The sequence below is a fragment of the Nocardioides ginsengisegetis genome, from assembly GCF_014138045.1.
GTDB classification, from domain to species: Bacteria; Actinomycetota; Actinomycetes; order Propionibacteriales; family Nocardioidaceae; genus Nocardioides; species Nocardioides ginsengisegetis.
In genome coordinates this window covers 2,434,077-2,491,747 of the sequence record NZ_JACGXA010000001.1, presented here as the reverse complement: position 1 = coordinate 2,491,747, position 57,671 = coordinate 2,434,077, and the positions used below count along the sequence as shown (strand labels likewise).

The 57,671-nt window shown below is 71.7% G+C and carries 47 protein-coding genes (2 of these 47 cut by a window edge); 31 read left to right on the top strand and 16 right to left on the bottom strand.

Features of this window, described 5'->3' with window-relative positions:
- Nucleotides 1-391: the beginning of a rhodanese-like domain-containing protein gene (locus tag FB382_RS11920; protein ID WP_182539396.1), read on the bottom strand. Its footprint begins 965 nt before the window's first position; 391 of the gene's 1,356 nt are visible here — the first part of the coding sequence; the start codon lies at nt 389-391; the stop codon falls past the left edge of the window.
- A gap of 92 nt (nt 392-483) precedes the next feature.
- Between FB382_RS11920 and FB382_RS22865 the strand changes: the two genes are divergently transcribed.
- Entirely contained in the window at nt 484-1,926 is a 1,443-nt protein-coding gene (locus FB382_RS22865; RefSeq protein ID WP_182539394.1) for a M1 family aminopeptidase, read from the top strand.
- Between the two features lie 18 nt (nt 1,927-1,944).
- On the opposite strand, the gene FB382_RS11910 is transcribed toward FB382_RS22865, so the two are convergent.
- The gene (locus FB382_RS11910; protein WP_343055584.1) at nt 1,945-3,357 is read right to left on the bottom strand and encodes an NAD(P)/FAD-dependent oxidoreductase; all 1,413 of its coding nucleotides are present in this window, start codon (nt 3,355-3,357) and stop codon (nt 1,945-1,947) included.
- Nucleotides 3,342-3,806, bottom strand: coding sequence for an Lrp/AsnC family transcriptional regulator (locus FB382_RS11905; protein ID WP_125038786.1), 465 nt, complete (start codon nt 3,804-3,806; stop codon nt 3,342-3,344). The genes FB382_RS11910 and FB382_RS11905 overlap by 16 nt, the downstream gene beginning before the upstream one ends.
- Nucleotides 3,807-3,971: 165 nt before the next feature.
- Here FB382_RS11905 and FB382_RS11900 point away from each other — a divergent pair, with 165 nt between their 5' ends.
- Genes FB382_RS11900 through FB382_RS11885 form a run of 4 tightly spaced genes read left to right on the top strand, consistent with a single transcriptional unit; the run spans nt 3,972 to nt 7,972 of the window.
- Nucleotides 3,972-5,165, top strand: a complete 1,194-nt coding sequence (locus tag FB382_RS11900; protein ID WP_182539392.1) for an ABC transporter substrate-binding protein — start codon at nt 3,972-3,974, stop codon at nt 5,163-5,165.
- Complete coding sequence (locus FB382_RS11895) at nt 5,158-6,315, top strand: ABC transporter ATP-binding protein (protein ID WP_343055583.1); 1,158 nt, start codon at nt 5,158-5,160, stop codon at nt 6,313-6,315. Before FB382_RS11900 ends, FB382_RS11895 begins: the two co-directional genes overlap by 8 nt.
- The gene (locus FB382_RS11890) at nt 6,315-7,175 is read left to right on the top strand and encodes an ABC transporter permease (protein WP_125038783.1); all 861 of its coding nucleotides are present in this window, start codon (nt 6,315-6,317) and stop codon (nt 7,173-7,175) included. Before FB382_RS11895 ends, FB382_RS11890 begins: the two co-directional genes overlap by 1 nt.
- Nucleotides 7,175-7,972 carry an ABC transporter permease gene (locus FB382_RS11885; RefSeq protein ID WP_125038782.1) on the top strand — a complete coding sequence of 266 codons (798 nt, stop codon included), beginning with the start codon at nt 7,175-7,177 and terminating at the stop codon, nt 7,970-7,972. Before FB382_RS11890 ends, FB382_RS11885 begins: the two co-directional genes overlap by 1 nt.
- Nucleotides 7,973-8,350: 378 nt before the next feature.
- Here FB382_RS11885 and FB382_RS11880 read toward each other — a convergent pair whose 3' ends face one another.
- Entirely contained in the window at nt 8,351-9,739 is a 1,389-nt protein-coding gene (locus FB382_RS11880) for an aspartate aminotransferase family protein (RefSeq protein WP_182539388.1), read from the bottom strand.
- A gap of 124 nt (nt 9,740-9,863) precedes the next feature.
- Here FB382_RS11880 and FB382_RS11875 point away from each other — a divergent pair, with 124 nt between their 5' ends.
- The 6 genes from FB382_RS11875 to FB382_RS11850 all read left to right on the top strand — a co-directional run bounded on the left by FB382_RS11875 (nt 9,864) and on the right by FB382_RS11850 (nt 16,586).
- Complete coding sequence (locus tag FB382_RS11875; RefSeq protein WP_182539386.1) at nt 9,864-11,297, top strand: gamma-aminobutyraldehyde dehydrogenase; 1,434 nt, start codon at nt 9,864-9,866, stop codon at nt 11,295-11,297.
- Complete coding sequence (locus FB382_RS11870; protein ID WP_343055582.1) at nt 11,290-12,546, top strand: saccharopine dehydrogenase family protein; 1,257 nt, start codon at nt 11,290-11,292, stop codon at nt 12,544-12,546. The genes FB382_RS11875 and FB382_RS11870 overlap by 8 nt, the downstream gene beginning before the upstream one ends.
- A gap of 113 nt (nt 12,547-12,659) precedes the next feature.
- Nucleotides 12,660-13,724 (top strand): ABC transporter ATP-binding protein, encoded by a 1,065-nt coding sequence (locus FB382_RS11865; RefSeq protein ID WP_182539384.1) that lies wholly within the window; start codon nt 12,660-12,662, stop codon nt 13,722-13,724.
- Nucleotides 13,721-14,932: an ABC transporter substrate-binding protein gene (locus tag FB382_RS11860; protein ID WP_182539382.1), complete on the top strand. Its 1,212-nt coding sequence runs from the start codon at nt 13,721-13,723 to the stop codon at nt 14,930-14,932. The genes FB382_RS11865 and FB382_RS11860 overlap by 4 nt, the downstream gene beginning before the upstream one ends.
- Before the next feature lie 2 nt (nt 14,933-14,934).
- Nucleotides 14,935-15,771: an ABC transporter permease gene (locus FB382_RS11855; protein ID WP_343055581.1), complete on the top strand. Its 837-nt coding sequence runs from the start codon at nt 14,935-14,937 to the stop codon at nt 15,769-15,771.
- Between the two features lie 11 nt (nt 15,772-15,782).
- The gene (locus FB382_RS11850) at nt 15,783-16,586 is read left to right on the top strand and encodes an ABC transporter permease (protein WP_182539380.1); all 804 of its coding nucleotides are present in this window, start codon (nt 15,783-15,785) and stop codon (nt 16,584-16,586) included.
- Between the two features lie 88 nt (nt 16,587-16,674).
- On the opposite strand, the gene gabT is transcribed toward FB382_RS11850, so the two are convergent.
- The 6 genes from gabT to FB382_RS11820 form a co-directional block, all read right to left on the bottom strand.
- Nucleotides 16,675-18,027, bottom strand: coding sequence for a 4-aminobutyrate--2-oxoglutarate transaminase (gene gabT / locus FB382_RS11845; protein ID WP_182539377.1), 1,353 nt, complete (start codon nt 18,025-18,027; stop codon nt 16,675-16,677).
- Nucleotides 18,028-18,115: 88 nt separating this feature from the next.
- Complete coding sequence (locus FB382_RS11840) at nt 18,116-21,292, bottom strand: adenylate/guanylate cyclase domain-containing protein (RefSeq protein WP_182539375.1); 3,177 nt, start codon at nt 21,290-21,292, stop codon at nt 18,116-18,118.
- An 81-nt stretch (nt 21,293-21,373) separates the two neighbouring features.
- Nucleotides 21,374-24,550, bottom strand: a complete 3,177-nt coding sequence (locus tag FB382_RS11835; protein WP_182539373.1) for an adenylate/guanylate cyclase domain-containing protein — start codon at nt 24,548-24,550, stop codon at nt 21,374-21,376.
- Nucleotide 24,551: 1 nt separating this feature from the next.
- Nucleotides 24,552-27,746: an ATP-binding protein gene (locus tag FB382_RS11830; RefSeq protein ID WP_182539370.1), complete on the bottom strand. Its 3,195-nt coding sequence runs from the start codon at nt 27,744-27,746 to the stop codon at nt 24,552-24,554.
- Nucleotides 27,747-27,756: 10 nt separating this feature from the next.
- Nucleotides 27,757-28,446 carry a response regulator transcription factor gene (locus FB382_RS11825; RefSeq protein ID WP_182539368.1) on the bottom strand — a complete coding sequence of 230 codons (690 nt, stop codon included), beginning with the start codon at nt 28,444-28,446 and terminating at the stop codon, nt 27,757-27,759.
- Nucleotides 28,443-30,452 carry a sensor histidine kinase gene (locus tag FB382_RS11820; protein ID WP_182539366.1) on the bottom strand — a complete coding sequence of 670 codons (2,010 nt, stop codon included), beginning with the start codon at nt 30,450-30,452 and terminating at the stop codon, nt 28,443-28,445. Before FB382_RS11820 ends, FB382_RS11825 begins: the two co-directional genes overlap by 4 nt.
- A 171-nt stretch (nt 30,453-30,623) precedes the next feature.
- Between FB382_RS11820 and FB382_RS11815 the strand changes: the two genes are divergently transcribed.
- From FB382_RS11815 to FB382_RS11770, 10 genes are all read left to right on the top strand, one after another.
- Nucleotides 30,624-31,148, top strand: a complete 525-nt coding sequence (locus FB382_RS11815) for a hypothetical protein (protein WP_182539364.1) — start codon at nt 30,624-30,626, stop codon at nt 31,146-31,148.
- Nucleotides 31,149-31,196: 48 nt separating this feature from the next.
- Nucleotides 31,197-32,297, top strand: coding sequence for a 1-deoxy-D-xylulose-5-phosphate reductoisomerase (locus FB382_RS11810; RefSeq protein ID WP_182539361.1), 1,101 nt, complete (start codon nt 31,197-31,199; stop codon nt 32,295-32,297).
- Nucleotides 32,294-33,601, top strand: coding sequence for a M50 family metallopeptidase (locus FB382_RS11805; RefSeq protein ID WP_182539359.1), 1,308 nt, complete (start codon nt 32,294-32,296; stop codon nt 33,599-33,601). The genes FB382_RS11810 and FB382_RS11805 overlap by 4 nt, the downstream gene beginning before the upstream one ends.
- A 22-nt stretch (nt 33,602-33,623) precedes the next feature.
- The gene (gene ispG, locus FB382_RS11800) at nt 33,624-34,775 is read left to right on the top strand and encodes a flavodoxin-dependent (E)-4-hydroxy-3-methylbut-2-enyl-diphosphate synthase (protein ID WP_182539357.1); all 1,152 of its coding nucleotides are present in this window, start codon (nt 33,624-33,626) and stop codon (nt 34,773-34,775) included.
- A 505-nt stretch (nt 34,776-35,280) separates the two neighbouring features.
- Nucleotides 35,281-36,597 (top strand): alkaline phosphatase family protein, encoded by a 1,317-nt coding sequence (locus FB382_RS11795; protein WP_343055580.1) that lies wholly within the window; start codon nt 35,281-35,283, stop codon nt 36,595-36,597.
- Nucleotides 36,594-37,763, top strand: coding sequence for an alkaline phosphatase family protein (locus FB382_RS11790; RefSeq protein WP_246377168.1), 1,170 nt, complete (start codon nt 36,594-36,596; stop codon nt 37,761-37,763). Before FB382_RS11795 ends, FB382_RS11790 begins: the two co-directional genes overlap by 4 nt.
- A gap of 26 nt (nt 37,764-37,789) precedes the next feature.
- Nucleotides 37,790-39,040, top strand: coding sequence for an MFS transporter (locus FB382_RS11785; RefSeq protein ID WP_182539351.1), 1,251 nt, complete (start codon nt 37,790-37,792; stop codon nt 39,038-39,040).
- 9 nt (nt 39,041-39,049) lie between these two features.
- Complete coding sequence (locus tag FB382_RS11780; protein ID WP_182539349.1) at nt 39,050-39,892, top strand: GNAT family N-acetyltransferase; 843 nt, start codon at nt 39,050-39,052, stop codon at nt 39,890-39,892.
- A 69-nt stretch (nt 39,893-39,961) separates the two neighbouring features.
- Complete coding sequence (gene acpA / locus FB382_RS11775) at nt 39,962-41,605, top strand: acid phosphatase (RefSeq protein WP_182539347.1); 1,644 nt, start codon at nt 39,962-39,964, stop codon at nt 41,603-41,605.
- A gap of 98 nt (nt 41,606-41,703) precedes the next feature.
- Entirely contained in the window at nt 41,704-42,069 is a 366-nt protein-coding gene (locus FB382_RS11770) for a DoxX family protein (RefSeq protein WP_182539345.1), read from the top strand.
- A gap of 2 nt (nt 42,070-42,071) precedes the next feature.
- Here the strand turns inward: FB382_RS11770 and FB382_RS11765 are convergent, their stop codons facing one another.
- Nucleotides 42,072-43,040 (bottom strand): hypothetical protein, encoded by a 969-nt coding sequence (locus FB382_RS11765; protein WP_182539343.1) that lies wholly within the window; start codon nt 43,038-43,040, stop codon nt 42,072-42,074.
- Nucleotides 43,041-43,174: 134 nt separating this feature from the next.
- Here FB382_RS11765 and FB382_RS11760 point away from each other — a divergent pair, with 134 nt between their 5' ends.
- A complete protein-coding gene (locus tag FB382_RS11760; RefSeq protein WP_182539341.1) occupies nt 43,175-44,959 on the top strand; it encodes a proline--tRNA ligase in 1,785 nt (594 codons plus the stop codon).
- Nucleotides 44,956-45,660 carry an HAD family hydrolase gene (locus FB382_RS11755; RefSeq protein WP_182539339.1) on the top strand — a complete coding sequence of 235 codons (705 nt, stop codon included), beginning with the start codon at nt 44,956-44,958 and terminating at the stop codon, nt 45,658-45,660. The genes FB382_RS11760 and FB382_RS11755 overlap by 4 nt, the downstream gene beginning before the upstream one ends.
- A gap of 154 nt (nt 45,661-45,814) precedes the next feature.
- On the opposite strand, the gene FB382_RS11750 is transcribed toward FB382_RS11755, so the two are convergent.
- Nucleotides 45,815-46,258 carry a DUF4439 domain-containing protein gene (locus FB382_RS11750; RefSeq protein ID WP_182539338.1) on the bottom strand — a complete coding sequence of 148 codons (444 nt, stop codon included), beginning with the start codon at nt 46,256-46,258 and terminating at the stop codon, nt 45,815-45,817.
- Nucleotides 46,255-46,791 (bottom strand): hypothetical protein, encoded by a 537-nt coding sequence (locus FB382_RS22185; RefSeq protein WP_246377166.1) that lies wholly within the window; start codon nt 46,789-46,791, stop codon nt 46,255-46,257. Before FB382_RS22185 ends, FB382_RS11750 begins: the two co-directional genes overlap by 4 nt.
- A gap of 100 nt (nt 46,792-46,891) precedes the next feature.
- Here FB382_RS22185 and rimP point away from each other — a divergent pair, with 100 nt between their 5' ends.
- Together rimP and nusA are read left to right on the top strand one after the other, a co-directional pair.
- On the top strand, nt 46,892-47,398 hold the full coding sequence (gene rimP, locus FB382_RS22180) for a ribosome maturation factor RimP (RefSeq protein WP_343055579.1): 507 nt from the start codon (nt 46,892-46,894) through the stop codon (nt 47,396-47,398).
- Nucleotides 47,398-48,405, top strand: coding sequence for a transcription termination factor NusA (gene nusA / locus FB382_RS11740; RefSeq protein ID WP_182539333.1), 1,008 nt, complete (start codon nt 47,398-47,400; stop codon nt 48,403-48,405). The genes rimP and nusA overlap by 1 nt, the downstream gene beginning before the upstream one ends.
- Before the next feature lie 287 nt (nt 48,406-48,692).
- Here the strand turns inward: nusA and FB382_RS11735 are convergent, their stop codons facing one another.
- Nucleotides 48,693-49,421, bottom strand: a complete 729-nt coding sequence (locus tag FB382_RS11735; RefSeq protein WP_182539331.1) for a serine aminopeptidase domain-containing protein — start codon at nt 49,419-49,421, stop codon at nt 48,693-48,695.
- On the opposite strand from FB382_RS11735, the gene FB382_RS11730 reads away from it, so the two are divergent.
- The 6 genes from FB382_RS11730 (at nt 49,387) to FB382_RS11705 (ending at nt 56,293) form a co-directional block, all read left to right on the top strand.
- The gene (locus FB382_RS11730) at nt 49,387-49,845 is read left to right on the top strand and encodes a YlxR family protein (RefSeq protein WP_343055578.1); all 459 of its coding nucleotides are present in this window, start codon (nt 49,387-49,389) and stop codon (nt 49,843-49,845) included. The genes FB382_RS11735 and FB382_RS11730 overlap by 35 nt on opposite strands.
- Before the next feature lie 128 nt (nt 49,846-49,973).
- The gene (infB, locus tag FB382_RS11725; protein WP_182539329.1) at nt 49,974-52,910 is read left to right on the top strand and encodes a translation initiation factor IF-2; all 2,937 of its coding nucleotides are present in this window, start codon (nt 49,974-49,976) and stop codon (nt 52,908-52,910) included.
- Nucleotides 52,911-52,990: 80 nt separating this feature from the next.
- Complete coding sequence (gene rbfA, locus FB382_RS11720) at nt 52,991-53,452, top strand: 30S ribosome-binding factor RbfA (protein ID WP_182539327.1); 462 nt, start codon at nt 52,991-52,993, stop codon at nt 53,450-53,452.
- Complete coding sequence (truB, locus tag FB382_RS11715; protein WP_343055577.1) at nt 53,449-54,327, top strand: tRNA pseudouridine(55) synthase TruB; 879 nt, start codon at nt 53,449-53,451, stop codon at nt 54,325-54,327. The genes rbfA and truB overlap by 4 nt, the downstream gene beginning before the upstream one ends.
- A 26-nt stretch (nt 54,328-54,353) precedes the next feature.
- Nucleotides 54,354-55,298, top strand: coding sequence for a bifunctional riboflavin kinase/FAD synthetase (locus FB382_RS11710; RefSeq protein ID WP_182539325.1), 945 nt, complete (start codon nt 54,354-54,356; stop codon nt 55,296-55,298).
- Nucleotides 55,295-56,293 carry a hypothetical protein gene (locus tag FB382_RS11705; RefSeq protein ID WP_182539324.1) on the top strand — a complete coding sequence of 333 codons (999 nt, stop codon included), beginning with the start codon at nt 55,295-55,297 and terminating at the stop codon, nt 56,291-56,293. Before FB382_RS11710 ends, FB382_RS11705 begins: the two co-directional genes overlap by 4 nt.
- A 160-nt stretch (nt 56,294-56,453) precedes the next feature.
- Here the strand turns inward: FB382_RS11705 and FB382_RS11700 are convergent, their stop codons facing one another.
- Nucleotides 56,454-56,711, bottom strand: coding sequence for an HPr family phosphocarrier protein (locus tag FB382_RS11700; protein WP_125038747.1), 258 nt, complete (start codon nt 56,709-56,711; stop codon nt 56,454-56,456).
- 38 nt (nt 56,712-56,749) lie between these two features.
- A protein-coding gene (locus tag FB382_RS11695; RefSeq protein ID WP_182539321.1) for a PTS fructose transporter subunit IIABC crosses the window boundary here: on the bottom strand, nt 56,750-57,671 show its end. The gene runs 1,166 nt beyond the window's last position; only the last 922 of its 2,088 coding nucleotides appear in the window; the start codon falls outside the window, past its right edge; the stop codon is at nt 56,750-56,752.

Below are 57,671 nucleotides of genomic sequence, written 5' to 3'. Positions count from 1 at the left end.
CACCGGGGTGACCGGCGCCGTGCGCGGGGTCGGTCACGTGGAACGACTGGTGGTGGCGAGTGTGGCCGGGGGTGTCGAGCACCCGCACCTCGAGCCCGCCGACCTGCACCAGCTCGCCGCCGCGCACCCCGACGCGCTCGAAGGCGACGTGCTCGTCGGCGGCGAGCAGGTAGTCGGCTCCGTGGCGACGGGCCAGGCCCAGGGCTCCGGAGAGGTAGTCGTTGTGCACGTGGGTGTCGGCGACGGCGGCGATCTCGACGCCCGCGTCCTCGGCGGCGCGCTCCACGGCAGTCAGGTGGCGGGGCGGGTCGACGACGAGGGCGGAGGCGCCGTCGTGGACCAGGTGACAGCGGTTGCCCAGCTCGGGCACCTCGAGGGTGATGACGTCCATCGCGTCTCCTAAAGTCGAGTGAGTTGATAGTGTTATAGCACCGTGATGCGGGACGTGCCGCCGGGGCGCGTGGGGGTCGGTAGGTTCTGCTCGTGACGCTCTCGCCCCGCCGCTGGGCTGCCCTGGCCACGTCCGCCCTCGTCCTGGGCCTGCTGCCCGGCGCGGTGCCGGCAGTCGCCGACCCGGCCCCGACGGCGGCCGAGATGCCGTCCCCCGGGGCCGCCGGGATGGGCGACCCCTACTTCCCGCTGGACGGCAACGGCGGCATCGACGTGGTCCGCTACGAGGTGCACGACACCTACGACTTCACCACCCGGCACCTGTCCGGTTGGACCCGCCTGACGGTCCGCGCGACCCAGGCGCTGAGCCGCTTCGACCTCGACCTGCTGCTCCCGGTGCAGGGCGTGACCGTCGACGGGGTGCCTGCGGCGTACGCCAAGCCCGACCTGCACGAGCTGCGGGTGACGCCCGCCTCGCCGATCGCGCGGGGCGACCGGGTCCAGGTGCTGGTGCGCTACGCCGGCCAGCCCGAGAAGCTCGGCTGGAACGGCGAGCACAACTGGCTCGCCGACGACTCCGAGGTCGTGGCGATGAACGAGCCGCACATGGCGCCGTGGTGGTTCCCGGCCAACGACCACCCGCGCGACCGGGCCCTGATGGACCTCCACATCACCACGGCCGCCGACAAGCAGGTCGTCGCCAACGGCCACCTCGTGGGGCGCGAGGTCCACGGCCGGCGCGCCACGACCCACTGGCGCGCGGCCGAGCCGATGGTGCCCTACCTCGCCTTCTTCGCGGCCGGCCACTTCGTCATCCGGCACGGCGTCCACGACGGGCTGCCGTGGTACGTCGCGGTGTCCGACCGCATCCCCACCTCGACCCGCAACGCGTCCCTGCGGCTCATGGAGCGCACCCCGGGCATCGTGACCTGGCTGGAGCGCCAGCTCGGGCACTACCCGTTCGCCGACACCGGCGGCCTGACGACCAGTCTCAACCCGGGCTTCGCGCTGGAGAACCAGACCCGGCCGACGTACCCCGTCCTCACCTCCGAGGCCGTCACCACCGTCGTGCACGAGCTGGCCCACCAGTGGTTCGGCGACTCCGTGGCGGTCGCCAACTGGCGCGACATCTGGCTCAACGAGGGCGCGGCCACCTTCATGGAGGCGCGGTACGCCGAGACCCACGGCGGCCAGTCGGCCCAGCAGTGGCTGGAGTACTGGTACGACACCCTCGCCGACGACGCCGACTTCTGGACGCTCCAGGTCGACGACCCGGGCCGCGACCACATCTTCGACTGGCAGGTCTACCAGCGCGGCGGGATGGCCCTGCAGGCGCTGCGGCACCGGATCGGCAACGACGACTACTGGCGGCTGCTGCGCCAGTGGGTGCACTCGCGCGCCGGCGGCAACGGCTCGACCCGGCAGTTCGAGGCGCTCGCCGAGCAGGTCAGCGGGCAGCAGCTCGACGGGTTCTTCAAGGCCTGGCTGGTCGACCCGACCCGGCCCGCCCGCACGGCGGCCAACGGCCTGGGCTGACGGTCGCCGCTCGGCGGGCTAACCGCCGATCAGCGGTCCCACAGCCCGGGCGGCGAGGCTCGGCTGCCGGGTGAGCGACTCCTCGGCGTCGGCGAGGGTCATCGCCCGCAGGCCGATGTTGATGCCGAGCCAGCGCAGCGGTTCGCGCTCCCAGGCGCGGGACCGGTGGCCGACCCACGGCAGCCGGGTCAGCTCGGTGTCGCGGCCCAGCACCAGGTCGCGCAGGGTGCGGCCGGCGAGGTTGGTGGTGCTGACGCCGTCGCCGACGTAGCCGCCCGCCCACGCGAGCCCGGTCGCGCGGTCGAGCCCGACCGAGGCGCACCAGTCGCGGGGGATGCCCAGGGCGCCACCCCACGCGTGGGTCACGCGGGTGCCGGCGAGCACCGGGAAGAGCGTGGTCATCGCGTCGTAGAGGCTGGCGAAGACCTTCTCGTCGTGGTCGAACCCCGGGCGGACCCGCGAGCCGAGGTGGTACGGCGCTCCCCGCCCGCCGAACACGAGCCGGTCGTCGGCCGTGCGCTGGCCGTAGACGATCAGGTGCCGGTGGTCGGTGAAGGTCTCCCGCCGGGCCAGCCCGATCCGGTCCCACACGTCGGCAGGCAGCGGCGCGGTGGCGATGACGAGCGAGTAGACCGGCGCGAGGGTGCGACGCTCCCCGGCCAGCGACGGGGTGTAGCCCTCGGTCGCCCGGACGACCGTGCCGGCCCGCACGGTGCCGTGCTTCGTCCGCGCGAGCCCCGGCTCGATGGCGGTGACGCGGGTGCGCTCGTGGATCGTGACGCCGCGCCGCTCGACCGCCCGTGCCAGGCCGCGGACGAGCTTGGCGGGGTGGATCGCCATGCAGTCGGGCGTGTACGTCGCCCCGCGCGTGCCGGTCGCGTCGAGGACGGCCGTGGCCTCGCGGCGGTCGAGCAGCCGCAGGTCGTCCTCCCCGCGGCCCCAGGACCGGGCGTGCTCCACCTCCGCGCGGGCGCGCCGCCACTGCGCACCGGTCCGGGCCACCGTGATCGTGCCGCCGTGGGCCAGGTCGGCGTCGATGCCCTCGGCGCGGGCGACCCGGGCGACCTCGTCGACCGTGGCCCGCATCGCGGCGTGCTGGGCCAGGGCCGCCTCGCGGCCGCTCGCCGCCGCCAGCTTGTCCAGGGAGGCGGGGAACAGGGCCGAGCACCAGCCGCCGTTGCGCCCGGAGGCGCCGTACCCCGCCACCTCGGCCTCGAGGACCACGATCCGCAGCGTCGGGTCGGCCTCGGCGAGGTAGTGGGCGGTCCACAGGCCGGTGTAGCCCGCACCGACGATCGCGACGTCGGCGTCGGTGTCGCCGGGCAGCGCCGCGCGCGGGGTCCAGTCGTCGCCGGCGGTGTCGTGCCAGAGCGACAACCGGTCGTAGGGCCGGTCGCGGCCGGGACGACGGAGGCTCAGCGCACGCCCCACGAGTAGGTCTGCTTGCGGAGCCGGAGGTACATGAAGGTCTCGGTGGCGACGACGCCCTCGATGGTCCGGATCCGGTCCGAGATCAGCTCGAGCAGGTGCTCGTCGCTCTCGCAGACGACCTCGACGAGGAGGTCGAAGGAGCCGGCGGTGACCACGACGTAGTCGACCTCCTCGAGCTCCGCGATGCGGTCGGCGGCCTTCTCGAGGGGACCGGTGACGCGGATGCCGACCATGGCCTGGCGGGCGAAGCCGAGCTCGAGCGGGTCGGTGACCGCGACGACCTGCATGACGCCGCTGTCGGTGAGCCGCTGGACGCGCTGCCGAACGGCCGCCTCGGAGAGCCCGACGACCTTGCCGATCGCCGCGTAGGAGCGTCGTCCGTCCTGCTGGAGCTGCTCGATGATCGCCTTGCTGACGTCGTCGAGCTGGGTCGGGGGCTTCCTCGTCATGGGCCGAAGCCTGTCAGGGGGAAAGGGTTCGGTCAAAGGTTTCGCGGGTGTCGCCGAAACAAGGGATTTCGTTGCGCAGAGGTTTCGGTTCGACGGGATCGCTTGTCGAGTGCCCCTGGGCATGACACGATCCGAGCATCGAGAGCGAACACTCGAAGGAGTCAGATGCCACGAGGAAGCGCGTCCGGCCGGCCCGGGCTGTCGCGCCGGGGACTGCTCAAGGGCGCGGGAGGACTGGCCTTCGGCGGGCTCAGCATCGCCGCGCTCGACCTGCCGTTCTTCGACGTCCCGGGAGCCCAGCAGGACCCGTTGACCTGCCGGGCGCGTGACGTGTCCGCCTCGGAGCGCGAGGTGGTGATCAGCAACTGGCCCGGCTACATCGACCCGCGGCGCCAGAAGGGCAACACGCGCGACGAGTTCGAGGCCCAGACGGGCATCACGGTGAAGTACACCGACGACATCAACGCCAACACCGAGTTCTACGCCAAGGTCAAGAACCAGCTCGGCACCTGCCAGCCGATCGGCCGCGACATGATCGTCCTGACCGACTGGATGGCCGCCCGGATGATCGGTCTGGGCTGGATCCAGCCGCTGGACGCCGCCAAGGTGCCCAACGTCCACCAGAACCTCCTCACGGCGCTGCGGGGGAGGGCGTGGGACAAGACCGCGAAGTACCACGCGCCGTGGCAGACCGGCTTCACCGGCATCGCCTACAACGCCGCCAAGACCGGTGAGATCAGGAGCTTCGGTGAGCTCCTGGACAACCCCGACCTCAAGGGCCGCGTCACGCTGCTCAACGAGATGCGCGACACGATGGGCTTCCTGCTCAAGCTCGTCGGCGCCGAGCCGCAGAACTTCACCGCGGACCAGTGGGCCAACGCGATCGACCGGCTCCGCGGCTCGGTCTCCAACGGCCAGATCCGGGCCTTCACCGGCAACGACTACACCCAGGACCTGGCGGCCGGGAACCTCCTGGCCTGCGAGGCCTGGTCCGGCGACGTGATCCAGCTCCAGTTCGACAACCCCGACATCAAGTTCGTGACGCCGGAGGAGGGCCTGGCCATCTGGAGCGACAACATGATGGTGCCCAACCTGGCCACCCACGAGGCCAACGCCGAGGAGTGGATCAACTTCTACTACGACCCGGTCAACGCCGCGAAGCTGGCGGCCTGGGTCAACTACATCTGCCCGGTCGAGGGCGCCCAGCAGGAGATGGAGAAGATCGATGCCTCCCTCGTCGACAACAAGCTGATCTTCCCCGACGAGGACATGCTGTCGAAGACGTGGGACTTCATGGCGCTCGATGACCGGCAGCAGATCCAGTACGAAGGAGAGTGGTCCGATGTCTCAGGTGGCTGAGAGCGACGTGGTGGACACGGCCGCGGAGTCCTTCGAGGGGCTGCGGCTGCGGGCGGTGACGAAGTCCTTCGGTGCCTTCGAGGCCGTCCACGACCTCGACCTCGACGTACCCCGTGGATCGTTCTTCGCTCTCCTCGGCCCCTCGGGCTGCGGCAAGACCACGACCCTGCGGATGGTGGCCGGCCTGGAGACGCCCACGGCCGGGACCATCACCCTCGCCGGGCAGGACATCACCGCCGCCAAGCCCTACCACCGGCCGGTCAACACGGTCTTCCAGAGCTACGCGCTGTTCCCGCACCTCGACATCTTCGAGAACGTCGCGTTCGGGCTGCGCCGTCGCAAGAAGGCCGACGTCAAGCAGCAGGTCGCCGACATGCTCGAGCTCGTCGAGCTGACCAGCCAGGCCCGCAAGAAGCCGGCCCAGCTGTCGGGCGGCCAGCAGCAACGGGTGGCGCTGGCCCGGGCGCTGATCAACAAGCCCGAGGTGCTGCTGCTCGACGAGCCGCTCGGGGCGCTCGACCTCAAGCTGCGCCGCTCGATGCAGATCGAGCTCAAGCGGATCCAGACCGAGGTCGGGCTGACCTTCATCCACGTCACCCACGACCAGGAAGAGGCCATGACCATGGCCGACACGGTCGCGGTGATGAACAAGGGCGTCATCGAGCAGATGGGTGCCCCCGCCGAGCTCTACGAGAACCCCCAGTCCACGTTCGTGGCCAACTTCCTGGGGCAGTCCAACCTGATCGAGGGCACCATCCGGTCCCGCGCCGCCGACGTGGTCAGCGTGGAGATGCACGGCATCGGGGTCACGGTCCCGACCGAGCGGACGCACGCCGAGGGCGACCAGGGCTGGGTCGGGATCCGGCCAGAGAAGGTGCTGATCGGGGAGGAGGGCGAGGCCCTCGACGCCCCGGGCAACACCATCCCCGGCGGCGTCGTCACCGACGTGAGCTTCTTCGGCGTCAGCACGCAGTACCTCGTCCGGATGCCGTGGGGCCAGGAGCTCCAGGTCTTCGAGCAGAACACCGGACGGCGCCGGATCTTCCGCCAGGGCGACCGCGTCGAACTCTCTTGGCGGCCCGAGTACGCCTTCCTGCTCGACCACAGCCAGGACGCCGAGGCCGGCGCCCAGCGACGCGAGGAGGGTTGATGAGCGAGACGGTCCGGCGCCGCGGTGGCACCGGCTACCTCCTGCTCCTGCCGGGGCTGCTCTGGCTCGGCCTGTTCTTCGTGGTGCCGCTCTACTCGCTGGTCGCGACGAGCCTGTTCGACCCGAGCGGCTCGGACTTCCGCGGCTACACGATGGACTGGTCGTGGAGCAACTACTCCGACGCGCTCTCGACGTACTGGAGCCCGCTGGTCAGGTCGCTGCTGTACGGCGGCGCCGCGACCCTGCTCTGCCTGCTGCTCGGCTACGTGCTGGCCTACGCGATCGCCTTCAAGTCCGGCCGGTGGAAGAACCTCCTGCTGGTGCTGGTGATCGCACCGTTCTTCACCAGCTTCCTGATCCGCACCCTGTCGTGGAAGCTGATCCTGGCCGACGACGGCTTCGTGGTGAACACCCTCCAGGCCGTGCACGTGCTCGGCGCGGACGGCCGGCTCCTGGCCACGCCGGCCGCCGTCATCGCGGGCCTGACCTACAACTTCCTGCCGTTCATGGTGCTGCCGCTCTTCGCCAGCCTCGACAAGATCGACCACCGGCTGATCGAGGCGTCCGGCGACCTCTACGCCAACCCGTTCGTCGGGTTCTGGAAGGTCACCTGGCCGCTGTCGCTGCCGGGCGTGGTCTCCGGGACGCTGCTGACGTTCATCCCGGCTGCCGGTGACTTCATCAACGTCCAGCTGCTGGGCAGCCCCAACCAGGCGATGGTCGGCACCAAGATCCAGAGCCTGTTCACCGACGCCAACGACTACCCGTCGGCGGCCGCGCTGTCGGTGATCCTGATGGTGCTGATCGTGGCGATGGTGCTCGTCTACGTCCGCCGGGCCGGGACGGAGGACCTGCTGTGATGCGCTGGTTCCGGGAACGGATCGTTCTCCTGCTCGGGCTGCTCGTCCTCGTCTACACGTTCGTGCCGATCGCGATCGTCATCGGGATGAGCTTCAACGACCCGCCGAGCCGCAACGTCTATGCGTTCCACAAGTTCACGCTGTCCAACTGGGCCAACCCGTGCCTGGACCCCAGCATGTGCTCGGCGCTGGGGCGCAGCGTCGAGATCGGGCTGCTCGCCACGCTCGGGGCGACCGTGCTCGGCACCCTCGCGGCGTTCGCGCTGGTGCGCCACGACTTCGTGGGCCGCTCGGCCACGAACCTGCTGATCTTCCTGCCGATGGCCGCGCCCGAGATCGTGATGGGCTCCTCGCTGCTGGCGCTCTTCGTGGCCGCCGGCTTCAGCGGGCAGCTGGGCTTCTGGACGATCCTGATCGCCCACGTGATGTTCTGCCTGTCCTTCGTCGTCGTGACCGTCCGGGCCCGGCTCGCCGGCATGGACGACACCCTCGAGCAGGCGGCGATGGACCTCTACGCCACCCCTGCCCAGACGTTCTGGCGGGTCACCTTCCCGCTGGTCTTCCCGGGCATCCTGGGCGCCGCGCTGCTGAGCTTCTCGCTCTCCTTCGACGACTTCATCATCACCAACCTCAACGCCGGCCAGACCACGACGTTCCCGATGTACGTCTGGGGCGTCGCCCAGCGCGGTGTCCCCATGCAGGTCAACGTGATCGGGACGGTGATGTTCCTCGTGTCGGTGCTGATCGTGCTGGGTGGCGAGGCCAACAACCGGCGCCGGAGCCGGGCGCTGACCTGACGTTGGCTCGATCGTGGTCTTGGGGTGGATGGGGGCGCGCCGCGTAGCCGATCGCGTCACGCCGTCAAGGAGCTTCGCCCGCTTCGCGGCGCCTTCGGCGTCCTTGACTGCGAGCCTCGCGCGATCGGCTTCAGGCGGCGGTCGGGGCGACGGCCCTCGCTGCGCTCGGCCGCCGCCCCGCCCCAGGCGCACCCTCGAACGGCCCCAGCGGTGAGCCAGCAACCGAACCCGACCTGGAAACGGTTCACCACCCACCGCCCGGCCGACCCGGCGGTGAGTCATGAACCGAGCCGGGCAGGGAAAGGGTTCACAGCTCACCGCTCTCGCCGGCGGGGCGGCCACGCGCGCGGGCGCGCTTCCCCATGACGTCCCGGGTGGTCAGACCAGGGACGAGGCCTTGTCCAGGACCACGCGCAGGATCTGCTCGATCTCGTCGAAGTGCTCCTGGGTGCAGATCAGCGGCGGGGAGAGCTGGATGACCGGGTCGCCCCGGTCGTCGGCGCGGCAGTAGAGGCCCTCGTCGTACAACGCCTTGGACAGGAAGCCGCGCAGCAGCTTCTCGGCCTCCTCGTCGTTGAAGGTCTCCTTGGTGTCCTTGTCCTTGACCAGCTCGATCCCGTAGAAGTAGCCGTCGCCGCGGACGTCGCCCACGATCGGCAGGTCCAGCAGCCGCTCCAGGGTGGCCCGGAACGCACCCTCGTTGTCGCGGACGTTCTCCAGCACACCCTCGTTCTCGAAGATGTCGAGGTTGGCCATCGCGACGGCCGCGGAGACCGGGTGGCCGCCGAAGGTGTAGCCGTGGGCGAAGGACTCGTGGCCCTGCAGGAAGGGCTCCATCAGCCGGTCCGAGGCGATCATCGCGCCGAGCGGTGCGTAGCCCGAGGTGATGCCCTTGGCGCAGGTGATCATGTCGGGCTGGTAGCCGTAGCGCTCCGCGCCGAACATGTGGCCGAGGCGGCCGAAAGCGCAGATCACCTCGTCGGAGACGAGCAGTACGTCGTGCTCGTCGCAGATCTCGCGGACCCGCTGGAAGTAGCCGGGCGGGGGCGGGAAGCAGCCGCCGGCGTTCTGCACCGGCTCGAGGAACACCGCGGCCACCGTGTCGGGACCCTCGTTCTCGATCGCGACCGCGATCTGGTCGGCGGCCCAGCGGCCGAAGGCCTCCGGGTCGCTGCCGTCGAGGAAGCCGCCGGTGATCTCCGAGGCGCGGTAGGCGTTGGTGTTGGGCACCCGGAACGTCGAGGGCACCAGCGGCTCGAACTGCTGCTTGAGCCCCGGCAGCCCGGTGATCGACAGCGCGCCCTGGGTGGTGCCGTGGTAGGCGATCGCGCGGCTGATCACCTTGTGCTTCATCGGCTTGCCGGTGAGCTTGAAGTAGTTCTTGGCGAGCTTCCACGCGGTCTCGACGGCCTCGCCGCCGCCGCTGGTGAAGAAGACGCGGTTGAGGTCACCCGGCGCGTAGCCGGCGACCCGCTCGGCCAGCTGGATCGCCGAGGGGTGCGCGTAGGACCACAGCGGCATGAACGCCAGCTCGCGGGCCTGGGCGGCCGCGGCGTCGGCGAGCTCGGTGCGTCCGTGACCCAGCTGGGAGACGAAGAGCCCGGCGAGCGCGTCGAGGTAGCGCTTGCCCTTGGCGTCCCAGATGTAGGGACCCTCGCCCCGCACGATGACCGGCACGTCGGCGTGGTCATAGGTGGAGTGCCGCGTGAAGTGCATCCACAGGTGGTCCTTGGCGGCGCGCTGGAGGTGGTCGTAGTCCGGGTGCATACGGACCATCGTGGACGGTTCACCCCCCGACAGGCAAGCGAATCCGTGGTGCGGGGCCAGATTTCACACGGATTTCGTTGCCTAAGGGTTACGGCTCCACCGTCGTCTCGCCTAGGCTCGCGCCATGGCAGACCTGACCTTCCGCAATGTCATCAACGGTGAGCTCGTCGAGTCCGCCGCCGGCACGACGTACGACGTCGTCGACCCGACCACGGGAGCGACGTACGCGCAGGCCCCGCTGTCGGGGGCCGAGGACGTCGACCGCGCCTACACCGCGGCCGCCCGCGCCTTCGAGGAGTGGGGCGACACGACGCCGTCCGAGCGGCAGCAGGCGCTGCTCAAGATCGCCGACGCCCTCGAGAAGCGCGCCGACGAGTTCGTGCGGGTCGAGTCCCAGGACACCGGCAAGCCGCTCGGCCTCACCGCCAGCGAGGAGCTGCCGCCGAGCGTGGACCAGATCCGCTTCTTCGCCGGCGCCGCCCGCGTGCTCGAGGGACGCTCGGCGGGGGAGTACATGAAGGACCACACCTCCTTCGTCCGCCGCGAGCCGATCGGCGTGGTCGGCCAGGTGACTCCCTGGAACTACCCGCTGATGATGATGGTCTGGAAGATCGCGCCCGCCCTCGCGGCCGGCAACACCATCGTCCTCAAGCCCAGCGACACGACGCCGGCGAGCTCGACGCTGCTCGCCGAGCTCGCCCAGGAGTTCCTGCCGCCCGGCGTCCTCAACGTCGTCTGTGGCGACCGCGACACGGGCCGGCTCGTGGTCGAGCACCCGACCCCCCAGATGGTCTCGATCACCGGCTCGGTCCGCGCGGGCATGGAGGTCGCGGGCTCCGCGGCTGCCCAGCTCAAGCGCGCCCACCTCGAGCTCGGCGGCAAGGCGCCGGTGATCGTCTTCGACGACGCGGACATCGAGAAGGCGGCCGCCGGCATCGCCGAGGCCGGCTACTTCAACGCCGGCCAGGACTGCACCGCCGCCACCCGCGTCCTCGCCGGGCCGGGCGTCCACGACGAGTTCGTCGCCGCGCTCACCGAGCAGGCGCGCGGCACCAGCACCGGCCTCCCCGACGACGAGGACGCGCTCTACGGCGCCCTCAACAACGAGAACCAGCTCGCCCGGGTGACCGGCATGGTCGACCGGCTGCCCGACCACGCGAAGATCGAGACCGGGGGCAAGCGGCAGGGGGAGCAGGGCTACTTCTACGAGCCGACCGTGCTCTCCGGCCTCCGCCAGGACGACGAGCAGGTGCAGGACGAGATCTTCGGCCCGGTCATCACCGTGCAGCGCTTCTCGGACGAGGCCGAGGCGCTCCGGTGGGCCAACGGCGTGCAGTACGGCCTGGCCTCCTCGGTGTGGACCCGCGACCACGGCCGCGCCATGCGGATGGCCAAGCACCTCGACTTCGGCGCGGTGTGGATCAACACCCACATCCCGATCGTCGCCGAGATGCCCCACGGCGGCTTCAAGCACTCCGGCTACGGCAAGGACCTCTCCATGTACGGGCTCGAGGACTACACCCGGATCAAGCACGTGATGAGCTACATCGGTGACTGACCCGATGCGGATCCTGCTCGTCGGGGCGGGCGGGGTCGGGTCGGCCTTCGCCGCGATCGCCGCGCGCCGCGACTTCTTCGAGGCGGTCGTCGTCGCCGACTACGACCCGGCCCGTGCCGAGAAGGCGGCGGCGCAGGACGGCCGGTACGTCGCGGCGCAGGTCGACGCCTCGTCGGTGGAGTCGGTGACCGCGCTCTGCCGTGAGCACCGGATCACGCACGTGATGAACGCCGTCGACCCGGTCTTCAACATGCCGGTGTTCGAGGGGGCCTTTGCTGCGGGCGCGGACTACCTCGACATGGCGATGTCGCTCTCGACGCCCCACCCGGAGGCGCCGTACGAGAAGACGGGCGTGAAGCTCGGAGACCACCAGTTCGAGGCGGCCCCCGCCTGGGGGGAGGCGGGCCGTCTGGCGCTGGTCGGCATCGGTGTGGAGCCGGGGCTGTCCGACGTCTTCGCGCGGTACGCCGCGGACCACCTGTTCAGCGAGATCGACGAGCTCGGCACCCGCGACGGGGCCAACCTCGTCGTGACCGACGACGACGGCAACGAGATCTTCGCGCCGTCGTTCTCGATGTGGACCACGATCGAGGAGTGCCTCAACCCGCCCGTGATCTGGCAGGACGGGGAGTGGCACACCACCGAGCCGTTCTCCGAGCCGGAGGTCTTCGACTTCCCCGAGGGGATCGGGCCGGTGGAGTGCGTCAACGTGGAGCACGAGGAGGTCCTCCTCATGCCGCGCTGGGTCGACTGCAAGCGGGCGACGTTCAAGTACGGCCTCGGCGACGAGTTCATCGGCATCCTCAAGGTGCTGCACACGCTCGGCCTGGACCGCACCGAGAAGGTCCGGGTCAAGGCCGCTTCTGGTGGGCACTGTGAGGTGAGCCCGCGGGACGTGGTGGCCGCGGTGCTGCCGGACCCGGCGACCGTCGGCCCGCGCATGAAGGGCAAGACCTGCGCCGGCCTGTGGGTCACGGGCACCGGCAAGGACGGCGAGGGGAACCCGACCGGGCCGCGGTCGACGTACCTCTACCACGTCGTGGACAACGAGTGGTCGATGCAGGAGTACGGCCACCAGTGCGTGGTCTGGCAGACCGCGATCAACCCCGTCGTGGCCCTGGAGCTGCTCGCCACCGGCACCTGGTCGGGGACCGGCGTGCTGGGGCCCGAGGCCTTCGACGCGGTGCCGTTCCTGGAGCTGCTGACCGCCTACGGGAGCCCGTGGGGGATCAAGGAGCTCGACGCCTGACCAGCAGCCCTCGGCGGTTTCGGCCAGATCGGACGCATCACGATGGTGTAAATCGTTGTCAAGATGGCACCGGACGATGGAAATCGAAGGGCGACCTTCGCTACCGTTCCGACATGTCGGCGATTTCCCTGCGCGGCCTGAGCAAGCACTTCGCTGACGTGCGGGCCGTGGACGACCTCGACCTCGACATCGCCGAGGGCGAGTTCTTCTCCATGCTCGGCCCGTCCGGATCGGGCAAGACCACCGTGCTGCGACTGATCGCCGGCTTCGAGACGCCGACCTCGGGCCGGGTGCTGCTCGGCGAGCACGACGTGACCGATCGCCCGCCCAACCGGCGCGACGTCAACACCGTCTTCCAGGACTACGCGATCTTCCCGCACATGAGCGTGCGGCAGAACGTCGAGTACGGCCTGCGCGTCAAGAAGGTCCCGCGCGACGAGCGCCGCAAGCGAGCCCTCGAGGCGCTGGCCACCGTCCGCCTCGAGGGGTACGCCGATCGCCGCCCGCACCAGCTGTCCGGTGGCCAGCGCCAGCGCGTCGCGCTGGCCCGCGCGCTGGTCAACCGGCCCCAGGTGCTGCTGCTCGACGAGCCGCTCGGCGCGCTCGACCTCAAGCTGCGCCGCGAGATGCAGATCGAGCTCAAGCAGATCCAGCGCGAGGTCGGCATCACCTTCGTGTTCGTGACCCACGACCAGGAGGAGGCGCTGACGATGAGCGACCGGATCGCGGTGTTCAACGAGGGCCGCATCGAGCAGCTCGCCACCCCTGTCGAGCTCTACGAGCGGCCCGCCAGCTCGTTCGTGGCCGGCTTCGTCGGCACCTCCAACCTGCTGCAGGGCGAGGTGTCCCGGACCCTGCTCGGCGAGGACGGCACCTTCGTGATCCGACCGGAGAAGGTCTCGATGGTCGCCCCGGACCGCGCCCCCGACGGCGACGACGGCACGTGTGTCGCGCGGGGTGTCGTCCGCGAGGTCGTCTACCTCGGTGCCACGACGCACTCGGTCGTCGACCTCGATGCGGGCGCGACCCTGACCGTGTCCCACCAGAACAGTGACCGCTCGATCGACGCCGCGCTGGAGCGGCGCGACCACCCCGTCGTGCTCACCTGGCAGCGCGACAACCTCGTGTCCCTGGCCGGCTCCGGCCCGGGGGCGTCCCCTGAGGAGGAGACAGCATGATGAACAGAAGCTCCGGGCGGCTCGCCGCCCTCGCCGGCGTCGCACTGCTGGCGGTGCTCTCGGGGTGCGGCACCAGCAGCGACACGAGCTCGAGCGGCGGCGGGAGCAACGGGTTCACCCCTCCCGACGTGCCGATGAAGGAGTCGATCGGCGACATGGAGGGCGAGGTCAACATCCTCGCCTGGGCGGGCTACGCCGAGGACGGAAGCAACAGCCCGAAGTACGACTGGGTCACGCCGTTCGAGAAGCAGACCGGCTGCCAGGCCAACGTGAAGGTGTTCAACACCTCCGACGAGGCCGTCAAGCTGATGCAGACCAACCAGTACGACGTCGCCTCGGCCTCCGGCGACGCCTCGCTGCGGCTGATCGCCTCCGGTGACGCGGCTCCCGTGAACACCGACCTGGTCAAGAGCTACGCCGACATCGTGCCGTTCCTCAAGGACCGCGCCTGGAACTCCGTCGACGGCCAGATGTACGGCATCCCGCACGGCTGGGGAGCCAACCTGCTCTCGTACAACTCCGACGTGGTCAAGCCGGCACCCACGAGCTGGAGCGCGGTGTTCGACGACGCCTCCAAGTACAAGGGCAAGGTGACGGCGTACGACTCGCCGATCTACATCGCCGACGCCGGTCTCTACCTCATGAAGCACCAGCCCGACCTCGGCATCACCAACCCCTACGCCCTCGACCAGGACCAGCTCGCCGCCGCGGTGGACCTGCTCAAGGCCCAGCGGAAGAACATCTCGGAGTACTGGGCGAACTACCTGCAGAACGTCCAGGCCCTGACCACGGGCGACACCGTGATCGGGACGACCTGGCAGATCAACGCCAGCCTCGCCGCGGGGGAGGGCGCCCCCATCAAGACCGTCTTCCCGGAGGAGACGTCGACCGGGTGGTCGGACACCTGGATGGTCAGTGCGGCGTCGAAGCACTCCAACTGTGCCTACGCGTGGATGGACTACATCACCAGCCCCGGCCCCCAGGCCGAGGTGGCGGAGTACTTCGGTGAGGCCCCGGCCAACGCCAAGGCGTGCGACCTCACCGTGAACAAGAAGCACTGCGAGGAGTACCACGCGACCGACCAGGCGTTCTCGGACAAGATCTGGTACTGGACCACGCCGATCTCCCAGTGCCTCGACGGGCGCACCGACGTGAAGTGCACCGACTACGGCGACTGGACCCAGGCCTGGACCGAGATCAAGGGCTGACCGTGACGCAGACGCGGACCCGCACCGCGTTGCTCCTGACTCCGCCGCTCCTGTGGCTCGGGGTGGCCTACCTCGGCGCGCTCGCGGCCCTGCTGATCACGTCGCTGTGGACCCAGGACGACTTCACCGGCCAGATCCAGCGGCACTGGACGCTGGACAACTTCCGCGACCTGCTGACCATCGACGTCTACCGGACCATCACCGTGCGGACGCTGGCGATCGCGGCCTTCGTGACCGTCATCGACGCGGTGCTGGCCTTCCCGATCGCGCTCTACATGGCCAAGGTGGCCTCACCGCGGCTCCAGCGCCTGCTGGTGATCGCCGTGCTGATGCCGCTCTGGGCGTCGTACCTCGTCAAGGCCTACGCCTGGCGCGGGATGCTGTCCCAAGGTGGGCTCCTCGACTGGGTCCTGGGCCCGCTGGGGCTGCACTCGCCCGGCTACGGCCTGTTCGCGACGACGATGACGCTGGCCTACCTGTGGCTGCCCTACATGATCCTGCCGGTGTACGCCGGTCTCCAGCGGCTGCCCGACTCGATGCTGGAGGCGTCGGCGGACCTCGGGGCCCACGCCTGGACGACCGTGGTCCGGGTGGTGCTGCCGACGGCCTTCCCCGCCCTGGTGGCCGGGTCGATCTTCACGTTCTCGCTGTCGATGGGCGACTTCATCGCGGTCAGCATCGTCGGCGGCACCAGCCAGCTGCTCGGCAACGTCGTCTACAACAACATCGGCGCCGCCAACAACCTGCCGTTCGCCGCGGCAGTGACCACGGTGCCCATCGCCGTCATGCTCATCTACCTGGCCGTGGTCCGACGGACCGGCGCGCTGGACAACCTGTAGGGGAGGCCGCGATGACGATGTCCCGAGGCATGCGCGCCGCGCTGATGGCGTTCACCGCGCTGGTGCTGCTCGTGATCTACACACCGCTGGTGCTGGTGGTGCTCAACTCGTTCAACGTCGACCGCACGTTCACGTGGCCGCCGCCCGACCTGACCCTGAAGTGGTGGGACGCCGCCTGGCACAGCAGTGGCGCCCGGTCGGCGCTGTGGACCAGCGTGGAGGTGGCCCTCCTGGCGACCGCGGTCGCGCTGGTGCTCGGCACGCTGGCCAGCCTCGGCCTGCAGCGCACGCGGTTCTTCGGGCGCAACCTCGTCTCGCTCGTGATCATCCTGCCGATCGCGCTGCCCGGCATCGTGACCGGCATCGCGCTCAGCAACGCGTTCACCACGATCCTCGGGGTCGGGCTGAGCCTGGTCACGGTGGTCGTCGCCCACGCGACGTTCTGCATCGTCACGGTGTTCAACAACGTGCAGGCACGTCTCCAGCGGCTCGGGGGCAACTTCGAGCAGGCCTCGATGGACCTGGGCGCGGGACCCTTCACGACCTTCCGGCTGGTCACCTTCCCGATGCTCCGCTCGGCGCTGCTGGCCGGGGCGCTGCTGTCGTTCGGTCTGTCCTTCGACGAGATCGTCGTGACCACCTTCACCATCAGCGCGACCGACCAGACGCTGCCGATCTGGATCTTCCAGAACCTCTTCCGGCCCAACCAGGGACCCGTCGTCAACGTGGTCGCGGCCGTGCTGGTGCTGCTCTCGGCGGTCCCGATCTACCTCGCTCAGCGGCTGTCGTCCGGCGCGGGGGAGACGGTGCGCTGACGCGACACCGAGCCGGTGTGGTGCTCCGGTTGCGGTCGATCTGGGAGCCCACACCGACTCGGTGCGTCAGGGGTTGTGCGGGGATGTCTCAGGCAGTGGCGGCGAACGCCTCGGACACGACGTCGAGTCCCTCCTCGAGCAGGGCGTCCGAGATCGACAGGGGAGGCAGGAAGCGGAACACGTTGCCCCAGGTGCCGCAGGTCAGGGTGACGACGCCGTGGGCGTGGCACCAGGCCGACACGGCGGCCGCGCGGGCCGGCTCGGGGTCGCCCCCGAGACCGGTCCCCGGGGTGCGGAGCTCGATGGCCATCATCGCTCCGCGTCCGCGCACGTCGCCGATCACCGGGTGCTCAGCGGCCAGTGCACCGAGCCGCTTCTCCATGAGCACTCCGATGTCCCGGGCTCGCGCGGCCAGGTCGTGGGTGTGCATCTCCTCGATCGCGCCGAGGGCGGCGGCGCAGGCGACCGGGTTGCCGCCGTAGGTGCCGCCGAGGCCGCCGACGTGCACGGCGTCCATGAGCTCGGCGCGGCCGGTCACGGCCGCGAGCGGCAGCCCGCCGGCGATGCCCTTCGCCGTGGTGACCAGGTCGGGCACGACGCCCTCGTGGTCGCAGGCGAACCAGTCGCCGGTCCGGCAGAAGCCGGTCTGGATCTCGTCGGCGACGAACAGGACGCCGTTGGCCGCGCACCAGGCCGAGATCGCCGGCAGGAAGCCCGGCGCGGGTACGACGAAGCCGCCCTCGCCCTGGATCGGCTCGATCACGACGCACGCGAGGCTGCCGGCGCCCACCTGCTTCTCCAGTACGTCGATCGCCGCGGCGGCCGCCTGGGCACCGGACCGCCCGTCGAGGTAGGGGTAGCTCATCGGCGCCCGGTAGACCTCGCCCGCGAACGGCCCGAAGCCGTGCTTGTAGGGCATCGCCTTGGCGGTCATGGCCATCGTGAGGTTGGTGCGCCCGTGGTAGGCGTGGTCGAACACCGCGACCGCGTCCCGGCCGGTCGCCACGCGGGCGATCTTGACGGCGTTCTCGACCGCCTCCGCGCCGGAGTTGAAGAGGGCCGACTTCTTGGCGTGCACCCCGGGGGTCAGCTCGGCCAGCTCGGCGCAGACGTCCACGTAGCCGTCGTATGGGGTGATCATGAAGCAGGTGTGGGTGAACGCGTCGACCTGCTCGTGCACCCGCCGGACCACCGACGGCGCGGAGTTGCCGACCGACGTGACGGCGATCCCCGACCCGAGGTCGATCAGGGCGTTGCCGTCGACGTCGTGGAGGATGCCGCCGCCGGCCGCGGTCACGAAGACCGGGAGCATCGTGCCCACCCCGTCGGCGACGAACGCGCGCTTGCGCTCGAGCCGCTCCAGGGACCGGGGACCGGGGATGTCGGTGACGAGTCGTCGCTCCTGCGGAAGGCCGGGGCCCCCGGAGGTCGGGTGGGTCATGCTGCGAGAGTAGCGGCGCTCCTCCCCCTTTCGCGACGGAAAGGACTGCCAAATCTAGACATCGCGACGGAATCCGCGCGAAATGCTGCTAGAGACTACGGAGCCGCTCCTCGATCCTCCGGCTCATCGCGTGGAGCTCCTTGGCCCTGCAGAGCTCCAGGGCCTCGCCGAGCAGCCGTTGCTCCTCGGCACGATCTCCCCGCAGGCGGGCCGCCTCGCTGACCACCACGCGTATCCGTGGACGCATGATGCTCAGGTCGCCCCGGTCGACGGTCTCGACGGCCTCGGTCGCCCGCCGGGCCGCCTCCTCGAGATCACCCTCGCGGGCCGCGACGACGCAGTGACCCATCGCCACCAGGGCCAGGCTGAGCACGTCGTGCCGCGACGTCACGGCCTCCGCCTCCGCCAGGATCTCGCGCACACGGTCGAGCGGCGCGTCCAGCGCCAGCAGCACCCCTGCTTGCTGGGCCAGATCGGTCGAGGCGAAGGCGAGGCCGCCCCAGCGCCGGTGCCGGGCGATGCTGCGCTCGAAGTAGGTGATGGCCTCCGGGTAGTTGCCGAGGAGGAGGTTGGCCTCGGCCAGGGTCGCGGTCAGCTCGTCCGCGTCCGCGGGGTCGAGCGCCGCCGCGGCGCGCCCGGCCGCCTCCACGAGCGCCGCCGAGTCCGGCGTGGCCATCGCGGCGGCGCACATGGCGGCGTACACCTGCATCCAGACCCGGAACAGCCGTGACCGGCCCGGCAGCGCGGCCAGCCGCGCGGTGTTCTCGGCAGTCACCGACATCGGCCTCGTCCCGAACATGAGCGCGAAGGGCCGGACCGACTCGGCATGCCGCGCGGGGGCGCCCCCGAGCCCCGCCTCCTCCTCGCTCAGCCGCAGGAGCTCGTCGAACTGCGCGAGCATCTCGACCCCGTGCATCGCCACCACCAACGCCTGGTCGAGACGGACCAGGTCGTCGGCGGCGCGGGCCAGGTCGGCGAGCTCGCGGGCGGCGGTTGCGAGGTCGGCGGGATCGACATCCTCGGCCCCGGTCAACGCGTGCGAGAGCCGCCAGGCGCGCACGTACGCCACGTCGATGCCGGCCGGCGGGTCGTCCAGGGTGGCGGCGTACTCCTCGATCAGGGCCTTCGAGTCCGCGATCCGGCCGCGCCCCAGCAACAGTGCGTTCAGCCGGGCCATCAGGTCGCGGCGCGCTGCCGGGGCGAGTCCCGAGAGGGTGAGTGCCCCCCGGAGCAGCCCTTCCGCCGCGGGGCTGTCGTCGCGGTCGACGGCCTCCTGGGCAGCGGCCGCGAGGGTCGTCGCGGCCCGGATGGCCAGGCCGATCGCCTCCGGGGACCCGGGTGTCACCTCGTGCCGGAGGCGGGCGGCGGCCTCGAGGTGGTGGGCCACGAAGGCGACGCGCTCGGGGCCGGCGTCCGAGGCCGAGGTCTCCAGTCGCGCGGCGAAGCGCTCGTGCAGCTCCGCGCGCAGCTCCTTCGGCAGGGCGGCGTACGCCGCCTCGCGGACCAGCACGTGCCGGAACGCCCAGGTGTCCCCCTGGCGGCCGCGGGTCCGGCGGAGCAGGTCGCGCCGGGCGAGGACCGACAGGAGGTGCTCGACCGTCGCGGCGTCGTCGACCAGGGCGAGGGCGTCGTACGTCGTCAGCTCCAGGCCCACCACCGAGACCCGCTCGAGCAGTTGACGCTCGGCCACGGGCAGCCGGTCGAGCCGGGCGGCGATCAGGGCGCTGACCGTCGGCGGCACCCGCGCCTGCGACAGGTCGCCGACGAGGACCCAGCCGGCCCCGTCGTCCTGGACGAGCACCCCCTCCTCGACGAGGTGCGCGGTGATCTCCTCGACGAACAGCGGGTTGCCACCGGCCCAGTCGGCGACGGCGACGGCGACCTCGGGCGGGACTGGACCGCCCAGCAGTCCGGTGATCGAGGTGCCGGTCTGGGCGGTGCTGAAGGGGTCGAGGGCGAAGAGCGTGGAGTTCAGGGAGCCGCCGCCCCAGCCGGGCTGACGGTCCAGCAGCTCGGGCCGGGCCTGGCACACGAAGAGGAGGGGGAGGTCTGCCACCTCGTCGCGGACCCGCTCCAGCAGCTCGACGAGCGTCGGCTCGGCCCAGTGCAGGTCGTCGACGGTGACGACGAGCGGGCGGCGCAGGGCGAGCTGCTCGAGCACCCGGGCCACCGACCACGAGGTCTGGTCGCACCGACCGGGCTCGCCCGACCCGCCCAGGAGGGGCAGGACCAGCTCGACGACCTGCTCCCAGTCAGGGACGCCCTCACCGAGCCGGGCCACGACGTGCCGGGTGCCCTCCTCGGACTCGTTGCCGGTGAGTCCGAGGGCCTGGCGCAGCAGCTGGACGACCGGCCAGTAGGTGATGCCCTGGCCGTAGGAGACGCAGCGCCCGCCGACGACCTGGGCGCGGTCGCCGATGCGCCGGACGAAGTCGTCGACCAACCGGGTCTTGCCGATCCCGGGGTCGCCGAGCACGGTGACCAGGTGGCCGCGCCGCGACTCCAGGGTCCGGTCGAGGGTGACGTCGAGGACCTCCGCCTCCCGGTCGCGCCCGACCAGCGGGGTCTCGGGGCGGCGGACCCGCCCCTCCGCCGCGTCGGTCACCGAGATCAGGGCATGGGCCACCACGGGCTGGGACTTGCCCTTCGCCGCGATGGCCAGGGCCTGCCCGACCTCGACCGAGTCGCGCACGAGGGCGAGGGTCGCGGCGCCCAGCAGCACCTGCCCGGGCGCGGCGGCCTGCTCCAGCCGGGCCGCCGTGTTGACCGCGTCGCCGGTCACGAACGAGCCACCGGCGTACGCCGCGCCGGTGACGACCGAGCCGGTGTTGACGCCCGTGCGGACCAGCAGGCTGGTGCCCAGGGTCCGCTCGATCTCCGCGGACAGAGCCGCCACCGCGGCCGTCAGGTCGTGGGCGGCCCGCACCGCTCGGAGCGCGTCGTCCTCCCGCACCTCCGGCACCCCGAAGACGGCGAGGACGGCGTCACCCACGAACTTCTCCACCTGCCCGCCGTGCCGCTCGACCGCCTCCCGCGCGACCGCGAAGTAGCGCGTCATCAGCCGCCGGTAGGCCTCGGGGTCCAGCTGCTCGCCCATCGCGGTGGAGCCGGTCACGTCGCTGAACAGCAGGGTCACCGTGCGCCGGTTCTCCGGCTGGGACCCCGGTGCCACCCGGGCGCCGCACTCCGGGCAGAAGCGCGCCGTCGGGGCGAGGACTGCCAGGCACTCCTCGCACCTCCGGTCACCGGTCGGCGACGCGCTCATGACCGGAGCGTAGACCCGCCCCGGGGGACCGGGGAGGCTCAGAGGCGGGCCAGGCAGATCACGACGAGCGAGGACTGGCGTTCAGTCACGCGCGGCGGCGAGCTCCAGCTCCAGGCGCGCGGCGAGCACGTTCAGCTCCTTGGCGCGGTAGTGGCCGACCGCCCGCTGGAGGAGCCGGCGATGCTCGGCGTGGTCACCCCTCGTCGCCGCGGCCAGTGCCAGCCACCGGTGCACGTCGCCCCGACCCCAGTGCTCGTCACCGGTGTCGACGATCCGGCTGGCCTCGCGCGCCAGCGCCACGGACCGCTCGTGGTCGCCCGCCCGGGCGGTCAGGATCGCGTCGGCGGCGGCCAGGCTGGCGCTCGAGAGGACGTCGTAGGGGGAGGTGAGCGTGCGCGCCTCCTCGAGGATCGGCATCACCGTCTCGGTGTCCTGGCCCAGCTCGAGTCGGTGCAGGGCCTCCATGAGCAGGTAGGTCGAGGCGTAGACCTGGCCGCCACGCGCCCGCAGCTCCGCGGCGAGTGGCACGAGCAGGTCGATGGCGAGCTCGGACTCGTCGAGACCGGCCGCCGAGAAGTACAGGTCGACCATCCGGCCGGGGGTCGTCGCGACACCGGCGAACAGCTCGGCAGCGAGTCGTCGGGTCGTCTCGAGTGCCCCGGGCAGCCCGAGGCCCGCCTCCGCGCAGGCGAGCAGCCCGAGGTCTCGCTCGCGTCGCTCCCGCGAGCGACCAGGCTGCTGCTGCATCCGGAGCGCGTGTGCGCGAGCCTCCGAGAGGGGTGCGGGTCCGCACATGAGTGCGACGCCCAACTGGTCCTCTGCCTCGCGACGGTCCCCGGGGCTGCCGCTCGTGGCCATCTCCCGCAGGACGGACGTGGCCTCGCCCCAGCGGGCGTGCACCTGGTGGCTCCGGAAGATCGCCGTCAGACCGTGGACCAGCCGGCTCCGGTCTCCCGCCTCACGGGCCAGGCGGACAACCTCGCTGGCCGCCGCGAGGGTCACCTCGGGGTCGAGGTCCTCCGCGGCCAGCAGCCGGACCTGCAGCCGCCCGCTGGCGAGGAACGCACGATCGAGGGCGGTCGCCGAGTCGTCCATGGCGGCCGCGTAGGCGTGCATGATCTCATCGAGATCGACGCCGCTGAGGTCGGCGCTGCCGACGACCAGGCGGGCGAGCAGATCCCGCCGCACCCTGCGCTCGACCCCGGTGAGCTCCAGTGCCCGTCGCAGCAACCCCTCGCACGCCGTCAGGTCGTCGCGGTCCCGGGCATCGTCGGCGGCGGCGGCGAGTGCGACAGCCGCACGGCCGGCCGACCGGAGGGCAGCGTCCGAGCTCGGCGCCAGCTCGGAGTGGTAGCGAGCCGCCTGCTCCCGGTGGTGGGCCACGAAGGCGAGTCGCTCGGGACCGGACTCCTCGTCGTCCGTGGACGCCGTGTGATCCGCGAAGACCTCATGCAGGTCGGCGCGGACCGCCTTCGGCAGGGCGTCGTACGCCGCCTCCCGCACCATCACGTGCCAGAACCGCCACCGCTCGGCGCCGCCGGCCAGCCGCACCCGACGCAGCAGGTCGCGGCGGGCGAGCGACCCGAGCAACCGGGCGACCTCGGCCGGCTCCTGCCCGGTGAGGACGACCGCCTCGTCGGTGCGGAGCTCGAGACCGACGACAGAGCATCGCTCGAGCAGGATGCGCTCCTCGGTCGGCAGCCGGTCGAGACGGGCTGCCAGGAGCGCACTCACCGAGGGTGGGACGAGCGTGCTGACCGGAGCCGGACCGCCTGTCAGCTGCCAGGCCTCGGCCCGGCGCTCCAGGATCCCCGACTCGACCAGGTGGGTGGTCAGCTCCTCGATGAACAACGGGTTGCCGCCCGCCCAGTCGGACACGATGTCGCGGACGTCGTCGGGAACACCGCCGTCGAGGAGGTGCGCCAGTGAGGTGCCTGTCTGGTCACGGGTGAGCGGCTCGAGGCCGAGCATCGAGGTGTTGACCGACCCGGCGCCCCAGTCGGGGTGCTCGTCCAGCAGCTCGGGACGCGCCTGGCAGATCAGCAGCAGGGGCAGGTCGGTGAGCTCGTGGCGCAGCCGGTCGAGCAGCTCGACCAGGGTCGGCTCGGCCCAGTGCAGGTCGTCGAGGGTCACCACCAGGGGCCGGTGCGCCGCCAGGTCCTCCACGAGCCGGCTGACGGCCCACATGGTCTGGTCGCTGTCACCGGCGTCACCGCCCTTGCCGAGCAGCGGCATCAGGAGGTCGACGACCGTCGGGCCGTCGGCGGTGTCGGCGAGGGCCAGTGAGAGGGCATGCCGGGTGACCTCCTCGGACTCGTGGCCGGACAGGTCGAGCGACTGGCGCAGGATCTGGACCACGGGCCACCAGGTGATGCCCTGGCCGTAGGACACGCACCGACCACTGACCACCCGGGCCCGCTCGCCGATCCGCAGCAGGAACTCGTCGACCAGCCGCGTCTTGCCCAACCCGGGTGCCCCCAGCACGGTCACGACGTGGCTGCGGCTGAGCTCCAGAGTCCGTTCGAGGGCGTCGTCGAGGGCGCGGCTCTCACGCTCCCGGCCGACCAGCGCGCCGTCGTTGCGCCGGGCCCGGCCACGTTCCACGTCCAGGACCCGGTGGAGCCGGTAGGCGGGCACGGGCTCGGCCTTGCCCTTGGCCGCCACAGGCTCGACCGCCTCGACCTCGACGGCGTCGCGCACCAGGTCGTACGTCGACCCACCCAGCAGGATGGTGCGCGGCGCGGCGGCCTGCTCGAGGCGGGCGGCGGTGTTGACCGCGTCGCCGGTGGCGAAGGAACCGCCCGCCCGGGCGGCGCCTGCCACCACCGATCCGGTGTTGACGCCGGTGCGGATCGTGAGCGCGACGCCGAGGGTGCGGGTGAGCTCGTCGGACAGTGCGGCTACGCCCAGGTTGAGCTCGTGGGCGGCGCGGACCGCGCGGAGGGCGTCGTCCTCGCGGATCTCGGGGATCCCGAAGACGGCGAGGACGGCGTCGCCGACGAACTTCTCGACCGTGCCGCCGTGCCGCTCGACGGCCGCCCGGGCGACCTCGAAGTAGCGGCCCATCACGGCGCGGTAGGCCTCGGGGTCGAGCTGCTCGCCCATCGCGGTCGACCCGGTGACGTCGGTGAAGAGCAGCGTCACGGTCTTGCGGACCTCGGGCTCGGGGGCGACCGCGACCACGGGGGTGCCGCACTCGAGGCAGAACTTCGATCGATCCGGGATCTCGGCCGCACAGGCCGCGCAGGTGGTCGCCATGTCAGCGCAGCTCCTCCAGCAGCTGCTCCATCCTCTCGACCCAGAAGTGCAGGTGCTTGGCGGCGTAGAGCTCCCGGGCCTCGGTCAGCAGCCGGCGCTGGGCCTCGCGGTCCCCGCGCTCGCCCGCGACCTGGGCGGCATAGCGACGGATGTCGGCCTGCTGCGCCAGCATGTCGCTGCGATCGACGACCTCGATGGCCTCGGCGGCCCGTGCCTCGGCCACCGCGTGATCGCCCCTCCGGGCGGCCAGGAAGGCGTCGCCGGCGGCCAGGAGCGCCACCGAGATGACGTCGTGCGGGCTGGTGTAGCCGCGCGCCTCGGCGAGCATGCCCGCCGCCTCGTCGTCGGGGTCGCCGCGCTCCAGCAGGCTGCAGGCCAACCAGGCGAGGTAGGTCGAGACGTAGGACAGGCCGCCCAGGGCACGGTTGCGGTCCACGGACTTGCGCAGCTGCGCGATCGCCACCGTGAGGTCGCCGGCCATCATGGCGCACTCGGCCATCAGCATCTCGGACAGGTGGTCGGTGGGGCTGATCTCCATCAGCTGGTCGAGGGTCGCGAAGGCGTCGGGGAGGACCGACGGGTCGAGCCACGACCGGCCGGTCAGGGCCAGCAGCCGAAGGCGGGTGGTGCCCGCCGGGGTCAGCCACCCGGCGCCCTCCGCCAGCTGTCGCTCGGCGTAGCTGATCAGGTCCTCGGCCGGACGGGGACCGTGGATCACGATCGCGCCCATCATGATCTGCGCCAGCAGGCTGTCCTGGGCGCCGCGCTCGTCCGCGAGGGTGACCGCCACGCGCTCGGCCGCCGCCCATTGGGCGCGCATTATCTGCGCGTGGAAGAGGGCCAGCCGCCCCTCGACCACGCGACGGTGGTCCCCGCTCTCGGTCGCGAGCCGGACCACCTCGTGTCCGGCCTCCTCGACGAGCGCCGGGTCGACGTCGTCACCGACCTCCAGGCCTGCGAGCAGGCGCTGGGCGAGCAGGTAGGCGTGGTCGAGCGGCGTCGCCGTGGCGTCGAGCGCCGCCTCGTACCGGTCGAGCACGGCCGTCAGCTCGGCGCTGCGGCCCTGGTCGTTGTGCAGCTGGGCGAGCTGGTTGAGCAGGAGCCGTCGCACGGACAGGTCCGGCACCTCGAGGTCGACGGCCCGCTGGACCAGCGCGTCGGCGGCGGGGAGGTCCTGGCGCGTGCGTGCGAGATCGCCGGCCGAGGCCAGGGCGGTCGCGGCCCGGACGACGAGCGCCTCGGTCGCCGCGTCACCGGGCATCAGCTCTCGCCGGTAGCGGGCGGCCTGCTCGAGGTGGTGCCCGACGAAGGCGAGCCGCTCGGACCCGGCCTCGCCGTCGGAGGCCTCGATCCGCTCGGCGAAGCGCTGGTGGAGCTCAGCGCGCACCGCCTTCGGCAGGGCGTCGTACGCCGCGTCGCGGACCATCACGTGTCGGAACGCCCAGGACTCGCCGGCGTGGTCACGCACGCGGCGGAGCAGGTCGCGCCGGGTCAGCGCGGCCAGGAGAGCCGGCACCTCCGCGGCGTCGAGGTCGCCGTCGGCCATGGCGTGCGCGTCGTCGAGGGTCAGCTCGAGGCCGATCACCGAGACCCGCTCCAGAAGCCGGCGCTCGGCGAGCGGCAGCCGATCGAGACGGGCGGCCACGAGCGCGGCCACCGTCGGCGGCACCTGCGCGGAGTCGAGGCTGCCGCGGAGCGCCCAGTCGTCGCCCTCGCGCACCAGCAGTCCCGTCTCGACGAGGTGCGTGGCGATCTCCTCCACGAACAACGGGTTGCCCCCGGCCCAACCGGCCACTGCTGCGACCACCTCGTCGGGCACGCCCGGCCCGAGCAGCGCCGTGAGGGAGTGTCGGGTCTGGTCGACGGTGAACGGCTCGAGCCCGAAGGTCGTGCAGTTCATCGACCCGCGGCCCCAGTCAGGGTTGTCGTCGAGCAGCTCCGGGCGGGCCTGGCAGATCATCAGCAGCGGCAGGTCCTGCACCTCGTCGCGGACCCGTTCGAGCAGCTCCAGCAGGGTCGGCTCGGCCCAGTGCAGGTCGTCGACGGTGACCACGAGGGGCTTGCGGAGGGCGAGCTGCTCCAGCACGCGGCGTACGGCCCAGAAGGTCTGGTCGCTACCGCCCGCCTGCCCCGAGCCGCCCAGGATCGGCAGCACGAGGTCGACGACCTGGCCGGCGTCGGGGGTCTCGCCGACCAGCGCGGAGAGCGCGTGCCGGGTGACCTCCTCGGACTCGGTGCCGGTCAGGCCGAGGGCCTGGCGCAGCAGCTGGACGACGGGCCAGTAGGTGATGCCCTGGCCGTAGGACACGCAGCGTCCGGAGACGACGTCGGCCCGGTCCCCGACGCGGGCGAGGAAGTCCGAGATCAGCCGCGTCTTCCCGATGCCCGGGGCGCCGAGGATCGTGACGAGGTGGCTGCGCCCCGACTCCAGCGTGCGCTCGAGGACGTCCTCGAGGGTGCGGGTCTCGCGGTCGCGACCGACGAGCTCGGCGCCGAGGTTGCGGGTCCGGCCGGTGTCGGCATCCCCCACGGAGATGAGGAGGTACGCCGGCACGGGCTCGGCCTTGCCCTTGGCGGCGACCGGCTCGACCGCCTCGACCTCGACCGCGTCGCGGACCAGGGACCAGGTCGTCTCGCCGAGCAGGATCCGGCCCGGGGGAGCGGCCTGCTCGAGACGGGCGGCGGTGTTGACCGCGTCGCCGGTGGCGAACGAGCCACCGGCCCGCGCGCTCCCGGCCACCACCGATCCGGTGTTGACGCCGGTGCGGATCGTGAGCGCGACACCGAGGGTGCGGGTGAGCTCGTCGGACAGTGCGGCTACGCCCTCGTTGAGCTCATGGGCGGCACGCACCGCACGCAAGGCGTCGTCCTCGCGGATCTCGGGGATCCCGAAGACGGCGAGGACGGCGTCGCCGACGAACTTCTCGACCGTGCCGCCGTGCCGCTCGACGGCCGCCCGGGCGACCTCGAAGTAGCGGCCCATCACGGCGCGGTAGGCCTCGGGGTCGAGCTGCTCGCCCATCGCGGTCGACCCGGTGACGTCGGTGAAGAGCAGCGTCACGGTCTTGCGGACCTCGGGCTCGGGGGCGACCGCGACCACGGGGGTGCCGCACTCGGGGCAGAACTTGGCCGACGGTGCCAGGGCACCGCCGCAGCTCTCACAGGCAGCGCCGTCCGGCGTGCCGAGGTCACCCATGGTCGCGAGCCTAACCGCGGGTGTCCGCCACCGGGCCCGATTCGTCGCCGTCCTCTCGGGCCGGCCGGACGCCCGCGTCACGCGCCTTGAGGGCGGCGGCCGTGCGGTCAGGCACCCCCAGCTTGAGGAGCACGTGCGAGACGTGGTTGCGGACCGTCTTCTCGCTCATCGCCAGCCGGCGGGCGATCTCGTGGTTGCCGCACCCGTCCGCGAGGAGGCACAGCACCTCCTGCTCGCGCGTGGTCAACTCCGGGAAGGGGGACTCGGCCGGCGTCGGCGGCCCGGTCAGGAGGGCCGTCAGGCGTCGGGCGACCTGTCCGCCGTAGACCGCGTCACCCGCCGCCACCGCGAGGACGGCCCGCACGATGGACTCCCCGTCGGCGCCCTTGACCAGGTATCCCAGCGCGCCGGCGGCCAGGGCGGCGCGCACGTGCTCGTCGTCCTCGTGCATCGTCAGTGCCAGGACGGCCAGTCCCGGCTGCTCGGCGAGCATGGTCCGGGTCGCCTCGACCCCGTTGACGTCGGGCATCGACAGGTCGGTCACGACCACGTCCGGTCGGTGCAGGGCGACGGCCTCGATCAGCTCGCGGCCGGTGGCGGCCCCGGCCACCACCTCGACCTCCGCGGACTGGTCGAGGACCGCCTGGAGGCCGAAGCGGTACATCGGGTGGTCGTCGGCGACCACGACCCTCACGGTCATGACGCCCCCCAGGGGATGACGGCGTTGACGTGGGTGCCGTGCGGGGCTCGGGCGCTCACCACGAGCCGCCCGCCGAGGGCGCTCGCGCGACGCTGCATCGAGTCCAGCCCGTGCCCGCGCCGCCCGCCGCCGGACAGCCCCGTCCCGTCGTCCTCGATCCCGAGCTCCAGGCAGCTCCCGGTGCATGACAGCAGCACGGTGCAGTGCCGGGCCGCAGAGTGGCGCACGACGTTGGTCAGGCCCTCGGCGACGATCCGGAACGCCGCCTCCTCGACCTGGGGCGGCAGGTCGGGCAGGGGCGTCGCGTGGAGGGCGAAGCGGATCCCGCCGGGCCGGCCCAGGCCCAGGCCGGTAGCGGTCTCGCGCACGGCACCCGTCAGGCCGCGCTCGTCCAGCACGCGGGGCCGCAGCCCGTCGATGACGCGGCGGATCTCCCGCACCGCGCTGTCGGCCTCGTCCCGGGTCCGCGACAGGATCGCCGCCGCCCCCTCCGGGTCCCGGACCAGCGCGTGGCTCGCCGCCTCCAGGCCCAGGGCGATCCCGGACAGCGAGGGCCCCAGCCCGTCGTGGAGGTCGCGGCGGAGACGATCCCGTTCCGCGAGGGTCGCCCGGGTCACCCGGTCCCGCTCCTCGTCGAGCGCCTCGGTCAGGCGCACCGACCAGACGACCATCGCGAGGTGCGGGGCGAGGGCGTCGACCAGCCGGGCATCGGCGCCACTGACCCGTCGCTCGGCCGGCCGGGGACCGATCAGCAGGCTGCCCAGGAGGTGGTGCCCGTGGCGCAGCGCCACCGTGTGGGGCTGGCCGCTGCGGTCGCCCAGCTCGGCGGTCGGGGTGCCGCCATCGTCCAACACGGCGGCGTACGTCGCTCCCGTCGCGGCAGCGACCGCCGTCAGCATCGACGTCACGGGGTCGTCCATGGGCTCGCTCACGCCGGCGCCGACACCGGCGACCTGCTCCAGGGGATCGGCGCGCTCGCCGAGGACCAGGCGGTCCACCGTCCGCCGCAGCAGCCCGGAGACCGGGAAGATCAGCACGGCCACGAGCGCCGACGCGACGACGAGTGGGAGCGGTCCGTCCGGCACCAGCCGGGCCAGGGTGGCGGTGGTGAGGCCGACCACCAGCGCCACCAGCAGCGTCAGCGGCACGTAGAGCAGGGTCCGGCGGACCACGACCTCGATCCCGAGCAGGTTGTAGCGGAGCACGCCGACCGTCACCGCGACCGGGACCGCTGCGTAGACGAAGCCGAAGACCGGCTGGGACAGGAAGGCCGTGGGGACCATCAGGGTCACGATGCCGACCAGCATGGCCAGCTGCTGACGCTCGGGGCTGGTCGCCCGGAAGGTCCGCACGACGGTGCCGACCAGCGTGACGGCCGTCGCCGCTGCGGTCACGGCGATGCCGACCGCGGCCAGCGGGACGACCAGCCAGAGGGGCGCGTGGAACGCCTCGGGTGCGTCCGTCACCGAGTCGTTGCCGGCCCCGAAGGCCAGCGCGGCGGCCGACACGAGGAAGACGAGCCCGACGACGGTGACCTGCAGGTGCCGGTGCCAGAAGCGCGAGCTCGGGCGCCCGGTCGGGTAGACGATGGGCAGGATCGTCACGATCACCAGCAACGCCGGGATCCACGTCCACTGGGCGATCCACGCGATCGTGCGCGCCAGGGGGAGGGACCGGTCGGGGTCGGTCACGGCCCGGATCCCGTAGGCGTCGAAGCCCGTCTGGATGCCTTGCAGAACGCCGCTCGCCAGCAGGATCCACCCGATCGCGTTGCGCGGCCGGAGCTGGGTGAGCCACGCGCCGGAGCCCACGAGGACCGCCACGATCACCGTGTGTGCGAGCCACTCGGAGACCGGGTAGCCGGCCCGGACCCCGGGCCGCTCGTTGACGCCGCCCGAGACCGACAGCGGGACGCTGGCCATCAGGGCCAGCGCGAGGGCGGCCAACAGCCACCCGAGGAGGGCGAGCCGACGGTCCCGAATCACCGCCGGTGGGGCAGTGGCCATGCGAGAAGTGTGGACCCGGGTGCAGGCCTGCGACGAGGGGCAGCCGTCCCGGTCGGGCCGGGACATGCTCCCGGGTCGACCGGGTCTGCGGACCGATGCGCCCAGTCCCCGCGGAGTGGTGCAGTGCCGGCACCCGGCCGGACCAACCGGCCCTGGCGAATCGAGACCCTGATGCGACACCACACCACCCTCCGTCCCGCCGCCGCCCTCGCGGCTGGCGTCCTCGTCGCCGCGCTGGCGCCGGGGCTGGCTCTCGCCTCGGCCCAGGCCGGCAGGGCGCAGCACGTCTACGTCCCCGAGGAGTTCGACGGCACCGAGCACTGGTCCGCCCAGGAGAACGCGTGCGGCCCGTGGGCGACGACCTTCCACGAGATCCGGCACGGGGGCTTCGACGTCGTGCGGGCTCCCGGCGGCCAGGTCCCGGGGGAGATCCACATCAACGGTGTGGTCGACGGCTGGATCCAGCTCACGCCCGACGACCCCACGCGGCCGACGTACACCGGCACCTACCGGGAGAAGGCCGACGGTGTCGTGACCGACCTCGACGACGACTCCGTGCGGGTCATGCAGTTCCGGCTCCGGGTCCCGATGACCGGCACCGACGGGTCGAGCCTGCTGATCACGCTGTCCGGCAAGACGACCGTCAACGCCAACGGGACCGTGACCGTGGACCGGTCGCAGGAGTCCTGCTCCTGAGCCGCCCCGTCCGGGACTCCTCCCACGCCCTGCTGGGAGGATGCCCGGGTGAGAGACGTCGCCATCCTCGGATCCACCGGGTCCATCGGCACCCAGGCCCTCGACCTCGTGCGCGCCAACCCGGACCGCTTCCGGGTGGTGGCCCTGACCGCCGGCGGGTCCAACCCCGACCTTTTCGAGCAGCAGGTCGCCGAGTTCGCGCCGGCGTACAGCGGGCTGGGGGAGGAGGCCAGCATCGAGGCCGCGTCCCGGTCGTGCGACGTCGTGCTCAACGGCATCACCGGCGCGGTCGGCCTCCGCCCGACGCTGGCCGCCCTCGACGCCGGCAACGTCCTCGCCCTGGCCAACAAGGAGTCGCTGATCATGGGCGGCCCGCTGGTCCTCGAGCGGGCGGCCCCGGGGCAGATCGTGCCGGTCGACTCCGAGCACAGCGCGCTGGCCCAGTGCCTGCGCGGGGGCACCGCCGAGGAGGTACGCCGGCTCGTGCTCACCGCGAGCGGCGGCCCGTTCCGCGGCCGCACCCGTGCGGAGCTGGCCGACGTGACCCCCGAGCAGGCCATGAACCACCCGACCTGGGACATGGGCCCGGTCATCACCATCAACTCCGCGACCCTGGTCAACAAGGGGCTCGAGGTGATCGAGGCGCACCTGCTCTTCGACATCCCCTTCGACCGGATCGAGGTCGTCGTCCACCCCACCAGCGTCGTCCACTCGATGGTGGAGTTCGTCGACGGCTCGACGCTCGTGCAGGCCAGCCCGCCGACGATGCTCATCCCGATCGCGCTCGGCCTGAACTGGCCCGACCGGGTGCCCGACGCGGCCCCCTCGGTCGACTGGACCCGACCCGAGACCTGGGAGTTCTTCCCCCTCGACGACGAGGCGTTCCCCGCCGTCGCCCTGGCCCGGCGCGCGGGCGAGGCAGGGGCCACCGCGCCTGCCGTCTACAACGCCGCCAACGAGGTCTGCGTCGAGGCCTTCCGCGCCGGCCGGCTCGCCTTCAACGACATCGTTCCGACAGTTGGCGCCGTGCTCGCGGAGCACGACGTACCCTCGAAGGAGCACCTCACCGTCGACGACGTTCTGGCCGCCGACGCGTGGGCCCGTGACGCCGCCGCGGCCACGATCGAAGGACTCGAAGGAACCGGATGACCGCCCTGTACTACACGCTCGGCGTGGTGATCTTCATCGTCGCCATCCTGGCCTCGATCGGCCTCCACGAGCTCGGCCACATGATCCCGGCGAAGAAGTTCGGCGGGAAGGTCACCCAGTACTTCATCGGCTTCGGGCCCACCGTGTGGAGCAAGCGGGTCGGCGAGACCGAGTACGGCGTCAAGGGGGTCCCGCTCGGCGGCTACGTCAAGATCGTCGGGATGCTGCCGCCCCAGAAGGGCACCGACCGGCTGCGCGAGAGCAGCACCGGCCTGTTCACCCAGCTGATCTCCGACGCGCGGGCGGCCGAGGCCGAGCACGTCCAGCCCGGCGACGAGGACCGCCTCTTCTACAAGATGTCGTGGTGGAAGAAGGTCGTCGTGATGGCCGGCGGCCCGACGGTCAACATCCTGATCGCCTTCGGCATCTTCCTGGTCGTCTTCGGCACCTACGGCAACCCCGGCGACGTCCGGATCAGCCCGGTCGTCGACCACGTCGAGGCGTGCGTCGTGCCCGCCGACGAGGACGGCCGCGTCTGCACGGCCTCCGACCCCGTCAGCCCGGCGAAGCTGGCGGGCCTGCAGGTCGGCGACCGGATCACCGCCTTCAACGGCACCGAGATCACCGGCTGGAAGCAGCTGCAGTCGCTGATCCGTGCCAACGACGACGGCGCCGCGAAGATCACGGTGCTGCGCGACGGCGCCGAGCAGGTGCTCACCACCAACACCACCGTGGCGCTGCGCCCGACCTCGGAGACCGACGACACCAAGATCCAGGTCGGCTTCCTCGGCTTCACCCCGCACGCCGCTCTCGGCACCGGCGGCCCCCTCTACACCGTCGAGCAGATGGGCACGATGACCAAGCAGACGGTCGTCGCGCTCGGGTCGCTCCCGGTCAAGGTCTTCGGCGTCGCCAAGGCGATCGTGGGCGCGGAGCCGCGCGACCCGCAGGGCCCCGTCAGCATCGTCGGCGGCGGCCGGCTCGCGGGGGAGACGGTCTCCCAGGCGGCCTTCCCGCTGGCCGACAAGGCCGTCTTCCTGCTGATGCTGATCGCGGGCTTCAACTTCTTCATCGGGATGTTCAACTTCATCCCGCTGCTCCCGCTCGACGGCGGCCACATCGCGGGCGCCCTGTGGGAGGCGGCCCGCAGGGCCTTCGCCCGACTGCGCGGGCGCCCCGACCCCGGCTACGTCGACGTCGCCAAGCTGTTGCCGATCGCCTACGTCGTGGCCAGCGCGCTGCTCGTCATGGGTGTGGTCCTGATCGTCGGCGACCTCGTCGTACCCGTCCACCTCTACTCGTGACCCGCGCCAGTAACCTGAACGCATGACCGAAGTCAGCCTGGGCATGCCGTCGGCCCCGCCGCCCGTGCTCGCCCCCCGCCGCAAGACCCGCCAGATCAAGGTCGGGAGTGTCGGGGTCGGCAGCGAGTCGCCGATCAGCGTGCAGTCGATGACGACCACGCTCACCTCCGACGTCAACGCCACGCTCCAGCAGATCGCCGAGCTCACCGCGACCGGCTGCGACATCGTGCGCGTGGCCTGCCCGAGCCAGGACGACGCCGACGCGCTCGCCGAGATCGCCCAGCACTCCCAGATCCCGGTCATCGCCGACATCCACTTCCAGCCGAAGTACGTCTTCGCGGCCATCGACGCCGGCTGCGCAGCGGTCCGGGTCAACCCGGGCAACATCCGCAAGTTCGACGACCAGGTCAAGGAGATCGCGCGGGCCGCCAAGGACCGCGGCACCTCCATCCGGATCGGCGTCAACGCGGGCTCCCTCGACAAGCGGATCCTCGACAAGTACGGCAAGGCGACGCCCGAGGCGCTCGTCGAGTCGGCGGTCTGGGAGGCCAGCCTCTTCGAGGAGCACGACTTCCACGACTTCAAGATCTCGGTCAAGCACAACGACCCGGTCGTCATGGTCCGCGCCTACGAGCTGCTCGCCGCGGCCGGCGACTGGCCGCTCCACCTCGGCGTGACCGAGGCCGGCCCGGCGTTCCAGGGCACCATCAAGTCCTCGGTGGCCTTCGGCCATCTGCTCAGCCAGGGCATCGGCGACACCATCCGCGTCTCGCTGTCCGCGCCGCCGGTCGAGGAGGTCAAGGTCGGTCTCCAGATCCTGGAGTCGCTCAACCTCAAGCCGCGTCGCCTCGAGATCGTCTCCTGCCCGTCCTGCGGCCGTGCCCAGGTCGACGTCTACAAGCTGGCCGAGGAGGTCACCGCGGGTCTCGACGGCCTCGAGGTGCCGCTCCGCGTCGCGGTCATGGGCTGCGTCGTCAACGGCCCGGGGGAGGCCCGCGAGGCCGACCTCGGCGTCGCCTCCGGCAACGGCAAGGGCCAGATCTTCGTCAAGGGCGAGGTCATCAAGACCGTCCCCGAGTCGCAGATCGTGGAGACCCTCATCGAGGAGGCCATGCGGATCGCCGAAGGCATGGAGGCCGTCGACGGCGCCTCCGCCTCGGTCTCCGTCTCCTGACCCGACCGCCGAGTCGGCGCACCTGCCGTCTGCGGGTGGGGTGCGCTGCGGTAGCCGATCGCGTCTCGCCGTCAAGGAGCTCCGCCCGCTTCGCGGCGCCTTCGGCGTCCTTGACTGCGAGCCTCGCGCGATCGGCTTCAGGCGGCGGTCGGGGCGAGGCTCCGCTGCGCTCCGCCGCCGCCCCGCCCCAGGCGCACCCCGAGCGGCCCCAGCGGTGAGCCATGAACCGAACCCGACCTGGAAACGGTTCATCACCCACCGCCCGGCCGACCCGACGGTGAGCTAAGAACCGAACCGTGCGGCGAAAGGGTTCACAGCTCACCGCTCCCGCCGCCAGCGGGCCACCCGCGCGGGCGCCAGTCACCCCCGGCAGTTGCGCCGACTCGAGCGTCTGGGCGTCTGCAGTAGCGCCGAGTCGACGTCTGTGTTGAACGTCCGGCGAACAAGCCGACGAATCTCGTCCAGAACCGTGACGCGGCGCGCTGGGCAGCGCATAGTTCAGCCTGTGACGATCTCCCGACGACAGCTGCTCGGCGCGGCGGGGGCCACCGGCCTCGCCGCGGCCGCCGGCGCCACCCGCTGGTGGCCCGAGGACGCAGCCAACGCAGCCAGCTCCACCAGCACCCGGACCGACACCACGAGCGTGCTGCCCGCGCCGGGCAAGTCCGGCATCGAGCACGTCGTGGTGGTGATGATGGAGAACCGCTCCTTCGACCACTTCCTCGGCTGGCTGCCCGGTGCCGACGGCAAGCAGGCGGGCCTGACCTACAAGGACCGCTACGGCGTGCGTCACCAGACGCACCACCTCGAGGCCTTCGACAGTTGCGGCTTCAACGACCCCGACCACTCCTACGAGGGTGGCCGGATCCAGCTCAACGGGGGCAAGTGCAACGGCTTCCTGCGGTCGGGCCGCAACGACCTGCTCGCGATCGGCTACTACACCGACGCCGACCTGCCGTTCTACGCCGGCGCGGCCCGCGACTGGACGACCTTCGACCGCTACTTCTCCGCGGTGATGGCCGAGACCTACCCCAACCGCTTCTACATGCACGCCGCACAGACCGACCGGCTGCACAACAACACCAGCCAGTGCACGCTCAAGACGATCTGGGACCGGCTCGCGGCCAAGGGCGTCTCGGGCAAGTACTACTACAGCGACGTGCCCTTCACCGCGCTCTGGTACGGCACCCACCAGGACATCTCGTTCCACTTCGCCGACTTCCTCACCGACGCCGCCGCGGGCACCCTGCCGGCCGTGTCGTTCGTCGACCCGCGCTTCCAGGACGAGGAGTCCGGCACCTCCAACGACGACCACCCGCACGCCGACGTGCGCGCGGGCCAGGCCTTCCTCAACCAGGTGTACGACGCGGTGCGCAACGGTCCGGGCTGGGAGAAGACCGTCCTGGTCATCAACTACGACGAGTGGGGCGGCTTCTACGACCACGTCCCGCCCACCACGGCGCCGGACGTCTCGCCCAAGACCGCCCTGCGCGGCTTCCGGGTGCCGGCGCTGATGATCTCGCCGCTGGCCCGTCGCAACTACATCTCCCACCACGTCTACGACCACACCTCGGTGCTCAGGATGATCGAGTGGCGCTGGGGCCTCAAGCCGCTGACGCCCCGCGACGCCAACGCCCGTAACATCGCCGAGGTGCTCGACTTCGGCAACCCACCGAACACCGCGTCCCCGACCTACACCGTCCCCACCGTCACTCCTCTCGGCTGCGCGACCGCGCCGAAGGAGGAGGGTGGCGCCGAGTTCGCCGAATGGGGTGAGCTCAAGGAGCTCGCCCTCGACCAGGGATGGAGACTCCCGAATTGATCGCCCGACGCACCCGCCTGGTGCTGCTCGCCGCCACGGCCCTCGCCCTGGTCCTGCCGCCGGCCGACGCCGCGTTCCGTCCGACCACCCAGCAGTCGGCCCACACGGCCGCCGTCCGCACGGCGCCCCTGCAGCGCGCCGGCACGTCGGCGTACGTCCCGCCGATCAAGCACGTGTTCGTGATCAACATCGAGAACAAGGGCTACGACAAGACCTGGGGCGACACCTCCGAGGCGCCCTACCTCGCCAAGACCCTGCGCAAGCAGGGCGTGCTGCTCGACCACTACTACGGCACGGCGCACAACTCCCAGCCCAACTACATCGCGCAGGTCTCGGGGCAGGGCCCCAACCCGGTCATGCAGTCGGACTGCCAGACGTTCTCGACGTTCGTGAAGACCGGTGACCAGGACCCCGGCCAGGCGGTCGGCCAGGGCTGCGTGTTCCCCGAGGAGGTCGCGACGCTGCCGCGCCAGCTGACCGACAAGGGCCTGTCGTGGAGGGGCTACATGGACGACATGCGTCGCCCGTGCCAGCACCCGGCCGTCGACCAGCCCGACCCGACGCAGCACGCGACGGCGACCAAGAACTACGCCGTCCGGCACAACCCCTTCGTCTACTTCATGTCGATCATCGGGCACCAGAAGTACTGCGAGCGGCACGTCGTCGGGATGAAGCACCTGCGCAAGGACCTCCAGACCGCGCGCACGACGCCCAACCTCGTCTACATCACCCCCGACCTGTGCCACGACGGCCACGACGCCCCGTGCGCCGACGGGCGTCCCGGTGGGCTGACGTCGATCAACACGTGGATGAAGAAGTGGGTGCCGATCCTGATGGCCTCGCCGGCCTACCGCCGCAACGGCGCCATCTACATCACCGCCGACGAGTCCGACGGTCCGCAGACCGACGCCACCGCCTGCTGCGGCCCCGAGACCTCCGCCAACAGCGCGATGCCGGGCATCTCCGGCCCGGGTGGTGGCCGGATCGGCGCACTGGTGCTGAGCAGGTTCGTCAAGCCCAACACCTGGAGCACGACCCCCTACAACCACTACTCCCTGCTCGGGTCGATGGAGGAGATCTTCGGGGTCGACAAGCTCGGCTACGCCAACGATCCCGGGGTGGAGACGTTCGGCCTCGACGTCTACAACTCGGGCTGGGACAACTGACTGGGACACGTGAGCCGTCGGCGTCGGTGAGGCCGACGATCCTGCGGGACCCCCACTTCCTCCGGTACCTCCTCGCCCGCGCCCTGAGTGCGACCGGCAGCGTCGCCACGCTGGTCGCACTCCCGGTGCTCGTCTACCGCACCAGCCACGACGCCGGGCTGACGGCGCTGGTCGCCGGCTGCCAGGCGGCGCCGTACCTGCTCTTCGGGCTGTTCTCCGGTGCCCTCACGGACCGGTGGAACAGGCACCGGGTCATGGTGGTGGCCGACGTCCTGAGCACGCTGCTGCTCGCCACGATCCCGCTCGCGGCGCTCCTCGGCCGCGTGACCGTCCCGCACGTGCTCGCCGTGGCGTTCCTCGGTCCCACGATCGGCGTCTTCCTCGACGGCGCGGTCTTCGGGGCGCTCCCGATGATCGTCGGCCGCGACCGGATCGCCGCGGCCACGTCGGCCACCTGGTCGGTGCAGAGCGTGCTCGAGATCGTCGTGCCCTCGGTCGTCGGCGTGCTGATCGCGGTGCTCGACCCGGCGTGGCTGCTCGGCTTCGACGCGGTCACGTTCGCCGTGTCGGCCGTGCTCGTCTCCGGCATCACCCGCCCCCTGTACGACGCGTCCCGGCCCCGCCCGCCACTCACCGCCGGACTGGTGCTGCGCGACATCCGCGAGGGGCTGGCCTGGTTGGGCGGGCACGCCGGGGTGCGCACCATGACGCTGACCAGCGCGATCCAGAACCTCTCGCTCGGCGGCTACATGGCCCTCACCGTCGTCTGGCTCGACCGGGTCCTGGGCCTGGGCACCGAGGGCTGGCGATTCGGGATCACCTACGCCGCGTGGGCGTTGGGCGGCCTGGTGGCGTCGCTGAGCCTGCCGCGCCTGATCCACTTCCTGACGCCGGCACAGATCACCTTGGGCGTCCTGCCGGCGGGCGCGGTCATCGGCATCGTCGTGTCCCGGCTCGGCACCTGGTGGTTGGTCGCGCCGCTGATGGTCGCCTGGTCCTACGCCGCCACGATGGCGGCGATCAACGCCGTCTCCTACCGCCAGCAGGTGACTCCCGAGCACCTCCTCGGCCGGGTCAACACCGCGGGCCGGATGCTCAGCTGGGGCGTCGGCTGGACCGGCGGTGCGCTCCTCTCCGGCCTCGTGGTCGGCCCCCTGGGGCTGCGCGCCACCATGCTGGCCTTCGCGTGCGTCCAGCTCGTGGCCGTGGCCGTCGCCTGGACCTCGCCGCTGCGACGCGCTGCGGAGGCGGGGCCCGAGCGACAGGCCGTCCTCTAGGCTCCCAGCGTGCTCACCCGCCACGGAGTGCGCCCGCTGGGTGCCACGGACCTCGACGCCTTCCTGGCGCTCGCGTCCCGCGACCCCGTGGTCAACGTCTTCACCGACTACCGCGCCCGCACGACCAACCTCGAGCCGCGCTGGCTCGGCGGCGAGATGTGGGGCCGCTTCGACGGCGGGGAGATGGTGGCGGCCTGCCACGTCGGCGCCAACCTGGTGCCGGTGCAGGCCACCGCCGAGGACGCACGCGCGTTCGCCGAGCGGGCGCTGACGCGGGGACGCACCGTCTCGACGATCGTGGGTCCGCACGACGCCGTGCAGGTGTTCTGGAACGGCGTCGCCGCCGGGTGGGGCAAGCCGCGCGAGCTCCGGTGGAACCAGCCGCACCTCGAGATCCGCGGTACGCCGCTGGTCGCCCCGGACCCCGGCGTACGCCGCACCACCCGCACGGACATGGACGAGCTCTATCCGGCCTGTGTCGCGATGTACACCGAGGAGGTCGGCATCTCCCCGGAGTACGGCGGCGGCGCCGAGCTCTACCGGGCGCGCGTCACCCAGCTGATGAACCGCGGGTGGTCCTTCGCCCGCTTCGACGAGGGCCGGCTGGTCTTCAAGGCCGAGGTCGCCTGCGCCACGCCGTACGCCGCGCAGATCCAGGGGGTCTGGGTGCCGCCGGACCGCCGCGGCGAGGGGCTGGCGACCGCCGGCATGGCCGCCGTGGTCGAGCTGGTGCGGCGCGAAGTGGCACCGATCGTCTCGCTCTACGTCAACAACTGGAACGACTCCGCCCGCCGGACCTACGCGAAGGTCGGCTTCGTGGAGACGGCGCGGTTCGCGACGGTCATGTTCTGAGCAGCTGAATTCACCCGGGGTTCACCTCGCGGGAGATTGACGCTCGCCCGGGCATGGAGGCTTGGCCCCATGCGCACCTCACGTCTGCGGAAGGTCCTCATCGGGACCGCGACCGCCACTGTCCTCCTGCTCGGGAGCGGGGCCGCGATGGCCGCCTCCACCCACCGCCACGCGCCCACCGGGGAGCCCACCGCCGCGGCCGCCCCTGCGGCGACCGCGCCCGGCCACCTGCCGGGTGGCTACCAGCACCTGGTCGTCATCTACGAGGAGAACCACTCCTTCGACAACCTCTACGGCACCTGGGGACAGGTGCACGGCCAGCACGTCGTGGGCCTGTCCGACGCGCCGAGGGCCCGGGCGACCCAGGTCGCGCAGGACGGCACGGCGTACTCCTGCCTCCCGCAGGACGACGTCAACCTGACCTCGCCGCCGCTCTCCAGCACCTGCCAGGACGACGCCCACGGCGTCTCGGCCAGCCACTTCGCCAACAAGCCGTTCGCCATCGACGACTACATCAGGCCCGAGGACAAGACGTGCCCGGCCGAGGGCGTCTACGCCCCCAACGGCGTCCTGAAGGACTCCGACGGCGCCGAGCCGGGCGGCTGCACCCGCGACCTGGTCCACCGCTTCTACCAGGAGCAGTACCAGATCGACGGCGGCAAGCAGGACCGCTACACGACCGGCTCCGACGCGGTCGGCCTCACGCAGGGCCACTACGCCACCAAGCAGCTGCCGATCTGGAAGTACCTCCACAGCGACGCCGCGCCGAAGTACGTCGTGGCCGACCACTTCTTCCAGGGCGCGTTCGGTGGGTCGTTCCTCAACCACCAGTTCCTGATCGCCGCGCGGGCCCCCCTCGACACCAGCAACGGTGCGTCCGGCGCGAAGAACTCCGTGCTGGACGCCAACGGGATGCCCACGAGCTACCCGCAGTACCACGCGACCGGCAGCGTGGTCGACGACAAGCTGACCCAGGAGTGCGCGGGCGACCCGGCCCTCAACGATGCGGTTCACGCCTGCGGTGACTACGCCGTCAACACCATCCAGCCGACCAGCACGCCGCACGGCTCGGGTGCGCAGCTCCCGCTGATCGACGACGCGCAGTACCCCAACATCGGCGACCGCCTGACCGGCGCCGGCATCAGCTGGAACTGGTACTCCGGCGGCTGGGACGACGCGGAGGCCGGCCACCCGGGCGCGCTGTTCCAGTACCACCACCAGCCGTTCAACTACTTCGCCGACTACGCGCCCGGCAAGCCGGGCCGCGCCCACCTGCAGGACGAGACGAACTTCTTCTCGGCCGCGAAGGCGGGCCACCTGCCGACGGTGTCGTTCGTGAAGCCCTACGGCGCCGAGAACGAGCACCCGGGCTACGCGTCCGAGCCCAACGGCTCGGACCACCTGGTCAAGCTGCTCAAGACCATCAGCAGCTCGCCGCAGGCCGACAAGACCCTCGTGGTCGTCACCTACGACGAGTTCGGTGGCACCTGGGACCACGTCTCGCCGCCGAAGGTGGACGCCTGGGGCCCGGGCACCCGGGTGCCGGCGCTGGTGCTGTCGACGTCGCTGAAGCACTCGGCGGTCGACCACACGACGTACGACACCACGTCGATCCTGGCGACCCTCGAGCGGAGCTTCGGCCTGGCTCCGCTGTCGACCCGCGACGCGGGTGCCCACAGCCTGGCCGCGGCAGTCGCCGCCGGCAACAAGTAGTCGCCCCCCACCTCCCGGGGCGACGACCCGAAAGCGGGTGGGCCCGGTCCTCGGACCGGGCCCACCCGTCGTTGCGTCCGGCGGCTAGGTTGGCCGGCGTGAGCATCTCCCGCGGCACCCAGGTCCTGGCCGGTCTCTTCGCCGTCAGCGGCGCCGTCCACCTGGTCAAGCCCGAGGTCTACGAGCCCCTGATGCCGAGCTGGGTGCCGGCCCACCGCGAGGTGATCCTCGGCAGCGGTGTCGCCGAGCTGGCCTGCGCCGCCGGCCTGGTCGTGCCGCAGACCCGTCGGGTGGCGGGCCTGGCCTCGGCCGCCCTGCTGGTCGGCGTCTACCCGGGCAACGTGAAGATGGCGATGGACGTCCGCCGATCCCGCAGGACGGGGCTGAAGGTCGCCGCCTTCGCCCGGCTGCCGCTGCAGTGGCCGATGATCCGGGCCGCGCTCAACGCCGCACGCGGGGACTGACCTCAGAGCTGCGTGTCGGTCAGCTTGGACGTGCGCTCGCAGTCGGCGCCGGTGCAGCGCACCCACGCCGTCTTGGTCTTGCCGTGCGCGAGCATCAGCATCGTGTCACCCGACTCGAACAGCACCTGGCCGAAGTAGTACGTCGACCACCGGTGCAGCAGCTTGCCGCCGACCTTGTGCAGCTCGACGACTCCGGGGCCGAGGCCGTCGGTGAGGATGTGGACGGTGGTGACCCGGTTGCCCGACGGCGAGAACTCCATCACCGCCTGCTCGCAGCTGCGCCAGATCCGGGTGCCCGGGTCGGAGAGCGTGGAGACCACCGAGCAGCCGCCCTGGTAGGGGTCGCCGGTCAGCACGGCCAGCCGGTCGGCCGGGATGCTGGCCTCGTAGCCGGTGAGGGTGGAGATCCGCTTGGTCGAGTTGCTCCCGGTGCTCCACCAGAAGGTCCGGCTCGGCAGGCTGCCGCTCAGCACCATCTTCGACCCGTCGGCGTCGAGCACGGAGATGTAGCCGGCGAAGGTGCGCTGGGCGACGGGCGTGCCGTCCGCGGAGCTCCAGGCCTTGACCTGGCTCTGCTTCGTCTTGTCGAGGTAGCGCGACCGGACCAGTCGGTCGCCGTCCCGCGAGAGGCTGATCGAGGAGGGCTCGACGCCCTTCAGGACGGTCGTGCGCAGTCCGTCCGGCGTCACGCGCACGACCTTCTCGGAGGTCGTGCTGCCCTGGCGCCAGGTGCCGACGAGGTAGTCGTCGCCGGACTTGCCGAGGAAGACCACCTCGCGGCCCGCGAACGAGAAGTGCCGGTCGCCGTCGATCAGGTCCGAGCCGTAGACGTGGGGGACCGTCCCGGCCGGGCCGCGCGACAGCGTGCCGGGGCGGATCTGGGTGGTGGCGTCGGCGGCAGCGGCGGGCGCCGCGAGGGCGGCGAGACCGGCGAGGGCGGCCAGGGTGGCGGTGAGACGGGAGTGCTTCATCGAGGGCTCCGAGGGTCGAGTCGTGGTGTGCTTCCGGATCGTCCGGCAGCCCATTGACGCCGGGGCGCGGGGAAAGGTTGCGTCGGGACGGAACTGGTTCGCGGGCCACCACACCCCGCAAGTAGCCTTCCCCCATGATCATGAGGATGTCGAGCCTGTTCGTGCGGACCCTGCGAGAGGACCCCGCGGACGCCGAGGTGCCGAGCCACCGTCTCCTGGTGCGCGCCGGCTACATCCGCCGTGCCGCGCCCGGCATCTACACCTGGCTGCCGCTGGGCCTGAAGGTGCTCCGCAAGATCGAGCAGATCATCCGCGAGGAGATGGACGCCATCGGCGCCCAGGAGCTCTCCTTCCCCGCGTTGCTGCCCCGCGAGCCCTACGAGGCGACCAACCGCTGGACGGAGTACGGCGACGGCATCTTCCGGCTCAAGGACCGCAAGGGCAACGACTACCTGCTCGGCCCCACCCACGAGGAGATGTTCACCCTCGTGGTGAAGGACCTCTACTCCTCCTACAAGGACCTGCCGCTCTCCATCTACCAGATCCAGACCAAGTACCGCGACGAGGCGCGTCCCCGCGCGGGCCTGCTGCGCGGCCGCGAGTTCGTCATGAAGGACTCCTACTCCTTCGACGTCGACGACGCCGGCCTGGACGCCAGCTACCAGGCCCACCGCAACGCCTACATCCGGATCTTCGACAAGCTCGGCTTCGAGTACGTCATCGTCAAGGCCGAGGCCGGGGCCATGGGCGGCTCCAAGTCCGAGGAGTTCCTGGCCAAGGCCGAGGTCGGCGAGGACACCTACGTCCGCTGCACCCGCTGCGACTACGCCGCCAACGTGGAGGCGGTGGACACCACCCCCGCCGCGCCCACGGCGTACGACGACGCGCCCGCCGCGCACGCGGAGGAGACCCCCGACACCCCGACCATCGACACGCTGGTCGACCACCTCAACGAGAAGTTCCCCCGCGACGACCGTCCCTGGCACGCCGCGGACACGCTCAAGAACGTCGTCTTCTCGCTCAAGCACCCCGACGGCACCACCGAGGCGCTGGCGATCGGCCTGCCCGGTGACCGCGATGTCGACGCCAAGCGCCTGGAGTCCAAGCTGGGCGAGGGTGTCGTGTTCGAGCCCTTCGGCGACGCCGACTTCGCCTCGCGCCCGAGCCTGGCCAAGGGCTACATCGGCCCCGGTGCGCTCGGCGAGAAGAAGCCCGCCGAGGTCCGCTACCTCCTCGACCCGCGCGTCGGCGAGGGCAGCGCCTGGGTCACCGGTGCCGACGTCGCCGGCAGCCACGTGCTCGACCTGGTGGCCGGCCGCGACTTCAGCGGCGACGGCGTCATCGACGTCGCCGAGGTCCGCGACGGCGACCCCTGCCCCGCCTGCGGCGACACCGACGGCGGCATCCTCGAGTCGGCCCGCGGCATCGAGATGGGCCACATCTTCCAGCTCGGCCGCAAGTACGCCGACGCCCTCGACCTCAAGGTCCTCGACGAGAACGGCAAGCTCGTCACGGTGACGATGGGTTCCTACGGCATCGGCCCGTCGCGCGCCGTCGCCGCGATCGCCGAGGGCACCCTCGACGAGATCGGCCTGTGCTGGCCCCGTGAGGTCGCCCCGGCCGATGTCCACCTCGTGGCCGCCGGCAAGGACGAGGAGGTCTTCGCCGCCGCCGACCGCATCGCCACCGAGCTCTCGGCGCAGGGCATCGACGTCCTCTACGACGACCGCACCGGCAAGGTCAGCCCCGGCGTGAAGTTCAAGGACGCCGAGCTGATCGGCGTCCCGACGATCGTGGTCGTGGGCAAGAGCCTGGGCACCGACGGCACCGTCGAGGTCAAGGACCGCGCCACCGGCGAGCGCGAGCAGGTCGCCGCCGATTCCGTCGTCGACCACGTCGTGGGCCTCGTCCGCGCGTGACCGGGATCGAGGCCGTCCTCTTCGACTGGGGTGGCACGCTCACCCAGTGGCACGACGTCGACTTCCACGCGGAGTCGCTGGCGCTCGCCCAGGCCGTGGTCAACGCGGATCATCCCCACGACGAGATCACCGCCCGGCTGCACGCGGCCGGGTCAGTGGTGTGGGGGCGCTCCCGCGACCACCAGCAGAGCGCGACGGTGGCCGATCTCTTCGACGAGGCGGGTCTCGACCACGACCCGGCCCTGCTCACGGCGTACTACGAATTCTGGGAGCCGCACACGCTCACCGACCCCGAGGTGCGCCCGCTGTTCGAGGCGCTGCGCGACGACGGCGTGAAGGTGGGGGTGCTGTCCAACACGATCTGGCCGCGCGAGTGGCACCGCGGCTTCTTCGAGCGCGACGGCGTCCTGGACCTGATCGACGGGGACGTCTACACCTCCGAGATCCCGTGGACCAAGCCCTCACCGAAGGCGTTCGGGGCGGCGATGGACGCCGTCGGCGCCACCGACCCGGCCCGGTGCGTCTACGTGGGGGACCGCCTCTTCGACGACATCTGGGGCGCGCACCACGCCGGACTCCGGGCGATCCACGTGCCGCACAGTGCGATCCCGCCCGAGCAGGTCGGGCACACCGAGGGCGAGCCGGACGCCGTCGTGCACCGCCTGTCCGAGATCCACGAGATCGTCGGTTCCTGGCCCTGACACGCCCCGACTGCACGTTTGTGCAATGCACAAACGTGAGGAACCGTTCCGATGGCGGCCTTGACCTGCGGCGTTGCATGATTGTGCACAACGGAGGAGTCGGCAGTCCCCCCACACATCGCCGGCTCCACCCGACGGCCTCGTTGTCCAGGCCTCAGCGGTCCGCGTACTCGTTTGCCCCGGGGAGCATCTCGGGAGTTCCCCGGAAGACGAGTTCGCGGACCGCTGCGTCGTTCACGGCCTCCACGGCCCGACGCCGGTCCGGCCCCGTCGTCCGGGCCACCACCCACGCATAGGTCTCGGCCGTCGCGCGCTCGAGCCCCAGCGCGGCCCGGGTGAGCGCAGCCGCGGTCCCGAGCGGGGACGGCAGCTCGTACGCCGGCTCGGCGGCCACCGGAGTCGCCCCCGCGTCGACCACGGCCCGGGCCAGTGCGTCGCGGCGGCCACGGTGCACCGCATAGGCCGCGGTCAGGTCCGTGCGCAGCCGGGCGTCGGTGACGGGGTCCGCCTGGCCCGCGAGGGCGCCGTACACGTAGACGGCGGCGTGCTCGGCCGCCAGAGCGGTCTGGAGGGCGTCCACCCGGGAGTCCGCGGTCATGCCGGGACCTCCGCCCCGGTCGGAGCGAGATCGTGGGCGAGGCGCTGGGCGACCCCCGCCGACATGCAGGCCAGGAGCCGGGCCAGGCTGCCGCTCTCGGCGGCCACCGCCCAGTCCGCGAGCCGCCGCTGGCCGCGTTGCTCGCGACCCCGCACCTCGGTGAGCGCCTCGTTCGTCGAGGCGAACGAGGGCGTGGAGCCCGCACCGGCCGCCGCGGAGGAGGGCGTCCCGCCACCGAGGACTTCCCTGTGCGCGTCGTGCAGCGCGGCCCACGGGGCCAGTCGCCCGCGCAGTCCCGGGAAGTCCGAGGAGACCGCCGCGACGAGCGCGGCGAGGTCGCCGATCTCGGCCAGGGCCCGGTCCACGAGGGCCGCGTCGGGGTCCGCGGATCCCGACGCGGAGGGGCCGCCCGAGCCGTCGCCGGACAGGTCGAGGTCGCAGCCGGCGAGGACCCCCGATCCCAGCAGCAGAGCGGCGATCGCCCCCCGCCGACTGGCGGGCAGGGGGGTCTCGACAGGGGGAGTGACCGGCACGGCAGCGACCCTATCCCCGTGCGGTCGGCGGCAAGATGAAGGTGGGCCGGGACAGCGGCTATCGTGGTCGCCGACAACAGCACAAGGAGGTCGCCCACTCGTGAGCAGCGCCAAGCAGGACGCCATCCGGGACCGTATCGAGACCGAGCTCGCCGACCCCCTGAGTGCCCTGGGCCTCGACATCGAGGCCGTGGAGATCACCCCTGCCGGCAAGCGCAGGGTGCTGCGCATCGCCGTGGACAAGGACGGCGGGGTGACCCTCGACGACGTCGCCGACGCGACGCGCGAGGTCAACAGGGTGCTGGACGAGGAGAGCGACGTGATGGGGGAGCACCCCTACACGCTCGAGGTCACCTCGCGGGGTGTCGACCGCCCGCTCACGTTGCCGCGCCACTGGCGCCGCAACGCCGACCGGCTGGTCAAGGTCACCCTCACCGACGGTGATGCCGTCACGGGGCGCATCGGCGCCTCCGACGACGAGCGCGTGACGCTCGACGTCGACGGCACGGACCGTGAGCTCGCCTACACCGAGGTCGCCAAGGCCCTGGTCCAGATCGAGTTCAACCGCAAGCACGCACCAGAAGACGAAGAGGACGAGGACGCCTGATGGACATCGACCTGAGCATCCTGCGCATGCTCGAGAGGGAGAAGGAGATCTCCTTCGACGTTCTCGTGGAGGCCATCGAGCAGGCCCTGCTGACGGCGTACCACAAGACGCCCGGCGCCCAGGAGAAGGCGCGCGTCGAGCTCGACCGCAAGACCGGCCACGTGTCGGTCATGGCCACCGAGGTCGACGACGAGGGCAACCCGGTCGGCGAGTACGACGACACCCCGGACGGCTTCGGCCGGATCGCGGCGACGACCGCGAAGCAGATCATGCTGCAGCGCCTGCGCGACGCCGAGGACGACATCAAGTTCGGTGAGTTCTCCGGCAAGGAGGGCGACATCGTCTCCGGCGTCATCCAGCAGGGTCGCAACCCCGACGACGTCATGGTCGACCTCGGCCGGGTCGAGGCGCTGCTGCCGATGGGCGAGCGGGTCCCCGGGGAGCGCTACGAGCACGGCACCCGCATCAAGTGCCTGGTCGTCTCGGTCCGCAAGGGCATGCGCGGCCCGCAGATCACGCTGTCGCGCAGCCACCCCAACCTGGTGAAGAAGCTGTTCGCCCTCGAGGTCCCCGAGATCGCCGACGGCAGCGTCGAGATCACCGCGATCGCCCGCGAGGCCGGCCACCGCACCAAGATCGCGGTCGCCTCGCGCGCGCAGGGCGTCAACCCCAAGGGCGCCTGCATCGGCCCCATGGGCCAGCGGGTCCGCAACGTGATGTCGGAGCTGCACGGCGAGAAGATCGACATCGTCGACTGGTCCGAGGACCCGGCCGAGCTCGTGGCGCACGCGCTGTCGCCGGCGCGGGTCACCTCGGTCGAGATCGTCGACCTGGCCGCCCGCTCGGCGCGGGTGGTCGTGCCGGACTTCCAGCTGTCGCTGGCCATCGGCAAGGAGGGCCAGAACGCCCGCCTCGCCGCGCGCCTCACCGGCTGGCGCATCGACATCCGGTCCGACGAAGCGCCGGCCGAGCCGGTTGCGCCGCCGGTCGCGCCGCCCGTGGACTGAGCCGAAGACGGTCGAGTCGGCGCAACCGCCGGGCTGCACGACGTCGGGTCCGCGCAACTGCCGCTGGTGACTGGCGCCCGCATGCGCGGGCGCCCTGGAGGCGTGGGTGGAGCGGCGGGAGCGGTGAGCTGTGAACCGTTTCCCTGCCCGGTTCGGTTCGTGGCTCACCGTCGGGTCGGCCGGGCGGTGGCTGGTGAACCGTCTTCCGGTCGGGTTCGGTTGCTGGCTCACCGCCGAGGCGCGATCGGCTACGCGGCGCACCCGGCCAGGCCCCGGTACGGCAACCCTCAGGGGCGGAGGAACTCCTCGATCGCCGTCCAGTACGCCGGGTCGTCGACCAGGCTGGCGTGGTCGGCGTCGGGGAAGTCCACCACGCGCGTCGAGCCCGGGAGCACCTCCAGCAGCCGGTCGGTGCGTGGCGGCCTCACCAGGTCGTCACGCCCGGCCCGCAGCACCAGCACGGGTGCGGCCAGGGCGGGCGCGGCGGCCGCCGAGTCCCACCGGTCGTGCACGAGGCGGTGCATCGGGAGCCGGGGGAACAGGTCGCCCGCCGTGGCCACGAGGCTGTCGAACGGCGTGACGAGCACGAGCCGGCCCACCGGACGGCGGACCGCGACCTGGGTCGCGACACCGCTGCCGAGACTGCGCCCGATCACGTCCACGGGGTGGTGGGGGTGCCGCCCGGCCACGTGGTCGACCAGGGCGAGCGCGTCCTCGCGGAGCGCCCGCTCGCTGGGCCGGCCGCCACTGGCGCCGTAGCCGCGGTAGGCGAGCAGGTAGGAGGTGTGGTCGGGGAGGCGCTCGGCGAGCACCCCACGCAGGTCGTGGACGCCCTCCCCGTTGCCGCCGTAGTAGACCAGCGCCCGCGGTTGCCCAGGGTTGACGACCCAGCCGCGCAGGTCGACGTTGCCCCTCCGCAGGTGGAGGGTCGTGCCCGCGGCCGGGACGCGAGTGCCGCGGCTGGGGTAGACGAGGCGTCGGGTGACGGGAGTGAGCATCGTGGCCAGGGGTCGCACGCGCCGTACGCTAGCCAAACCCGGGCCCGTCGTGGGCTGTTCCGCACAGCGCCGGTTCGATAACCGATGGCCGCGCACGGTAGGGTTGTCGACAGTGGCTCGTGAACACATCTCCCCTGCATGCCCGGATTCCGCTGCCCCCACGGGGCCGGTCCGGACGTGCGTCGGATGTCGCCAGCGGGCCGCGAAGAGCGAGTTGTTGCGGGTGACCGTCGGCTCGGACGCGCACGGCCACCCCGCCGTCGTGCCCGATCCTGGCGCCACCTCACCCGGCCGCGGAGCGCACCTGCACCCCACGGCCGAGTGCTACGAACTCGCGGTGCGCCGGCGAGCCTTCGCCCGGGCCCTGCGACATGCGGGCCAGGGCGGGCTGACCAGCGCACCGCTCGGGGAGTACCTCGACTCGCCAGCACATCAACCGTGATCGACCAACAGGAACTGGAGCAGCAGCTCATGAGCACTCGATGAGTAACTCGCGATGAGTTTGCACAACCACTAACGGTCCGATTCACCCCCACCGACAGGCGAGGGGCTCGGGCCAGAAGGAGAAACGTGGCTAAGACCCGAGTCCACGAACTCGCCAAGGAGTTCGGTGTCGAGAGCAAGTTTGTTCTCGAGAAGTTCAAGGAGATGGGGGAGTTCGTCAAGTCGGCGAGCTCCACTGTCGAGCTGCCTGCGGAGATGCGTTTCCGCAAGGAGTACGGCGACAAGCTGAAGACCGAGGCGCCTGCCGCCCCGGCGTCGGCCCCGTCCGAGAAGGCCGCTGACAAGCCGGCTGCCCCCCGCAAGGCCCCGGCCAAGAAGGCCGAGCCCGAAGCCCCCGCTGCCGAGCCCGAGGCCCCCGCGGCTCCGGCCGCCGAGACCGAGGCCCCCGAGGCCCCGGCAGCCAAGGCCGCCCCGGCGCCCAAGGCTCCCGGCCCGCGTCCCGGCCCCAAGGCCGCGCCCGCCCCGGCTGCTGAGAAGCCCGCCGAGGTCGAGCCCGCCCCGGCCGCGCAGACCGCACCCCCGGCCGAGCCCGAGGCCCCCGCGGCCCCGGCGGCCTCGGCAGGCGCGACGCCCAAGGCGCCGTCCCCTGCTCCCCGTCCGGTCGGCCGCCCCGGCGCGCCGCGTCCGGGCAACAACCCCTTCGCCTCCAGCCAGGGCATGGGCCGTCGTCCGTCGGCTCCCGGCGGCGACCGCGGTCCCGCCCAGGGTGGCGGCGCCGGCGCTCCTGCCGGTGGCGGTGCCCCCGGTGGCTCCGACCAGCGTCCGCCGCGTCCGCCGGCCGGCCGTGACGGTGGTGCTCCGGGTCGCCCGGGCATGCCGCGCCCCAACCCGGCGATGATGCCCAAGTCCCCGGCTGCCTTCGGCTCCGGCCCCGGCGGCCGTCCCGCCGGTGGTCCCGGTGGCGCCCGTGGTGGTGCCCCGGGTCGCGGTGGCGCTCCCGGCCGTGGCGGTGCCCCCGGTCGCGGTGGTCCCGGTGCTGGTGCCGGTGCTCCCGGTGCCGGTGGTCGTCCCGGTGGCTTCGGCCCCGCGGGCGGCGGTCGTCCCGGCGGCGGTGGCCGTCCCGGCCAGCGTGGCCAGACCCAGGGCGCCTTCGGTCGCCCCGGCGGCCCGTCGCGTCGTGGCCGCAAGTCGAAGCGGGCACGTCGTCAGGAGTTCGAGGCCATGCAGGCCCCGACGATCGGTGGCGTGCGCGTCCGCAAGGGTGACGGCGAGACCGTCAAGCTGCCCCGTGGCGCCTCGCTGACCGACTTCGCCGAGCGGATCGGCGTCGACGTCTCCGCCCTCGTCCAGATGCTGTTCTCCCTGGGCGAGATGGTGACGGCGACCGAGTCGGTCAACGACGAGACGCTGGAGCTGCTCGGCGAGGAGCTCAACTACGTCGTCCAGGTCGTGTCCCCCGAGGACGAGGACCGCGAGCTGCTCGAGTCCTTCGACCTCGAGTTCGGCGAGGACGAGGGCGAGGACTCCGACCTGGTCATCCGGCCGCCGGTCGTCACCGTCATGGGTCACGTCGACCACGGAAAGACCAAGCTCCTCGACGCGCTGCGCAACGCCAACGTCGTCGACAAGGAGGCCGGTGGCATCACGCAGCACATCGGTGCCTACCAGGTCACCGCTGACGTCGACGGCAACGAGCGTCGCATCACCTTCATCGACACCCCGGGTCACGAGGCGTTCACCGCCATGCGTGCCCGTGGTGCGCAGGCCACCGACATCGCGATCCTCGTGGTCGCGGCCGACGACGGTGTCATGCCCCAGACGGTCGAGGCGCTCAACCACGCCAAGGCCGCCGGTGTCCCGATCGTGGTCGCGGTCAACAAGATCGACAAGCCGGATGCCGACCCGACCAAGGTTCGTGGCCAGCTGACCGAGTACGGCCTGGTGCCCGAGGAGTACGGCGGCGACGCCATGTTCGTCGACGTGTCGGCCAAGTCGGAGCTCAACCTCGACAAGCTGCTCGAGGCCGTCGTCCTGACCGCCGACGCCTCGCTCGACCTGCGGGCCAACCCCCACCAGGACGCCCAGGGTCTCGTCGTCGAGGCACACCTCGACCGCGGCCGTGGCCCGGTGGCGACGGTCCTGGTCCAGCGCGGCACGCTGCGCGTGGGCGACTCGATCGTCGCGGGAGCCGGCTACGGCCGGGTCCGGGCGATGCTCGACGAGCACGGCGAGAACATCACCGAGGCAGACCCGTCGCGTCCCGCGATGGTGCTCGGCCTCACCGCGGTGCCCGGCGCCGGCCAGACGTTCATCGTCGTCGAGGACGACCGCATGGCCCGCCAGATCGCCGAGAAGCGCGAGTCGCGCGAGCGGGCGGCCATGCAGGCCAAGCGTCGCGTGCGTCGCACCCTCGAGGACTTCATGGCCTCCATGGAGAAGGGCGAGACGCAGGAGCTCAACCTCATCCTCAAGGGCGACGTGTCCGGTTCGGTCGAGGCCCTCGAGGACTCGCTGTCCCAGATCGACGTGGGCGACGAGGTCAGCCTCCGGGTCATCGACCGCGGTGTCGGTGCGATCACCGAGACCAACGTCGACCTGGCCGCCGCCTCCGACGCCATCATCATCGGGTTCAACGTCCGCCCCCAGGGCAAGGCGACCGAGATGGCCGAGAAGGAGGGTGTCGAGATCCGCTACTACTCGGTCATCTACCAGGCGATCGAGGAGATCGAGGCGGCTCTCAAGGGCCTGCTCAAGCCCGTCTACGAGGAGTCCGTGCTCGGACAGGCGGAGATCCGCAACATCTTCCGCTCCTCGAAGATCGGCAACATCGCCGGCTGCATGGTCACCAGTGGCCTGCTCCGCCGCAACGCCAAGGCGCGCCTGCTGCGCGACGGCAAGGTCGTGGCCGACAACCTCGACCTGGCCTCGCTCAAGCGGGAGAAGGACGACGCCTCCGAGGTCCGCGAGGGCTTCGAGTGTGGTCTGGTCCTGAAGAACTACCAGAACATCGAGATCGGCGATGTCGTGGAGTCCTTCGAGATGCGCGAGATCCCGCGCGCCTGACCCAGCAGTGCAGTGTCGGCGGGACCCCGTTCGCGGGGTCCCGCCGACTCACGTTCCCGGACTCTTGAGAAGGTAGGACCATGAGCAGCCCCCGCGTGCGCAAGATCGCCGACCGCATTCAGGTGATCGTCGCCGAGATGCTGGAACGCCGGATCAAGGACCCGCGCCTCGGCTTCGTCACCGTCACCGACGTACGCGTCACCGGCGACAGCCAGCAGGCCACGATCTTCTACACCGTCCTCGACGCGACCGGTGACGACGAGGCCGCGCTGGCCGCCACGGCCGTCGCGCTCGAGTCGGCCAAGGGGCTGATCCGCTCCGAGGTCGCCAAGCAGCTCGGCATGCGCATCACGCCGACGCTGACCTTCATCGCCGACGCGCTGCCGGAGACGGCCCGCCACCTCGACGAGGTGCTCGAGCGCGCCCGCAAGCTCGACGAGGAGGCCGCGGCCCGCCGCGTCGAGTCCTACGCCGGCGAGAGCGACCCCTACAAGAAGCCGCGCGAGGACGAGGACGACCTCGCCGAGGACGACGAGGCGTGACCGCCGGGCCCGGGCCGGTCTCCGGTCTGGTCGTCGTCGACAAGCCCGGCGGGATGACCTCGCACGACGTGGTCTCCCGCGTACGCCGGCTCGCCGGCACCCGCAAGGTCGGCCACGCCGGCACGCTCGACCCGATGGCCACCGGCGTGCTGGTCCTGGGCGTCAACCGCGCCACGCGCCTGCTCGGCCACCTGATGCTGACCGAGAAGGCCTACTCCGCCACGATCCGGCTCGGCGAGGCGACCACGACCGATGACGCCGAGGGGGAGACCACGGCCGTCGTCGACGCGAGCCACCTCGACGAGGCCGTCGTCCGGGGCTGCCTCGCGGAGTTCGTCGGCGACATCGAGCAGGTGCCGACCGCGGTCTCGGCGATCAAGGTCGACGGCAAGCGCGCCTACCAGCGCGTCCGGGACGGCGAGGAGGTCGAGCTCAAGGCCCGGCCGGTCACCATCCACGAGCTCGAGGTCGTCGACGTGCGGGTGGTCGGCGCGCACGTCGACGTCGACATCGCGATGCGCTGCTCGAGCGGCACCTACGTCCGCGCGGTCGCCCGCGACGCCGGCGCCCGGCTCGGGGTGGGCGGCCACCTGACCGCCCTGCGGCGTACCGCCGTCGGGCCCTACGACCTCGGCGTCGCCCGCACGATCGAGGAGCTGACCGATGAGTTCGTGATGCTCCCGATCGCGGACGCCGCGCGTGCGGCGTTCCCGGCGCGCGACCTCGACGAGACCCAGGCATCGGACGTGCGGGTCGGGCGGCCGCTCGGGATCGACGTGGACGGGCTGACGGCGGTGTTCGCGCCCGAGGGGGAGTTCCTCGCGCTCTACGAGCCCCGCGGCGACGTGGCCCGTCCGGTCGCCGTCTTCGTCTGACCACCGCCCTCGATAGGCTGCCGCCCGTGCACATCTGGCGTTCGACCGACGAGGTCCCCGGCGACCTGGGCCGCACCGCGGTCGTCATCGGCAACTTCGACGGGGTCCATCTCGGGCACCGTCACGTCCTGTCCCGGGCCCGCGAGCTGGCCGACGAGCAGGGGCTGACCCTCGTCGCGGTCACCTTCGACCCGCACCCGATGGCGGTGCTGAGGCCCGAGCACGCCCCGACGATGCTGACCACGCTGGAGCACCGGGCCGAGCTGCTCGTCGCGGCCGGGGCCGACGCCGTGCTGGCCGTCCCGTTCGACCGGGAGGTCGCCGACTGGTCGCCGGAGGAGTTCATCGTCCGGGTCCTCGTCGACGCGCTGCACGCCGCCGTCGTGGTGGTGGGCGCCAACTTCCGCTTCGGCAACAAGGCCGCCGGCGACGTCGCGACCCTGCACGAGTCGGGGGCGACCCACGACTTCGTCGCCGAGGGGATCGCGCTCGACGGCGGTCCGCAGGTCTGGTCCTCGACCTACGTCCGCACCTGCCTGGCGGCCGGTGACGTGGCGGGTGCCGCCGAGGCGCTGGGGGCGCCGTACGCCGTGCGCGGTGTCGTCGTCCGCGGCGACCAGCGGGGGCGCGAGCTGGGCTTCCCGACGGCCAACGTGCCCACCAACGAGAAGGTGACGGCCGCCCCCGCCGACGGCGTGTACGCCGGGTGGCTGCGACGGCTCGACACCGGCGAGACGTTCCCGGCCGCGATCAGCGTCGGCACCAACCCGACCTTCGACGGGGTCCGCGAGCGCCGGGTGGAGAGCTACGTGCTCGACCGCACCGACCTCGAGCTCTACGGCGTCGAGGTCGAGGTGTCCTTCGTCGAGCGGCTGCGCGGCATGGTGGCCTTCGAGTCGGTCGAGAAGCTCGTCGAGCAGATGGACGACGACGTCGACCGGGCGCGCGAGCTGCTCGGGGCGGTCGCGTGAAGCCGGTCCCCGCCGACCCGGTGCAGGCCGCGGAGCAGTGGTTCCTGCAGCACGGGCTGACCTACTTCGTGCCCGAGCAGCGCGCGCACGTCCGGCAGGCGCTCAAGCCGAGCCGGGTGGTGACCTTCCTCCTGGTCGTCGCCGTCCTGGCGACCGGGGCCGGGGGACTGGTGGCGTGGCTGGCCGACCAGGTCGCCCTGGGCCCCGCGACCCTCGCGACGCTGCTGCTGCTGGCCGCCGTCTGGTACGCCATGGACCGGCTGCACGCCGCCCCGATCGTCACCTGGGCGCTCTCGCGGACCTTCGGCAGCCTCCGGACGCTGCTCCCGATGACGACCCGGGCGCTGCCGCTCCTGCTGCTCTTCATCACGTTCCTCTTCATCAATACCGAGGTGTGGCAGGTCGGCTCCAACCTGAGCCCCGGAACCCTCTGGCTCACGGTGATGCTCTTCGTGGTGCTGGCCGTCGGGTTCCTGCTGGTGCGGCTGCCCGAGGAGGTCGACCGCACCGACGACGACGTGACGGACCGACTGCTCCTCGACGCCTGCCGGGGCACGCCGCTCGAGGGGGCCTGCCGCGAGCTGGTCGAGGACCCCGACGCCGATCCGGCTGCGCACGCCGAGGTGACCGGCTACGAGCGCTGGAACCTCGTGATCGTCCTGATGATCGTCCAGTCCGTCCAGGTGCTGCTGGTGACGCTGTCGGTCTTCGTGTTCCTCATGGTCTTCGGGTCGCTGATCATGACCCAGCCGGTGATGGACGCCTGGCTGACCTCGCCGACCCACAGCGTGCCGCACGTGAGCAGCGTGTCGGTGGCCCTGCTCCAGGTGGCGACGTTCCTCTCGGCGTTCTCCGGCCTCTACCTGACCGTCTCCACGGTCACCGACGAGACCTACCGCGAGCAGTTCTTCGGCAGCGTGCTGCGCGAGATGGAGCGGGCCGTGGGCGTGCGGGCGATCTACCTCGCCGTCCGCAACCGACCCGTCGCTTCCTGACGCAGAAACGCGTCGACCCGTCGTCAACTGACGACGGGTCGACGCGTTCTGGCGTCAGTTCACGACGGGTCGGGGTTTCGACACGCCCGGTCGCGACTTCCTTCGTCAGTCGCGCGCGCTGCTCAACCACCATCGAGGTGATCCGCTGACGCGTCTCACCTCAGGCGTCGAGGTCCTTCTCGACCAGGGCCGCGATCGCGTCGAGCGCGGCCTGGTCGTCGCTGGAGACCTCGACCGTGTCGCCGTTGCCGGCGCCGAGGGTCATGATCAGCAGCGCCGAGCTGGCGTCGACCGGCTCGTCGCCCGGGATGCCGATCAGCACCTCGGAGTCGAGGTCGCCGGCGGCCTCGGAGATGATCGCGGCGGGGCGGGCGTGGAGGCCGACGGCGGAGCCGACGACGACGGACTTGGTGGGCATGGTGCTCCTTCGGTGGATCGGGTGGGAGGAGTGGCAGGTCAGACGGTGACGACGTCCTCGTCGCTGGGGCCCAGGCTCTTCAGGGCGATGACGGCGGCGCTGCCGACGAGGACACCGGCGGCGAGGCTGATCAGGTAGCCGAACACGTTGCTGACGGCGAAGATCACGAAGATGCCGCCGTGCGGGGCCCGGACGCTGACGTCGAGCGCCTCGGAGAGGCCGCCCGTCACCGCGCTGCCCAGCATGATCGCGGGGATGACCCGCAGCGGGTCGGCCGCGGCGAACGGGATCGCACCCTCGGTGATGAACGACGCGCCCAGGAGCCACCCGGCCTTGCCGTTCTCACGCTCGGGGATGTTGAACAGGTGCGGTCGCACGACGGTCGCGAGCGCCAGGGCGATCGGGGGCACCATACCCGCGAGCATCACGGCGGCCATGATCTTCAGGCGCGGGTCCGATGCGGAGGCCGTGGCCGCAGCACCGACGCCGGCGGCCGCGAAGCTGTAGGCGACCTTGTTGAGCGGGCCACCCATGTCGAAGGCCATCATCAGGCCCAGGATGATGCCGAGCAGCACGGCGCTGCTGCCGCTCATGGACGTCAGGCCGTCGTTGAGCTGGTTCATCAGCCAGCCGATCGGCTTGCCGAGGACGACGATCATCAGCAACCCGGCCACGATCGACGTGACGAGCGGGATCACCATGACCGGCATCAGGCCACGGGCCCAGGAGGGCACCGTGCGCTGCGCGAGCCAGTGGGCGATCAGGCCGGCGAGGACACCACCGATGATCGCGCCGAGGAAGCCGGTCGCCGGGAGGGCCGTGCCGTTGGGGTCGACGACGCCGAACAGGTTCGAGGCGAGGCCACCCATGACGAAGCCGGGAGCGATGCCGGGCCGGTCGGCGATGGCGTAGGCGATGTAGCCGGCGAGGGCCGGGATGAAGAACGCGAACGCGGTCTTG

Coding starts and splice junctions, on each gene's coding strand:
- FB382_RS11840 (WP_182539375.1), bottom strand. CDS start 21,292: ATGAGCGCGTCGCCGACCGGTGACCGGAGGTGCGAGGAGTGCCTGGCA.
- FB382_RS11830 (WP_182539370.1), bottom strand. CDS start 27,746: ATGGGTGACCTCGGCACGCCGGACGGCGCTGCCTGTGAGAGCTGCGGC.
- acpA (WP_182539347.1), top strand. CDS start 39,962: ATGCGCACCTCACGTCTGCGGAAGGTCCTCATCGGGACCGCGACCGCC.
- FB382_RS11905 (WP_125038786.1), bottom strand. CDS start 3,806: ATGACGAGGAAGCCCCCGACCCAGCTCGACGACGTCAGCAAGGCGATC.
- FB382_RS11760 (WP_182539341.1), top strand. CDS start 43,175: ATGATCATGAGGATGTCGAGCCTGTTCGTGCGGACCCTGCGAGAGGAC.
- ispG (WP_182539357.1), top strand. CDS start 33,624: ATGACCGAAGTCAGCCTGGGCATGCCGTCGGCCCCGCCGCCCGTGCTC.
- gabT (WP_182539377.1), bottom strand. CDS start 18,027: ATGACCCACCCGACCTCCGGGGGCCCCGGCCTTCCGCAGGAGCGACGA.
- FB382_RS11885 (WP_125038782.1), top strand. CDS start 7,175: ATGCGCTGGTTCCGGGAACGGATCGTTCTCCTGCTCGGGCTGCTCGTC.
- FB382_RS11835 (WP_182539373.1), bottom strand. CDS start 24,550: ATGGCGACCACCTGCGCGGCCTGTGCGGCCGAGATCCCGGATCGATCG.
- FB382_RS11765 (WP_182539343.1), bottom strand. CDS start 43,040: ATGAAGCACTCCCGTCTCACCGCCACCCTGGCCGCCCTCGCCGGTCTC.
- FB382_RS11900 (WP_182539392.1), top strand. CDS start 3,972: ATGCCACGAGGAAGCGCGTCCGGCCGGCCCGGGCTGTCGCGCCGGGGA.
- FB382_RS11890 (WP_125038783.1), top strand. CDS start 6,315: ATGAGCGAGACGGTCCGGCGCCGCGGTGGCACCGGCTACCTCCTGCTC.
- FB382_RS11850 (WP_182539380.1), top strand. CDS start 15,783: ATGACGATGTCCCGAGGCATGCGCGCCGCGCTGATGGCGTTCACCGCG.
- FB382_RS11825 (WP_182539368.1), bottom strand. CDS start 28,446: ATGACCGTGAGGGTCGTGGTCGCCGACGACCACCCGATGTACCGCTTC.
- FB382_RS11750 (WP_182539338.1), bottom strand. CDS start 46,258: ATGACCGCGGACTCCCGGGTGGACGCCCTCCAGACCGCTCTGGCGGCC.
- nusA (WP_182539333.1), top strand. CDS start 47,398: ATGGACATCGACCTGAGCATCCTGCGCATGCTCGAGAGGGAGAAGGAG.
- FB382_RS11805 (WP_182539359.1), top strand. CDS start 32,294: ATGACCGCCCTGTACTACACGCTCGGCGTGGTGATCTTCATCGTCGCC.
- FB382_RS11880 (WP_182539388.1), bottom strand. CDS start 9,739: ATGCACCCGGACTACGACCACCTCCAGCGCGCCGCCAAGGACCACCTG.
- FB382_RS11700 (WP_125038747.1), bottom strand. CDS start 56,711: ATGCCCACCAAGTCCGTCGTCGTCGGCTCCGCCGTCGGCCTCCACGCC.
- FB382_RS11865 (WP_182539384.1), top strand. CDS start 12,660: ATGTCGGCGATTTCCCTGCGCGGCCTGAGCAAGCACTTCGCTGACGTG.
- FB382_RS11875 (WP_182539386.1), top strand. CDS start 9,864: ATGGCAGACCTGACCTTCCGCAATGTCATCAACGGTGAGCTCGTCGAG.
- FB382_RS11815 (WP_182539364.1), top strand. CDS start 30,624: ATGCGACACCACACCACCCTCCGTCCCGCCGCCGCCCTCGCGGCTGGC.
- FB382_RS11820 (WP_182539366.1), bottom strand. CDS start 30,452: ATGGCCACTGCCCCACCGGCGGTGATTCGGGACCGTCGGCTCGCCCTC.
- rbfA (WP_182539327.1), top strand. CDS start 52,991: ATGAGCAGCCCCCGCGTGCGCAAGATCGCCGACCGCATTCAGGTGATC.
- FB382_RS11860 (WP_182539382.1), top strand. CDS start 13,721: ATGATGAACAGAAGCTCCGGGCGGCTCGCCGCCCTCGCCGGCGTCGCA.